Annotated in this window: 52 protein-coding genes and 1 tRNA gene (1 of these 53 running past the window's edge); 23 read left to right on the top strand and 30 right to left on the bottom strand. The window is 65.6% G+C overall.

Annotated elements, in window-relative coordinates; translation table 11 throughout:
* Both clpB and AC5P56_RS04385 read right to left on the bottom strand, forming a co-directional pair.
* Positions 1-286: the start of an ATP-dependent chaperone ClpB gene (clpB, locus tag AC5P56_RS04390; protein WP_111205396.1), read on the bottom strand. It extends 2,300 nt beyond the left edge of the window; the window shows 286 of its 2,586 coding nt (coding positions 1-286); it begins with the start codon at positions 284-286; its stop codon lies off the left edge, out of view.
* A gap of 181 nt (positions 287-467) precedes the next feature.
* Complete coding sequence (locus AC5P56_RS04385) at positions 468-1,289, bottom strand: DUF3014 domain-containing protein (protein ID WP_478409097.1); 822 nt, start codon at positions 1,287-1,289, stop codon at positions 468-470.
* Between the two features lie 171 nt (positions 1,290-1,460).
* Here AC5P56_RS04385 and AC5P56_RS04380 point away from each other — a divergent pair, with 171 nt between their 5' ends.
* On the top strand, positions 1,461-2,171 hold the full coding sequence (locus tag AC5P56_RS04380; protein WP_053495831.1) for a glutathione S-transferase: 711 nt from the start codon (positions 1,461-1,463) through the stop codon (positions 2,169-2,171).
* A gap of 165 nt (positions 2,172-2,336) precedes the next feature.
* On the opposite strand, the gene AC5P56_RS04375 is transcribed toward AC5P56_RS04380, so the two are convergent.
* From AC5P56_RS04375 to AC5P56_RS04360, 4 genes are all read right to left on the bottom strand, one after another.
* Complete coding sequence (locus AC5P56_RS04375; protein WP_111205398.1) at positions 2,337-3,947, bottom strand: SulP family inorganic anion transporter; 1,611 nt, start codon at positions 3,945-3,947, stop codon at positions 2,337-2,339.
* A 637-nt stretch (positions 3,948-4,584) separates the two neighbouring features.
* Entirely contained in the window at positions 4,585-6,303 is a 1,719-nt protein-coding gene (locus AC5P56_RS04370; protein WP_100450499.1) for a thiamine pyrophosphate-dependent enzyme, read from the bottom strand.
* 108 nt (positions 6,304-6,411) lie between these two features.
* Positions 6,412-7,269: an SH3 domain-containing protein gene (locus tag AC5P56_RS04365; protein WP_049405002.1), complete on the bottom strand. Its 858-nt coding sequence runs from the start codon at positions 7,267-7,269 to the stop codon at positions 6,412-6,414.
* Between the two features lie 36 nt (positions 7,270-7,305).
* Positions 7,306-7,788 carry a DUF3574 domain-containing protein gene (locus AC5P56_RS04360; RefSeq protein WP_032957546.1) on the bottom strand — a complete coding sequence of 161 codons (483 nt, stop codon included), beginning with the start codon at positions 7,786-7,788 and terminating at the stop codon, positions 7,306-7,308.
* A 216-nt stretch (positions 7,789-8,004) separates the two neighbouring features.
* Here AC5P56_RS04360 and AC5P56_RS04355 point away from each other — a divergent pair, with 216 nt between their 5' ends.
* From AC5P56_RS04355 to otsA, 4 genes are all read left to right on the top strand, one after another.
* Positions 8,005-10,440: a TonB-dependent receptor plug domain-containing protein gene (locus AC5P56_RS04355; RefSeq protein WP_197621708.1), complete on the top strand. Its 2,436-nt coding sequence runs from the start codon at positions 8,005-8,007 to the stop codon at positions 10,438-10,440.
* A gap of 151 nt (positions 10,441-10,591) precedes the next feature.
* Entirely contained in the window at positions 10,592-11,350 is a 759-nt protein-coding gene (gene otsB / locus AC5P56_RS04350; protein WP_014648189.1) for a trehalose-phosphatase, read from the top strand.
* 41 nt (positions 11,351-11,391) lie between these two features.
* Positions 11,392-13,173: a glycoside hydrolase family 15 protein gene (locus AC5P56_RS04345; protein ID WP_032960733.1), complete on the top strand. Its 1,782-nt coding sequence runs from the start codon at positions 11,392-11,394 to the stop codon at positions 13,171-13,173.
* Positions 13,170-14,534: an alpha,alpha-trehalose-phosphate synthase (UDP-forming) gene (gene otsA / locus AC5P56_RS04340; protein WP_014648191.1), complete on the top strand. Its 1,365-nt coding sequence runs from the start codon at positions 13,170-13,172 to the stop codon at positions 14,532-14,534. The genes AC5P56_RS04345 and otsA overlap by 4 nt, the downstream gene beginning before the upstream one ends.
* Positions 14,535-14,604: 70 nt before the next feature.
* On the opposite strand, the gene AC5P56_RS04335 is transcribed toward otsA, so the two are convergent.
* The 4 genes from AC5P56_RS04335 to rluD are packed head-to-tail and all read right to left on the bottom strand — an operon-like array spanning position 14,605 to position 17,303.
* On the bottom strand, positions 14,605-15,042 hold the full coding sequence (locus AC5P56_RS04335) for a thiol-disulfide oxidoreductase DCC family protein (RefSeq protein WP_241887054.1): 438 nt from the start codon (positions 15,040-15,042) through the stop codon (positions 14,605-14,607).
* Positions 15,017-15,523 (bottom strand): DUF4166 domain-containing protein, encoded by a 507-nt coding sequence (locus AC5P56_RS04330; protein WP_053495126.1) that lies wholly within the window; start codon positions 15,521-15,523, stop codon positions 15,017-15,019. Before AC5P56_RS04330 ends, AC5P56_RS04335 begins: the two co-directional genes overlap by 26 nt.
* Positions 15,524-15,543: 20 nt before the next feature.
* Entirely contained in the window at positions 15,544-16,314 is a 771-nt protein-coding gene (gene pgeF, locus AC5P56_RS04325; RefSeq protein WP_495231475.1) for a peptidoglycan editing factor PgeF, read from the bottom strand.
* Positions 16,314-17,303: a 23S rRNA pseudouridine(1911/1915/1917) synthase RluD gene (rluD, locus tag AC5P56_RS04320; protein WP_197606113.1), complete on the bottom strand. Its 990-nt coding sequence runs from the start codon at positions 17,301-17,303 to the stop codon at positions 16,314-16,316. Before rluD ends, pgeF begins: the two co-directional genes overlap by 1 nt.
* A 113-nt stretch (positions 17,304-17,416) precedes the next feature.
* Here rluD and AC5P56_RS04315 point away from each other — a divergent pair, with 113 nt between their 5' ends.
* Together AC5P56_RS04315 and AC5P56_RS04310 are read left to right on the top strand one after the other, a co-directional pair.
* Entirely contained in the window at positions 17,417-18,304 is an 888-nt protein-coding gene (locus tag AC5P56_RS04315; RefSeq protein WP_032960726.1) for an outer membrane protein assembly factor BamD, read from the top strand.
* Positions 18,305-18,503: 199 nt separating this feature from the next.
* Entirely contained in the window at positions 18,504-19,706 is a 1,203-nt protein-coding gene (locus AC5P56_RS04310; protein ID WP_262224788.1) for a lipase family protein, read from the top strand.
* 138 nt (positions 19,707-19,844) lie between these two features.
* Here the strand turns inward: AC5P56_RS04310 and AC5P56_RS04305 are convergent, their stop codons facing one another.
* The 3 genes from AC5P56_RS04305 to sucC form a co-directional block, all read right to left on the bottom strand.
* A complete protein-coding gene (locus AC5P56_RS04305) occupies positions 19,845-21,479 on the bottom strand; it encodes an NAD+ synthase (protein WP_014648197.1) in 1,635 nt (544 codons plus the stop codon).
* 181 nt (positions 21,480-21,660) lie between these two features.
* Positions 21,661-22,536: a succinate--CoA ligase subunit alpha gene (sucD, locus tag AC5P56_RS04300; RefSeq protein WP_005410793.1), complete on the bottom strand. Its 876-nt coding sequence runs from the start codon at positions 22,534-22,536 to the stop codon at positions 21,661-21,663.
* Positions 22,537-22,556: 20 nt separating this feature from the next.
* On the bottom strand, positions 22,557-23,726 hold the full coding sequence (gene sucC / locus AC5P56_RS04295; protein WP_004154430.1) for an ADP-forming succinate--CoA ligase subunit beta: 1,170 nt from the start codon (positions 23,724-23,726) through the stop codon (positions 22,557-22,559).
* A 405-nt stretch (positions 23,727-24,131) separates the two neighbouring features.
* Between sucC and AC5P56_RS04290 the strand changes: the two genes are divergently transcribed.
* Both AC5P56_RS04290 and AC5P56_RS04285 read left to right on the top strand, forming a co-directional pair.
* The gene (locus AC5P56_RS04290) at positions 24,132-25,745 is read left to right on the top strand and encodes a sensor histidine kinase (protein ID WP_014648198.1); all 1,614 of its coding nucleotides are present in this window, start codon (positions 24,132-24,134) and stop codon (positions 25,743-25,745) included.
* A gap of 60 nt (positions 25,746-25,805) precedes the next feature.
* Entirely contained in the window at positions 25,806-27,179 is a 1,374-nt protein-coding gene (locus AC5P56_RS04285; RefSeq protein WP_014648199.1) for a sigma-54-dependent transcriptional regulator, read from the top strand.
* A gap of 114 nt (positions 27,180-27,293) precedes the next feature.
* Here AC5P56_RS04285 and pilB read toward each other — a convergent pair whose 3' ends face one another.
* Positions 27,294-29,024 (bottom strand): type IV-A pilus assembly ATPase PilB, encoded by a 1,731-nt coding sequence (gene pilB, locus AC5P56_RS04280; RefSeq protein ID WP_014648200.1) that lies wholly within the window; start codon positions 29,022-29,024, stop codon positions 27,294-27,296.
* Between the two features lie 363 nt (positions 29,025-29,387).
* Between pilB and AC5P56_RS04275 the strand changes: the two genes are divergently transcribed.
* From AC5P56_RS04275 to AC5P56_RS04265, 3 genes are read left to right on the top strand one after another with little or no spacing between them, the layout of a single operon-like run.
* Positions 29,388-30,260, top strand: a complete 873-nt coding sequence (locus tag AC5P56_RS04275; RefSeq protein WP_049405668.1) for a glycosyltransferase family 2 protein — start codon at positions 29,388-29,390, stop codon at positions 30,258-30,260.
* Between the two features lie 11 nt (positions 30,261-30,271).
* Complete coding sequence (locus tag AC5P56_RS04270; RefSeq protein WP_262224787.1) at positions 30,272-31,486, top strand: glycosyltransferase family 4 protein; 1,215 nt, start codon at positions 30,272-30,274, stop codon at positions 31,484-31,486.
* A 43-nt stretch (positions 31,487-31,529) separates the two neighbouring features.
* Positions 31,530-32,726 (top strand): lipopolysaccharide biosynthesis protein, encoded by a 1,197-nt coding sequence (locus tag AC5P56_RS04265; protein ID WP_262224786.1) that lies wholly within the window; start codon positions 31,530-31,532, stop codon positions 32,724-32,726.
* Here AC5P56_RS04265 and AC5P56_RS04260 read toward each other — a convergent pair.
* Together AC5P56_RS04260 and AC5P56_RS04255 are read right to left on the bottom strand one after the other, a co-directional pair.
* Positions 32,689-33,804, bottom strand: coding sequence for a glycosyltransferase (locus AC5P56_RS04260; RefSeq protein WP_049405662.1), 1,116 nt, complete (start codon positions 33,802-33,804; stop codon positions 32,689-32,691). The genes AC5P56_RS04265 and AC5P56_RS04260 overlap by 38 nt on opposite strands.
* Complete coding sequence (locus AC5P56_RS04255; RefSeq protein ID WP_495231474.1) at positions 33,801-34,613, bottom strand: FkbM family methyltransferase; 813 nt, start codon at positions 34,611-34,613, stop codon at positions 33,801-33,803. Before AC5P56_RS04255 ends, AC5P56_RS04260 begins: the two co-directional genes overlap by 4 nt.
* Before the next feature lie 168 nt (positions 34,614-34,781).
* Between AC5P56_RS04255 and AC5P56_RS04250 the strand changes: the two genes are divergently transcribed.
* On the top strand, positions 34,782-35,873 hold the full coding sequence (locus tag AC5P56_RS04250; RefSeq protein ID WP_495231473.1) for a glycosyltransferase family 4 protein: 1,092 nt from the start codon (positions 34,782-34,784) through the stop codon (positions 35,871-35,873).
* Between the two features lie 33 nt (positions 35,874-35,906).
* On the opposite strand, the gene AC5P56_RS04245 is transcribed toward AC5P56_RS04250, so the two are convergent.
* From AC5P56_RS04245 to AC5P56_RS04235, 3 genes are all read right to left on the bottom strand, one after another.
* The gene (locus AC5P56_RS04245; protein ID WP_032957223.1) at positions 35,907-36,323 is read right to left on the bottom strand and encodes a pilin; all 417 of its coding nucleotides are present in this window, start codon (positions 36,321-36,323) and stop codon (positions 35,907-35,909) included.
* A gap of 3 nt (positions 36,324-36,326) precedes the next feature.
* Positions 36,327-38,216, bottom strand: coding sequence for a hypothetical protein (locus tag AC5P56_RS04240; protein WP_445978752.1), 1,890 nt, complete (start codon positions 38,214-38,216; stop codon positions 36,327-36,329).
* 114 nt (positions 38,217-38,330) lie between these two features.
* Positions 38,331-38,768 (bottom strand): pilin, encoded by a 438-nt coding sequence (locus AC5P56_RS04235; protein ID WP_032957219.1) that lies wholly within the window; start codon positions 38,766-38,768, stop codon positions 38,331-38,333.
* 355 nt (positions 38,769-39,123) lie between these two features.
* Between AC5P56_RS04235 and AC5P56_RS04230 the strand changes: the two genes are divergently transcribed.
* The 3 genes from AC5P56_RS04230 to coaE are packed head-to-tail and all read left to right on the top strand — an operon-like array spanning position 39,124 to position 41,874.
* Entirely contained in the window at positions 39,124-40,380 is a 1,257-nt protein-coding gene (locus tag AC5P56_RS04230) for a type II secretion system F family protein (protein WP_262224781.1), read from the top strand.
* Between the two features lie 7 nt (positions 40,381-40,387).
* Positions 40,388-41,251, top strand: coding sequence for a prepilin peptidase (locus AC5P56_RS04225; protein WP_005418626.1), 864 nt, complete (start codon positions 40,388-40,390; stop codon positions 41,249-41,251).
* Between the two features lie 11 nt (positions 41,252-41,262).
* Entirely contained in the window at positions 41,263-41,874 is a 612-nt protein-coding gene (gene coaE / locus AC5P56_RS04220) for a dephospho-CoA kinase (RefSeq protein WP_495231472.1), read from the top strand.
* A gap of 173 nt (positions 41,875-42,047) precedes the next feature.
* On the opposite strand, the gene AC5P56_RS04215 is transcribed toward coaE, so the two are convergent.
* The 10 genes from AC5P56_RS04215 to AC5P56_RS04170 all read right to left on the bottom strand — a co-directional run bounded on the left by AC5P56_RS04215 (position 42,048) and on the right by AC5P56_RS04170 (position 50,471).
* Positions 42,048-42,434, bottom strand: a complete 387-nt coding sequence (locus AC5P56_RS04215) for a hypothetical protein (RefSeq protein WP_032957214.1) — start codon at positions 42,432-42,434, stop codon at positions 42,048-42,050.
* 531 nt (positions 42,435-42,965) lie between these two features.
* A complete protein-coding gene (locus AC5P56_RS04210) occupies positions 42,966-44,336 on the bottom strand; it encodes a sensor histidine kinase (RefSeq protein WP_075676409.1) in 1,371 nt (456 codons plus the stop codon).
* Positions 44,299-44,976, bottom strand: coding sequence for a response regulator transcription factor (locus tag AC5P56_RS04205; RefSeq protein WP_005410804.1), 678 nt, complete (start codon positions 44,974-44,976; stop codon positions 44,299-44,301). The genes AC5P56_RS04210 and AC5P56_RS04205 overlap by 38 nt, the downstream gene beginning before the upstream one ends.
* A gap of 162 nt (positions 44,977-45,138) precedes the next feature.
* Positions 45,139-45,600, bottom strand: coding sequence for a hypothetical protein (locus tag AC5P56_RS04200; protein WP_014648206.1), 462 nt, complete (start codon positions 45,598-45,600; stop codon positions 45,139-45,141).
* Between the two features lie 115 nt (positions 45,601-45,715).
* The gene (locus AC5P56_RS04195; RefSeq protein ID WP_014648207.1) at positions 45,716-46,186 is read right to left on the bottom strand and encodes a hypothetical protein; all 471 of its coding nucleotides are present in this window, start codon (positions 46,184-46,186) and stop codon (positions 45,716-45,718) included.
* 95 nt (positions 46,187-46,281) lie between these two features.
* Positions 46,282-46,761, bottom strand: coding sequence for a hypothetical protein (locus AC5P56_RS04190; protein WP_032957208.1), 480 nt, complete (start codon positions 46,759-46,761; stop codon positions 46,282-46,284).
* Between the two features lie 258 nt (positions 46,762-47,019).
* The gene (rimK, locus tag AC5P56_RS04185; protein WP_005418651.1) at positions 47,020-47,898 is read right to left on the bottom strand and encodes a 30S ribosomal protein S6--L-glutamate ligase; all 879 of its coding nucleotides are present in this window, start codon (positions 47,896-47,898) and stop codon (positions 47,020-47,022) included.
* Between the two features lie 176 nt (positions 47,899-48,074).
* Positions 48,075-48,293 carry a hypothetical protein gene (locus AC5P56_RS04180; RefSeq protein WP_049405652.1) on the bottom strand — a complete coding sequence of 73 codons (219 nt, stop codon included), beginning with the start codon at positions 48,291-48,293 and terminating at the stop codon, positions 48,075-48,077.
* 124 nt (positions 48,294-48,417) lie between these two features.
* Positions 48,418-48,491 (bottom strand) — tRNA-Gly (locus tag AC5P56_RS04175).
* A 159-nt stretch (positions 48,492-48,650) separates the two neighbouring features.
* Positions 48,651-50,471: an autotransporter outer membrane beta-barrel domain-containing protein gene (locus AC5P56_RS04170; RefSeq protein WP_478409692.1), complete on the bottom strand. Its 1,821-nt coding sequence runs from the start codon at positions 50,469-50,471 to the stop codon at positions 48,651-48,653.
* Between the two features lie 240 nt (positions 50,472-50,711).
* Between AC5P56_RS04170 and thiS the strand changes: the two genes are divergently transcribed.
* The 4 genes from thiS (at position 50,712) to AC5P56_RS04150 (ending at position 54,434) form a co-directional block, all read left to right on the top strand.
* Positions 50,712-50,912 (top strand): sulfur carrier protein ThiS, encoded by a 201-nt coding sequence (thiS, locus tag AC5P56_RS04165; RefSeq protein WP_005418796.1) that lies wholly within the window; start codon positions 50,712-50,714, stop codon positions 50,910-50,912.
* 118 nt (positions 50,913-51,030) lie between these two features.
* Complete coding sequence (locus tag AC5P56_RS04160; RefSeq protein ID WP_005418798.1) at positions 51,031-51,825, top strand: thiazole synthase; 795 nt, start codon at positions 51,031-51,033, stop codon at positions 51,823-51,825.
* On the top strand, positions 51,825-52,559 hold the full coding sequence (trmB, locus tag AC5P56_RS04155) for a tRNA (guanosine(46)-N7)-methyltransferase TrmB (protein WP_019660186.1): 735 nt from the start codon (positions 51,825-51,827) through the stop codon (positions 52,557-52,559). The genes AC5P56_RS04160 and trmB overlap by 1 nt, the downstream gene beginning before the upstream one ends.
* 27 nt (positions 52,560-52,586) lie before the next feature.
* Positions 52,587-54,434: an SLC13 family permease gene (locus AC5P56_RS04150; protein WP_032957191.1), complete on the top strand. Its 1,848-nt coding sequence runs from the start codon at positions 52,587-52,589 to the stop codon at positions 54,432-54,434.
* A gap of 242 nt (positions 54,435-54,676) precedes the next feature.
* Here the strand turns inward: AC5P56_RS04150 and AC5P56_RS04145 are convergent, their stop codons facing one another.
* On the bottom strand, positions 54,677-55,012 hold the full coding sequence (locus AC5P56_RS04145; protein ID WP_012511947.1) for a Rieske (2Fe-2S) protein: 336 nt from the start codon (positions 55,010-55,012) through the stop codon (positions 54,677-54,679).
* Between the two features lie 178 nt (positions 55,013-55,190).
* Between AC5P56_RS04145 and AC5P56_RS04140 the strand changes: the two genes are divergently transcribed.
* From AC5P56_RS04140 to mscL, 3 genes are all read left to right on the top strand, one after another.
* Positions 55,191-55,472 carry a hypothetical protein gene (locus AC5P56_RS04140; protein ID WP_005410817.1) on the top strand — a complete coding sequence of 94 codons (282 nt, stop codon included), beginning with the start codon at positions 55,191-55,193 and terminating at the stop codon, positions 55,470-55,472.
* 75 nt (positions 55,473-55,547) lie between these two features.
* Complete coding sequence (locus AC5P56_RS04135; RefSeq protein WP_014648218.1) at positions 55,548-56,264, top strand: fumarylacetoacetate hydrolase family protein; 717 nt, start codon at positions 55,548-55,550, stop codon at positions 56,262-56,264.
* A gap of 54 nt (positions 56,265-56,318) precedes the next feature.
* Positions 56,319-56,723, top strand: coding sequence for a large-conductance mechanosensitive channel protein MscL (mscL, locus tag AC5P56_RS04130; RefSeq protein WP_241887061.1), 405 nt, complete (start codon positions 56,319-56,321; stop codon positions 56,721-56,723).
* Positions 56,724-56,764: the final 41 nt, after the last annotated feature.

Raw genomic sequence — 56,764 nt, 5'->3', positions numbered from 1 at the left:
TGTCGGTCTGGTTCAGCAGGCGCCCCAGATCGTTGCCCATCGAGACGTTGCCGGCTTGGCCGGATACCTTGGGCAGTGCGTCCAGCGCCTCGGTCAGGCGCTCGCGCAGCACCGGCACGTTCACCCCGGCCTGGGCCAGCAGCGGGCGCGTGCTGCCACCCTGCTGGTCCAGCAGCGCGCTGAACAGGTGAACCGGTTCGATGATGCTGTTGTCGCGGCCCACGGCCAACGACTGTGCGTCTGCCAGCGCCTGCTGGAAACGCGAGGTGAGCTTGTCCATCCGCATTGCGAATCCTCATCGGTCATCAGGGCCGGCCTGGGCCGGCAATGCTGGAAAGATGCGGTTGCCCCACCCGGTTTCAAGGGTGGCTGCGACTGCACCCCGGGGCCAGTCAGCCTGCGGCCAGCATGCCGGAGCGCGTGTGGTCGGCGCGTTGATCCCGATCAGTTCCGTACGGTGGACGGGCTCAGCGGGTGATCGCGCTGCGGATCGCCCGCAGCTGCTGCTTGATCGCCCGCGCCTGTGCAGGATCCATGCGTAGCAGGGCCTTCTGCCCGATCGAGCGTGACTGCAGGGTGGGATCGACGAAGCGATAGCGGCCGCGTTCATCGCGCTGCACCAGCGGCGACTGGGCCAGTTCCGGGGTGTCCAGCAGGTGGTCGATCACCATGACCAGGCGGTCGTTGAAATAACCCTCGGGCCGGCCAAGGTCGGCATAGGCCTGCTGGATCAGCGGATAGAAGCGCTTGTAAGCGGTAGCCGTTGCCGCCGGGTCCAGCGCAGTGAACGCCAGTACGTAAGGCGCATAGCGTGCCGCATTGCTGGCGGCGATGCGTTCGCCGCCTTCGCCCGTATCGACCTGCAGATTGCCCGGCAGCGGCCGCGCGGCCAGCGCGGTCGGCGGCACGCTGGGCTTGTCCAGGTTGTCGACCTGGGTGACCAGGCGCTGGATCAGGTGATCACGCAGCAGCAGGGTCAGCGGTCCCTCGCCCTGGAACAGCTGGCTCAGTGCGCCCCAGGCCGCGGCATCGCTGTCAGCCAGTTTCGGCAGCGCCGGGTCGGCGGCGGCCTCAGTATCCAGCGGATGCCTGATCGATGGTGGTGCTGGCGCGGGCTCTGCGGCCGCCTGCGGTTGTGCCGGTGCACTGGTACTGGCAGGGCTTGATTGCACCGGCACCGGGACACCGTCGGCCAGGCTCTTCAGCTGATCGCGGAACAACCAGCCGCCCGCGCCGCCGATCACCACCACACCCAACACCCAGGGCCAGACCGCCTTTCCACTCTGCATGATGCAGCACCTCGTTTCACACGCAATGGAGACGGTGTGACCCCATCGATTGCAGCCGGTTCCCCGCCTGTTCCGCTGCCGTTCGGGTTGAGACCTGCAGCAAGGCCGCGCTCACGTCTGCTTTGCGCCACCCGCGCGAGGCTAGGAGTCCTGTCCCGTGGAGACTCTGCCATGCAGTACGCGCTGTACTACTGGACCGGCATCCAGGGCCGTGGCGAGTTCGTGCGCCTGGCGCTGGAAGATGCCGGCGCCGACTACATCGACATGGCGCGGGTGCACGGCGATGCGGTGATGCAGCCGTTTCTGGAGGGTCGCAACGAAGGGGCACAGCCCTTTGCGCCGCCGTTCCTGAAGGCCGGCCGCCAGGTCATCGCGCAGGTCGCGGCGATCCTGGATTTCCTCGGCCCGACGCTGGACCTGGTGCCGCAGGCCGCATCGCGGCGGATGCAGGCGCTGCAACTGCAGTTGACCATCGCCGACCTGGTAGCCGAGGTGCACGACACCCACCATCCGATCGCCGCATCGAAGTACTACGAACAGCAGAAGACCGAGGCCAGGGCACGAGCCGCGTCACTGCGCAGCGAGCGCCTGCCCAAGTTCCTCGGCTATTTCGAGCAGGTGATGGCCGCCAACGGTGGCCGCCATGCACTGCGCGAGCACTCCTATGTGGATCTGTCACTGTTCCAGCTGCTGAGCGGGCTGGACTACATGTTTCCGCGCCGCATGCAGGCGCTCGGCCCCACCCTGCCCCGGCTGCGCGCGCTGCAGGAACGAGTGGCGAAACGACCCAACATCGCCGCCTATCTGGCGTCTGAGCGGCGGTTGCCGTTCAACACCAACGGCATCTTCCGCCATTACCCGGAACTGGACGCCGAACGGTAGTGCCGGCCGCTGGCCGGCAGAGCGCGCTGTGATCATTCGCCGCCTGCAACACGCCCCTGTAGAGCCGAGCCATGCTCGGCTCAGAGCAGCCGAGCGCAGGCTCGGCTCTACAAAGCACCAGAAGTGGAAGGAGCGGTAACGCCGGGCCATGCCCGGCGTCACCAGTCAATGATCGGTGCGATCATCCAGCGGTTTCACCGGCTGCTTCTGCAGCGACAGCAGGCCCAGCAGCAGCGCCAATGCCACGTAGGCGCCGGCGAACTGCAAGCTGATGATGCGTGCCAGCCCGTCCAGATCCCACGGCAGGTAGATGCCGCCACGCGGGTCCACCGAATGGATCAGGCCGAACAGGGTCAGCACCGCCGCCACCAGCAGGAAGCCGCAGGCACGGCGCAGGCGGCCATCGACCATCGCGGCTACCGCCGAGATCCACAGCATCGAGGTGATGATGAAGCCGTTGCCGAGGGTGAAAATCACCGCCAGCTCGGGCAGGCCATGGCCGTCGAGCTTGGTCAGCAGCTGCGGCAGCTGGTCCGGTGCGATCCAGCCGGGCGCCTTGATCGCCAGCAGGTAGGCCACCGACGGCAGGAAACCGAACACCATCGCGCCGGTATGGTGGCGCGGCGTGGCCTGGAAGGCCTGGGTGGTGATGTCGATGGCCACGTACACGATGATCGGTGCCAGCACCGCCAGCGGCAGCCACTGCACCAGCCCGGAGATGATGCCGAGCATGCCGCCGATGCCGACGAACAGGCCGGTCAGCAGCGTGTAGCCGCTGCGCGCGCCCATGTGCTTGTAGGCCGGCTGGCCGATGTACGGCGTGGTCTGCGCGACACCGCCACAGACGCCTGCCACCAGCGTAGCCACCGCCTCCACCAGCAGGATGTCGCGGGTGCGGTAGTCATCGCCAGCCGCGCGTGCGCTCTCAGACACATTGATGCCGCCGACCACCATCAGCAGGCCGAACGGCAGCAGCAGCGGCAGGTAGGTCATCGCCGTGGGCAGGCCCTCAAGGAAGCCCAGCGTCGGCAGCGGCAGCACCACCTGCGGCGGCACCCATTCCGGCACATGGAAGCCGGGCGCGCCCAGCCCGGCCAGTCCAAGGCCGTAATACAGCACGGTGCCGAACACGAAGGCCAGCAGCACGCCCGGGCCACGCACCGGCAGCTTGCCCTTGGCGATCAGCACATACAGCAGCAGGCCCAGCGTGGTGAAGCCGACCAGCGGCGAGCGCAGCGTTTCCAGCAGCGGCAGCAGGCCCATCAGCACCAGCGCGATGCCGGCGATGGAACCCAGCAGCGCAGCTCGCGGCAGTGCGCGGGTGACCGCTTCACCGAAGAACGACAGCACGAACTTGAGCACGCCCATGATGACCAGCGCGGCCATGCCCAGCTGCCAGGTGGCGATGCCCGCAGCATGCGGATCCATGCCCTGCTGCTTGAAGGCGAGGAAGGCCGGGCCGAGCACCAGCAGGGCCATGCCGATGCTGGTGGGGGCATCCAGGCCGAGCGGCATGGCGGTGACATCGTCGCGGCCGGTACGTGCCGCCAGCCGGCGCGCCATCAGGGTGTACAGCAGGTTGCCGACCAGCACGCCAAAGGCGGTGCCGGGGAACATGCGGCCGAACACCACGTCGGCGGGGAACTGGAAGATCCCGACCAGGGCCATGGCGATGAAGCCGAGGATGGAGAGGTTGTCGACGACCAGGCCGAAGAAGCCGTTGAAGTCGCCGGCGACGAACCAGCGACGCGGTACGGCGGAAGCGGGAGCGGACATGGAAGGGGCGGTGGGGGTGGGGAGCGCCGATGGTAGGCCCAGCGGGGCCGGCGCGCCAATTCCGTCGTGGAATGATGGGTTCCAGCCAACGGCGGGGCCCCTCGTGGCTGGTCGCGGGTAGAGTCGACTGTTAGTCGACCGGCATTGCGAGTTCGGCCGGTCGGGGTGGGCTGCGCAGGACACGCCGTAAACCCCCAGACCGGCCCAGCCGCTGGCGGCTGTGCGTTCGGGCGCTTGCGAAGCAGTGCTTCGCAAGCAAAGCGCCCTCACCCATGGGGGCTCGATGGCGCCATCCATGGCGCCAACGGTCCTGCGCAGCCCACCCGACCGACCCCTGACAGTTTCCTGCGCGCGGCAGCCACGGAAGAAGATCAAAAGATCCAAAGCCAAGGCAGGCTCTCGCTGCAGTGCCGGGCCCATGCTCGCCCGCTGTACGCGAAGGCTCTGAGCCGAGCATGGCTCGGCTCTACAGAAGATTATTTCGATCATTCGTTCGTTCATCCACGCATGGCGTGGATCTACCGTGTCGACCAAGGTCGACACCTACCACACGGATGGCCGCCGTTGCTTCTGAGGTGGCCGGCCAGCGGCCGGCACTACCGCGGGTGCAGGGCGCAGCCCTGCATCGACCAACCCTCTATTTCTTCAGGAAGTTGTCCACCAGCAGATGCTTCACGTCGTCGAAGCGGCCGTTCAACACTGCCTTGGCGGCGTACAACGCCGTACCGGCCACCTGCTTGGCCTCGATCTGCGGCGGCATCACCAGCTCCGCGCGGCTGGTATGCACGTCCAGCAGCGCCGGGCCGCGCTGGGACAGGAAATCCAGCACCGCCTCCTCCAGGTCCTCGCTGCGGGTTACCGTGCGGCCGTGGAAGCCGATGACCTCGGCCAGGCGGCCGAAGTCCGGGTTCTTCAGGTCGGTGTAGTTGTCCAGCAGGCCCTCCACCTTCTGCTCCAGCTCGACGAAGTTCAGCGAACCATTGTTGAACACCACCACCTTGATCGGCAGGTTTTCCTGCACGGCCGTCAACAGATCGCCCAGCAGCATCGCCAGGCCACCATCACCGGACAGCGAGATCACCTGCCGGCCGGGGAAGGCCTTCTGCAGGCCCAGCGCCTGCGGCATCGCGTTGGCCATCGTGCCGTGCAGCAGGCTGGTCAGCGTGCGGCGGCGGCCGTTGACGCGGATATGGCGCAGCACCCACACCATCGGCGAACCGCCGTCGGCGGTGAACAGCGCATCGTCGCTGGCATGCCTCGACAGCAATGCCGTCAGGTGCTGCGGATGGATCAGTTCACCCTCGCCCGGCTGTTCTTCCTGTTCGCGCTTCTTCAGCGCCTTGTCGCGACGCCCGATGCACTCGTCCAGGAAACTGCTGTCCTCGCGCGGCGGCAGCATCGGCAGCAGCGCGTCCAGCGTCGGTGCGATGTCACCGACCACGCCAAGGCTCACCGGGTGGCGGCGGCCGAGGTGACTGCCATCGCGGTCGACCTGGATGATCGTGGCCTTGTCCGGGTAGAACTGGCCCCAGGCGAAATCGGCGCCGAGCAGCAGCAGCGTGTCGCACTCCATCAGCGTGTGGAAGCCGGATTCGATGCCGAAGATGCCGGTCATGCCCATGTTGTACGGGTTGTCCGGCTCGACGAAATCCTTGGCGCGCGAGGTATGCGCGATGGGCGCCTGCAGGCGCCGGGCCAGCTCCAGCAGCTGCGCGTGCGCGCCCTGGCAACCGGCACCGGCATAGATGCCGATGCGCTTGCCCTGCCCCAGCAGTTCGGTGATGCGCTGCAGCTCGGCATCGGACGGGCGCAGCACCGGCTGGGTGTAGTGCACCGAGAACGGCACATCGTGCTTCACCTCGGCCTGGCTGATGTCGGCCGGCAGGATCACCACCGCCACGCCACGGCGGCTGATCGCGGCCTGGCAGGCCAGGGCCACGACGCGCCGCGCCTGCTCCGGGCTGTGCACCTGCTCGCAGAACACCGAACAACTGGCATACACCGCCTTGAAGTCCACTTCCTGCGGAAATTCCATGCCCAGCTCACTGGTCACCACCTGGCTGGCGATCAGTACCATCGGTGCACGGTTGCGATTGCTCTCGAAGACGCCGTTGATGAAGTGCAGGCCACCGGGACCACAAGAACCCGCACAGGCGGTCAACTCGCCGCTCACCAGCGAATCGGCGCCGGCAGCGAAGCCGGCCACTTCTTCGTGGCGTACATGTACCCAGTCGATTTCACTGCGGTGCAGGGCATCGGTGACGTGATTCAAGGTATCGCCAACGATGCCGTAACAGCGGCGGACGCCCGCCTGCTGCAGGGTATCGACAACGATCTCGGCAACGCGCTTGCTCATCGGATACATCCTCGAGGGGAGAGCATCCGAGGCTAGACCCGAAGAAGTGATGCCTCCGTGGGCAAGGCGCACATCACCTCGATAGGCAAACTACCGGCGGAGATCGAGTCAATCGTTGACGTTGATCCAGCCCTCCACCGCGCCCTGCTTCGGGTTGCGGTAGCGCAGCTTCACCCAGCCATCCTGTTCATCCAGCATCTCCACGCGGTCTCCCTGCACCAGGTAACGCCTGGTGCTGGATGCGCCGGGTCGATCGAACAGGAACAGCCGCGCGGGTACCACGGTGGCCTGCTGGCCACGCAACGGTCCATCCGGCGGTGCACCCAGGCCATCGGCGATGGCACTTTCCAGCACCCGGCCGGCGGCATCATAGGTGCGCCAGACCGCCAGCGGGCCCTGCTCGCCGGTCTGTTCCCACTGCAGCGCGGCGTTCAACGTATCGCCCAGCATCAGCACGCTCTCGGCGCGGTACAGATAGAGCTTCGCGCCTGCAAACCGGTACTGGTCGGTGTACCACATCGGGCCGCTGCGGCAGCTGCTGGTCAGCGTGCGGCTCGGACGGTCGACCGCCAGCCCCATCAGGTCACCGCAACTGTCCTTGCCGTGGGTGTCGGCCTGCAGCGCGCGGAACCCGGCACTGGCCGGATCGAAGCGGTACACCGTCACCGCTTCGTTGACCATGCCCACCGAGGCGCGCGCGACCAGTTCCGGGTAGCCATCGAAATCGACATCTTCGAGCGACCATCGCGAATTGCCGTCGGCATCGGCCGCGCCCTCAAGCGTCTGGCGCTTGCCTGACGGTGACAGCTGCACCGCGATGCTGCCGTCCTGCTGCGGATCGGCATGCGCCTGCACATGCGCGGCCACCTGGAAGCGCAGCGTTTCTCCGTCGTCCCCACCCGCCTGCGCCGTCGGTGCCAGTACGCCTGCCAATGCCAGGCCCAGCAGGCATTCCCTGTAGTTCATCATTGCTCCCTGCAGCACCGCGGCGGCACCTTCAACTCAGAACGATACCTCGACCGGCTGCCGCGACCACAGCACCGACTGATGCCTGGTCTGCTGCTTCCACGCCAGGCGGATCGCCTCGATGTCGGCGCGGCGCTGCGGGGTGTCCTCGTGCAGCACCACCAGCACCTTGGTGCGCAGGCGGTTGGGCGCGGCATCGCCGCGGAACAGCCACTGGCCGTAGGCATCAAACACGGTCAGGCCGTCCGGGAAGCGCGGCGTTACTTCCTTGTCAAGGAAGGCGCGCCACTGCGCGTCGCTGATGGTGTCGGCCTGCGGGCGGTTGCCGGCCCCCTGCTCCTCGCCTACGCCGAAGTACAGCTCGCTGCGCACCCAGCCATGGCCGGCGGAAGGGCGGGCGGCATCGCCCTTCAGTTCGGCGGTGGTGGCCGTGGCATAGGCGCTGGGCGCCTGCGAAGACAGGCTGGCGCAGCCACTGGTGGCCAGCAGCACGGCGAAGACGAGGCCAAGGTGTTTCATCGGTACAGCTCCGGGGAAGGGGGACAGGGCAAGCCGGCAGCGTACAGCGCCACCGGCCCGGCGTGCTGATGCCAACCGGGCATCAGCTCATGCCGGACCGGCAGGGACTTGCATCGGCACCGGCCATCACGCGAAGATAATATATCGCTTCATCCGGATGGATGTAAGTGAAACTATCTCCCCCCTTCCCCGTCGTCGTTGTTGCTGGAGCCCTCCATGTCCGCCCGCCTGCCCGCGTCGCCGCTCGGCCTCGCCATCGCCCTCGCGCTTTCCTCCGCTGCCGTCCCGGCCCTGGCCCAGGACGCCACCAACCTGGACACCGTGATCGTCACCGGCACCCGTGCCGCAGACCGCACCGTGCTCGAATCCACCTCGCCGGTGGATGTGCTCACCGCCGAGGACATCCGCAAGGCCGGCGTGGTCAACGGTGAACTGGGCAGCGCGCTGCAGGCGCTGCTGCCGTCGTTCAACTTCCCGCGCCAATCCAACTCCGGTGGCGCCGACCACGTGCGCGCCGCACAGTTGCGTGGCCTGTCCCCCGACCAGGTGCTGGTGCTGGTCAACGGCAAGCGCCGCCACCACACCGCGCTGGTCAACACCGACAGCAAGATCGGCAAGGGCACCACCCCGGTCGATTTCAATGCGATCCCGGTCAGCGCGATCAAGCGCATCGAAGTGCTGCGCGATGGTGCCGGTGCGCTTTACGGCTCGGACGCCGTGGCCGGCGTGATCAACGTGATCCTCGACAACGGCGGCGACGGCGGCGAGATCGAGGCCAGCTACGGTGCCAACCACACCGACCTCAAGCCGATCGGCCGCACCCTCACCGATGGCCAGACCGGCAACATCAGCGCCAAGGTCGGCACTTCGCTGGGCGAAGACGGCGGCTTCCTGCGCGTCGGCCTGGAATACAAGCACCGCAACGGCACCAACCGCGCTGGCTTTGACCAGATTCCACCGTGGGACCAGACGCCGGACAACCTGGCGCTGCAGGGCAAGCGCAACTATGTGCTGGGCGATGGCAAGAGCAAGGACATCAACCTGTGGCTGAACACCGAGATTCCGGTGGGCCAGACCTCGACGTTCTACGCGTTCGGCACCTTCAACCAGCGCGATACCGAAGGCGCCAACTACTTCCGCTATCCCGATGGCGATGCCAACTGGAAGCAGGTCTATCCGAACGGCTACCGACCGATCTCCGAAGGCGAGAACCGCGACGTACAGGCCGTGGCCGGCGTGCGCGGCCAGTGGGGCGAGTGGAGCTACGACAGCAGCCTGGATTACGGCCAGAACGACTTCACCTACCGCCTGCGTGATTCGCTCAACGCATCGCTGGGCCCGACCAGCCCGACCCGCTTCAAGACCGCCGACTACGAGTACGCGCAGACCGTGGGCAACCTCGATCTGAGCCGCGTGTTCACCCAGAGCGACAGCATCAGCCACACGCTGGGCCTGGGCGTGGAAGCGCGCCATGAGCGCTACCAGACCCGCCCCGGCGACCCGGCCAGCTATGCGGCGGGCCCGTACACCGACCGCCCGACCGGCTCGCAGGCCGGTGGCGGCCTGACCCCACAGGACGCCGCCACCCTGTCGCGCGACGTGGCCAGCGCCTATGCCAGCCTGTCCAGCCAGTTCGGCGAGAAGTTCTCCACCGACCTGGCCGCGCGCTACGAGCACAACGACGACTTTGGCGGCGAACTGACCGGCAAGCTCGGCCTGCGCTACGAATTCACCCCGGCGTTCGCACTGCGCGGTGCCATCTCCAACAATTTCCGCGCTCCGTCGCTGGCGCAGATCGGCTACGAATCCACCTCCACCGGCTACAACGCCGGCGGCCAGCTGGTGCAGGGCCGGCTGCTGTCGGTCAACAATCCGATCGCGCGTGGCCTGGGTGCGCAGAACCTGAAGCCGGAGAAGTCGATCAACACCTCGCTGGGCTTCACCAGCCGCATCGGCGAGCATTTCGACCTGTCGCTGGACTTCTTCCAGATCGATATCGACGACCGCATCGCGCTGTCGGAGAGCATCACCGGCGATGCGCTGACCGATTACGTGGCCGCCAGCTACGGCGTCAGTGGCCTGCAGAGCGCCAGCTTCTTCGTCAATGCCGCCGATACCCGCACCCGTGGCGCCGAGCTGGTAAGCAACTGGCGGCAGTCGCTGGGCGATGGCCAGCTGCTGCTGACCGGCACCTACGCCTACACCAAGACCACGCTGAAGAATGTGCTGGCCACGCCGGCGCAGCTGCGCGCGCTGAACCCGGACTACGTACTGTTCGGCATCGAGGAGACCAACACCCTGACCGATGCCACCCCGCGCACGCGTGGCAGCTTCTCGGCCGCCTGGAGCAACGACCACTGGTCGCTGAGCACCCGCGTGAACCGTTACGGCAGCGCCACCCGCGTGTTCAACTTCGGTGATGGCTACATCCCGCGCCAGACCTACCAGGCCGAATGGCAGCTGGATGCCGAAGTCGAGTACCGCATCACCCCGCAATGGAGCGTGGCCATCGGCGGCCAGAACCTGACCGACAACTACCCGGATCGATCCAACAGCGATATCCACTACTTCGGCAACCTGCCGTACGACGTGCTGTCGCCGATCGGCAGCAACGGCGCGTACTACTACGGCCGCGTCCGCTATACGTTCTGATCGCATTGGGTGGGTGCGGACCGTTGGTCCGCGCTGTTTGGGCTGGATGCAAGCTGACCTGCCGTGCCGACCAACGGTCGGCACCCACCGAAGCTGATCCGCAACCTGCCCTCGACCCCACGTACACGCCCAGGCTGGCAGGCTGGTCGTCATGGCTGAACCGCTCCCCCTGCGTCCGCCACCGCCATTGCTGGACGACGCCTGTGCGTTGTTCCTCGATGTCGATGGCACCCTCATCGAATTCGCTGCACGACCGGATGCCGTGCAGCTCCTGCCGGATGTGCGCGAAGCCATCGGCCGCATCAGTGACCGCCTGGAAGGCGCCGTGGCACTGGTCAGTGGCCGACCGCTTGAACAGCTGGACCAGCTGTTCGCTCCCCTCCAGCTGCCTGCCGCCGGCCTGCATGGGCACGAACTGCGCGGCGAGGACGGTCGTGTGCTGCGCGACGAGCACGACGACGACACCGCCGAGTGGCTGCACGCGCTGCACCAGCAGGCGATGCGCTTTGCCCACGGCCATCCCGGCGTGCTGGTGGAAGACAAGGGCGTCGGCCTGGCCCTGCATTGGCGCGGTGCGCCGCACGCGGCAAGTGATGTGCGCGCCTTCGCCGATCGCCACGTGCGGGGCCGCGCCAGCTACCGCCTGCAACCCGGCGACCATGTGGTCGAGTTCGTGCCCGTCGGCACCGACAAGGGCCGTGCCGTGCGCCGGATGATGCAGTACCTGCCCTTCCGCGGCCGCCTGCCGGTGTTTCTCGGTGACGACCTCACCGATGAATTCGGCTTCGATGCCGCCAACAGCCAGCATGGCTGGAGCGTGCTGGTGGGTGAACGTGAACCCAGCGCGGCGGTGTTCGCGCTGCCCGACATACGCAGCGTGCACGCCTGGCTGCGTGAGAATGCCTATTGACCCGGCCAACCCCCACGGCCGCAACCGAGATGTACCGCGTGATGACCCAACCCGATCTTGATCTGGGCGTGGTCGGCAACGGCAGCTTCGGCGCCCTGGTCGACAAACGTGCCCGCGTTGTCTGGAGCTGCCTGCCCACCTTCGACGGCGACCCTACCTTCTGTGCGCTGCTCGGCCCCAACCAGCAGACCGGTGGCGACTTCGCCATCGAGCTGGAAGACTTCGCCAGCAGCGAGCAGGAATACCTCACCAACACGGCGATCCTGCGCACGGTGCTCCGCGACGCGCACGGCGGCGAACTGGAAATCCTGGATTTCGCCCCCCGCTGGCGGCAGAACGACCGCTTCTACCGGCCGGTCAGCCTGATCCGCCAGGTGCGTCCGCTGGCTGGCAGCCCGCGCATCACCGTGCGTGCGCGCCCGCTGGCCGACTGGGGCGCACGCGTGCCAGAGTCGACCTGGGGCAGCAACCATGTGCGCTGGATCCTGCCGGAGCACGTGCTGCGGCTGACCACCGATGTGCCGGTGCGCTTCGTGCGCGATGGCCTGCCGTTCGTGCTCAACCATCCCATCCACCTGATCCTGGGCGTGGATGAGTCGCTCAACCGGTCGATCAGCGGCTACGTGCAGGAAGCCTTCCAGCGCACCCGCGACTACTGGCGCGAATGGGTGCGCTACCTGTCCATTCCACTGGAGTGGCAGGACGCGGTCATCCGCAGTGCGATCACGTTGAAGCTGTGCCAGTACGAGGACAGCGGCGCGATCATCGCGGCGATGACCACTTCCATTCCAGAAGCACCCGGCAGCGTGCGCAACTGGGACTACCGCTACTGCTGGCTGCGTGACGCAGCTTTCGTGGTGCGGGCGCTGAACCGTCTCGGCGCAACGCGCACGATGGAACAGTTCCTCGGCTACATCTTCAACCTGGCCACCACCGACGGCACGCTGCAGCCGCTGTATGGCATCGGCTTTGAAGCCAAGCTGGACGAAGACGAAGTGCCCAGCCTGTCCGGTTATCGCGGCATGGGCCCGGTACGCCGCGGCAACCTGGCCTGGGTGCAGCGCCAGCACGATGTCTACGGCAGCGTGGTGCTGGCCTCCACGCAGCTGTTCTTCGACCGCCGCCTGCAGGATCCCGGCGACGCGCACACATTCGCCCGCCTCGAACCGCTGGGCGAACAGGCCTTCGCCCTGCATGACGTGCCCGATGCGGGCCTGTGGGAGTTCCGTGGCCGCACCGAGGTACACACCTACACCAGCGCGATGTGCTGGGCCGCCTGCGACCGCCTGTGCAAGATCGCCGTGCGCCTGAAGCGCGATGACCGTGCACACTACTGGCGCGAGCGCGCCGACACCATCCATGCGCGCATCATGGCCGAGTCCTGGAATGAGGAACTGGGCCACTTCACCGATACCTTCGGCGGCCATCGCCTGGACGCCTCGCTCCTGCTGCTGGCCGACATCGGCTTCATCGATGCGATGGACGCCCGCTTCATCGCCACCGTCGATGCGATCGGCCGCGACCTCAAGCATGGCAATTCGCTGTACCGCTATGTCGCGCCGGATGACTTCGGTGAGCCGGAAACCAGCTTCACCATCTGCACGTTCTGGTACATCGATGCGCTGGCGGCGATCGGGCGTATGGACGAGGCGCGCGAGATGTTCGAGCTGCTGCTGAAGCAGCGCAACCACCTGGGCCTGCTGTCGGAGGATCTGGCCTTCGACAGCGGCGAGGCCTGGGGCAATTTCCCGCAGACCTATTCGCACGTCGGCCTGATCACCGCCGCGATGCGCCTGTCGCGGTCCTGGCAGGAGGCATCGTGAGTCGTCTGGTCGTGGTTTCAAATCGTGTGGCCGTACCCGGCGAGAACCGCGCCGGCGGCCTGGCTGTCGGCCTGCTGGCCGCCCTGAAGGAACGCGGCGGCCTGTGGTTCGGCTGGAGCGGCAAGACGGTAAAGGACGGCAGCGGCACGCTGCACCGGCAGAAAGACGGTGACATCGACTACGTCACCATGGACCTGAGCAAGCGCGAGGTGGACGGCTACTACAACGGCTTTGCCAACCGCACGCTGTGGCCGCTGCTGCACTTCCGCCTGGATCTGGTCGACTACGACCGTGCCACCCGCGAGACCTACCACAAGGTCAACGCACTGTTCGCCGACAAGCTCGCGCCCTTGCTGCGCGAGGATGACATCGTCTGGATCCACGACTATCACCTGATCCCGCTTGGCGCACTGCTGCGCGAGCGTGGCATCGGCTGCCGCATCGGCTTCTTCCTGCACATCCCGATGCCCTCGGCCGACCTGCTGCAGGCGATGCCCGACCACCTGCGGCTGTTCTCCGCGCTCTACGCGTATGACCTGGTGGGCTTCCAGACCCAGCGCGATGCCGATCGCTTCCAGACCTACCTGCGCCTGTTCGGCGGCGGTCGGGTACTCGCCAACGGCGAGCTGGAAGCACCCGGCGGGCGTCGTTTCCGCGCGGCGGCGTTCCCGATCGGCATCGACACCGAGCTGATCGCGCGCCAGGCCGGTACCGCCGCCACCAAGGCCGCCGTAAAGAACCTGCGCGCGAGCCTGCGTGATCGCCAACTGGCGATCGGCGTTGATCGCCTGGATTATTCCAAGGGCCTGCCCGAGCGCTTCCTCGGCTTTGAACGGTATCTTGAGCGCCATCCCGACCAGCGCGGGTCGCTGACCTACCTGCAGATCGCCCCCGTCTCGCGCGGTGATGTCACCGAGTACCGGCAGCTGCGCAGCCAGCTGGAGCAGATCGCCGGCCACATCAACGGTGGCCACGCCGAGCCGGACTGGACGCCGCTGCGCTATGTCAACCAGAACTTCACCCATGCCACCCTCACCGGTTTCTACCGTGCAGCGGCGGTGGGGCTGGTCACGCCGCTGCGTGATGGCATGAACCTGGTGGCCAAGGAATACGTGGCCTCGCAGGACCCGGAAGACCCGGGCGTGCTGGTGCTGTCGCTGCTGGCCGGCGCCGCCGACGAACTCAAGCAGGCACTGCTGGTGAACCCGCACGACCTGGATGGCGTTGCCGACGCCATCGCCACCGCGGCGACGATGTCGCTGCGCAAGCGCAAGGAGCGCTGGCACGCCATGATGGAGCACCTGCGCACCTACGACATCAACCACTGGCGGCGCAGCTACCTGGACGCACTGGAAGGCTGAGAAAAAAGGGGACGGAGGGGATTAAGTCGTTTGTGCACAAACGACTTAATCCCCTCCGTCCCCTTTTTCTTCAATCCAGGAATCGCGCTGCCTGCTCCGGTGCGGGCAGATGACAGGCATCATGCCGCCCGAACCAGCGGTAGCGGTTGCGCGCCAGCGCGCGATACGCGGCATCACGCCAGCCGCGCGGCACCATCCGCAGCACGCCGGTCAGGCGCCAGACGCCGTCCAGCCCGGCCAGTACACGCAGGATGGCATCGGTATCGGTCCAGGCGCCCTGCGCGTCCAGCAGCAGGAACGACATCGGGTCCTGCGGGTCCAGCCCGTGCGCGCGCAACATCGCGCTGCCCTGCTGCCCCTGCATCGCCGCAAAACGGTAGCGCCCCTTGCGGTCGAAACGCAGCAGGAAGCGCACCCAGCGGTTGCACAGGGCGCACACGCCGTCGAACACGATCACCGCGCTGCCAGTCCCGGCGGCGCCGTCACTGTGGTTCGAGCCAGCCTTCATAGCGGATCAGGGCTCCGGCCCAGGGCAGCGTCACATCGACTAGGAAAGTGTAACGCTCGCCGCGCCAGGCTTCACGGCAGCGCACACCGCCGAACCAACGCGTCGGCAGCGGCAGCAGCCCGAACGCCCAGACCCGCCGCACCGACCAGTCGATACCACCCTCGCGGGCCTGCAACGCGAACTCCAAGCGCACCGCGCCCAGCTGCTCGCGCAGAAGCCCTTCGTGCGCCCACAGCCGCGACACCATCGGCCAGCGGCCGAACCGTCGCGCCCACTGCTCACCCTGCCCGCGTGCACTGAACGCCACTTCGGTGGGCAGCGCGTCGCCGTCCTTCGGCAGCCGCGCCAACGCGGCCAACAGCGGCACCAGCCAGTGCCGCCCTCGCACGATGCGCGCCTGCCCCACGTAGCGGCAGGGCAACGGCGCGGCATGCAGCGCCTGCACCGGCGCTGCCAGGGTGGCGAAGGCCGGCCCCAGCACCCGCGCAAACAGCGGCGGGGTCAGGGCGCGATCCAGGCCAGGGTCGCCATGCGCCCGGTACGACGGTCGCGCCGGTGCGAATACAGGTCAGGATCGGCCATGGTCGACACCGTGCCGCCATACACCTGCGCCGGGTCCATCCCCGCCGCCTGCAACCGCTGCCGCGCCAGCGCGAACAGGTCCACCTTCCAGTGGCCCGGCCGGGTCGCCACGAACGCCGCTTCGGCGGCCGGATCATGGCCGACGAAGGTGTGATAGACCTCCTCGCCGATCTCATAGTCGGACGGCCCGGCGGCCGGGCCCAGCCAGGCCCGCAGCTGCGCCGGCGGCGTCTGCAGGGCGGCCACCGTGGCCTCCAGCATGCCGTCAGCCAGTCCACGCCAGCCGGCATGGGCCGCGCCCACCTCGCTGCCATCGGCCGCGGCAAACACCACCGGCAGGCAGTCGGCGGTCAGGATCGCCAGCACCACGCCCGGCACCGAAGTCACCGCGGCGTCGGCCACCGGTTCGCTGGCGCCAGCCACCGGCGGCGCGGTGAAGCGCAGCACGGTGCTGCTGTGCACCTGGCGCAGCCAGTGCGGTGCCGAGGGCAGTGCCAGCCCCTCCTGCAGCAGCTTGCGGTTGTGCTCCACGTTGGCCGGGGTATCACCACCGGCCGCGTGCCGGTTGCCGAGGTTGAACTGCGCGAACGGCGCCGGCGAGATGCCCGCGCCATGCCGGCGCGTGGTCAGCGCATGGACGCCTGCCGGCGCCGGCCAGTCCGCCTGCAGCAACGGCAGCGCGGCGGCCATCACCAGCGATCCCGCTCGCGGGCGGCGAAGGCTTCGCTATCTTCGCGCAGCACCTTCATCAGGTGCAGCATGTCCTCCGGCACCGGCGCGGTATTGCGCACCGGCTCACCGGTGATCGGATGCATGAACTCCAGGGTCTCGGCGTGCAAGGCTTGGCGCTTGAAGCCGCGCAGCGCGGCCACCAGCGCGTCGCTGGCACCCTTGGGCAGCTTCAGCGCACCGCCGTACAGCGGGTCGCCGATGATCGGATGGCGCACGTGTGCCATGTGCACGCGGATCTGGTGGGTACGGCCGGTTTCCAGGCGGCACTCCAGCGCGGTGTGCGCACGGAAGCGCTCGCGCAGGCGGTAGTGGGTCACCGCTTCCTTGCCGTCTTCGCGCACCGCCATCTTCAGCCGGTCGCGCGGGTGGCGGTCGATCGGGGCATCGGCGGTACCGCCTGCCACCAGCGCGCCCATCACGATGGCCAGGTACTGGCGGTGCACGTCACGGGCCGCCAGTTGCTCGACCAATGCAGTCTGCGCTTCCAGGGTCTTGGCCACCACCATCACGCCGCTGGTGTCCTTGTCCAGGCGGTGCACGATGCCCGCGCGCGGCAGCACCGCCACCGACGGGTCGCGGAACAGCAGCGCGTTGACCAGGGTGCCGCTGTGGTTGCCGGCGCCGGGGTGGACCACCAGGCCGACCGGCTTGTTGATCACCAGCACATGCTCGTCCTCGAACAGCACGTCCAGCGGGATGTCCTCCGGCTGGGCGTCGGTCTGGGTTTCCAGCACCACATGGAGGGTCACCACCTCGCCGCCGCGCAGCGGATCGCGCGGGCGCACCTGGGCGCCGTCCAGCAGGACGTCACCGGACTTGATCCACTCGGTCAGGCGCGAACGCGAATATTCGGGGAACAGTTCGGCCACGACGGCATCGAAACGACGGCCGGCAGCGGTGTCGGGGACGATGGCCTGGCGGGCCGATTCAGAGGGTTGTTCAGACATGGCAGGGGGCATTCTTTGAAATTTTGGGGTCCCGGCGGCCGGTTTCAGTCGCTGGACAGGACACTAGGCTATCATCGACCCTTCGTATTCCAGCCGCGTCCCGCCTCGACCCCATGATCCGACGCTCCGCCATGCTCTCCGCGCCCGTCCGCCTCACCGCCCTGCTGCTGGTGCTGGTCATCGCCGCAACCGGCTGCCACCGCGGCGCCAAGAAGGGTGATCGCCCCGACGAAGGCGTGCCGGTCGAACAGCTGTACGAGAAAAGCCACAAGCTGATGCAGGGCGGCAACTGGAGCGGCGCCGAAGCCAGCTTCCGCCGCCTGGTGGCCCAGTATCCGTACGGCCCGTACACCGAGCAGGCGATGATCGAAACCGCCTACGCCCAGTACAAGGCCGGCAAGCACGATGACGCCGTCTCCAGCATCGACCGCTTCATCCGCACCTACCCGACGCACCGCAACATCGCCTACCTGTACTACCTGCGCGGCCTGGCCAATTCCAACCGCAGTACGGTTTTCCTGCGCCGCGTATGGTCGCTGGATGCCAGCCGCCGCGACCTGTCCACGCCGCACCAGGCGTACTCGGACTTCAACATCGTGGTTGATCGTTACCCGAACAGCCGCTACGCCGCCGATGCGCGCCAGCGCATGCTGGAGCTGCGTGACGTGTTCGCCCAGCACGAGCTGGACAACGCCCTGTACTACATGCGCCGCGGCGCCTGGGTCTCGGCCGTGGGCCGCGCCAACTACCTGCTGGAAACCTACCCGCAGAGCGCCTTCCAGTACGACGCCGTGGCCGTGCTGGCCGATTCCTACACCCACCTGGGCAACAAGACCCTGGCCGACGACGCCCGTCGCGTCCTGCAGCTGAACCAGCCGGATCACCCGTGGCTGGAAGGCAAGTGGCCGAAGTACCCGTGGATGATCCGCAAGCTGAACCCGTTCGCCGGCGAGAAGTCCGCCAGCACCGGCCAGCGCAACGCGCGACTGGAAAAGAAATAAGAGAGGGCCCCGAAAGGGGCCCTTCTTCTTTGTGGAGTCGAGCCACGCTCGACTGCTTTCCTCATCCGCCTCCCCGCGCCGGGGCCGGCACCTAGGAATGCTACGAATCCAGCGCGGATGCGACGCCGGTCGCAGCCCGCCTGGGCGAGGCGCTCCACACTGCGGCGCAACGGCCACACCGGCCATCACGGAGCGTCCCATGGCCCCACTGCGCTGCAGTTTCCGTCCCCTGTCCTGCCTCATCGCCACCGCCCTGCTGGCGCTATCCCCGCGCCCCCTGGCCGCTGCACCGGCCGCGCCGGGCGATCTGCTGTCTGCCGCCCCCTATCGCGCGCCCTGGGTGCCGTCCAGGGCCGCCCAGGCGTACAAGCTGCACTATCGCACCCCGGACCACCGCGGCCAGTTGGCCGAAGGCACCGGCCTGCTGTACCTGCCCGCCGGCGCGGCGCCTGCGGGCGGGTGGCCGGTGGTGTCCTGGGCACATGGCACTCAGGGCATTGCGGATCGCTGTGCGCCCTCGGTCTCCGGCCCCACCCATGCCGAACGCGACGGACGCTTCCTGGACGTGTTCCTGGCCCAGGGCTATGCCGTCGCCGCCGCCGACTACCAGGGCCTGGGCAGCCCAGGCAATCATGCCTACCTGCACGTGCGTACCGCGGCGCGCAACGCCATCGACATGGTCAAGGCCAGCCGCCAGTACCTGGGGACGGCAACATTGTCGCCGCGCTGGGTCTCGGTCGGATATTCGCAGGGGGGCGCGGCCGCATTGACAGCAGGCCATCTGGCCGCCTCCCATGGCGGCCCATCCCTGCAGTACCGCGGCAGTTTCACCGCCGGAACGCCCACCGCAGTCGAACTGACCGCGCTGGTGATGAATCCCGGCAACCGCACCGCCAATCCTGGCGCACCCAACGCATATCACGCGTATCTGCTCGACGGCCTGCTGCAGGCCGCGCCTCAGATCGACCGCGTCCTCAGCGACGCAGGCCGTGCCCGTGTGGCAGTGGCCCGCGAGCAGTGCCTGAGCGAACTGACCGCCACGCTGGACGGCGCCGATACCGGCAGCATGTTTACTGCACCACTGACCAGCGTGCCGGGCATCTGGGCGGTGCTGTACGACTATCTGGGTGTACCGCGCCGCGGCTTCAGCCAGCCGCTGATGCTGGCCCATGGCAGCGAGGACCGCGACGTGCCCTATCTGACCACCCTGCTGTACGCCGCAAGCCTGGCCTTGCGAGGTGAGCCGGTCGCGTTCCGGCGCTACCCGGTCGATCATCGCGGCACGCTGGATGCGGCGGCGGCGGATGCCCTGGCGTTCGTGCGTGCACGACTGGAGGGCGACCACTTCAACGACGCTGCGGAGATCGCAGGCCTCGAACAACGGCTCGACGAAGCCCGGTAGATCCACGCCATGCCGGATACGCGATCCAGGAAGTTGCCGGCCAGCGGCCGGCACTACCGAATGCAGTAGATCCACGCCATGCGTGGATACGCGCTATAGGGCGTTGCCGGCCAGCGGCCGGCACTGCCAACCGCTGCCTCAGCCCTTGTAGCCGTTGCTGATCGGGTAACGACGCTCGCGGCCAAAGGCGCGGCGCGAGACCTTCGGCCCCGGCGCGGCCTGGTGCCGCTTCCACTCGCTGATGCGCACCAGCCGCAGCACGCGGTCGACCACGGCCGCGTCATAGCCGGCCGCCACGATCTCCGTGCGCGACTGCTCCTGGTCGATGTAGCGGTACAGGATGCCGTCCAGCACGTCATAGGCCGGCAACGAATCCTGGTCCAGCTGGTTCTCGCGCAGCTCGGCCGACGGCGGGCGGCTGATCACCGCCGGCGGGATCACCGGTGCGCCGCCCACGGTATTGCGCCACTTGGACAGGCCGAACACTTCGGTCTTGTACAGGTCCTTCAGCGGCGCATAGCCACCGCACATGTCGCCGTAGATGGTGGCGTAGCCGACCGCGTACTCGCTCTTGTTGCCGGTGGTCAGCAGCAAGCCGCCGAACTTGTTGGCCAGCGCCATCAGGATCACCCCGCGGCTGCGCGACTGCAGGTTCTCTTCGGTCACGTCCGGCGCGGTGCCCTCGAACATCGGCGCCAACGCTTCCATCAGGCCCTTGAACGCCGGCTCGATCGACACCGCCTCCAGCTTCACGCCCAGCGCCTGGCACTGCTCGGCCGCCAGGTCGTTGGACAGGCCCGCGGTGTAGCGCGACGGCAGGCGCACGGCGGTTACGTTCTCCGCGCCCATCGCGTCCACCGCCATGGCCAGCACGATCGCCGAGTCGATGCCGCCGGACAGGCCCAGCCACACTTTCTTGAAGCCGTTCTTGCGGCAGTAGTCCTGGATGCCACGGGTCACCGCGCGCCAGGCCAGCGCGTCCATGCTCTCGTCGCCGTCGTCCATCCACACGTGCGGCATGAAGCGGCGGCTGGCGCCGTCGTACTCCACCACCAGCCACTGGTCGACGAAGGCAGCAGCGGCCGGGTGCACCGTGCCATCACCGTCGGCCACCACCGAGGCGCCATCGAACACCAGCGCGTCCTGGCCGCCAACCACGTTGAGGTAAGCGATCGCCGCCCCGCTCTCGCGGGTACGTGCAGCCAGCACGGCGTCGCGCTGGGCATGCTTGCCACGCTCGTACGGCGAAGCATTCGGCACCACCACCAGCTGCGCACCGGCGCGCATGGTGTCGGCCAGCGGCTCGGCAAACCACAGGTCCTCGCAGATCAGCAGGCCAACCGGAATACCGTTGACCTCGAACACGCAGCTGCCGCCATCCGGATCGACATCGAAGTAGCGGCGCTCGTCGAACACGGCGTAGTTGGGCAGCTCACGCTTGCGGTAGGTCTGCTCGACCAGGCCATCACGCAGCACGCTGGCGGCGTTGTAGACCACCGCGCCAGCCGCCTGCGGCCAGCCGACCACGGCGGTGATGCCGCGGCAGGCGGCAGCGATGCGGGCCATCGCCTGCTCGCACTCGTACAGGAAGCCCGGGCGCAGCAGCAGGTCTTCCGGCGGGTAGCCGCTCACCGCCAGCTCGGGGAACATCACCAGCTCGGCGCCGTACTCGTCGCGCGCCTGGCCGATCATCTCGATGATGCGCTCGGTGTTGCCGGCGACATCGCCGACCGGGAAGTCGAACTGCGCCATCGCGATGCGGATCGAAGCCATGGGATTCCAGCCTGTGGTTGCAATGCCGCCATTGTAACGCCGGGGTCAGATCCCTTTTGCACAGCAAAAGGGATCTGGCCCCACACCAGACGCAGAAAGGCCGCCCGGAGGCGGCCTTTCTGTGTTCAAGCAGCCGGCCAGCGGCCGGCTCTACAGCATCGTCTGCCGGCGGCAGTCGATCTTATTTCACCAGCTTGGCGATGGCAGCGCCCAGATCGCCCGGCGAGCGGACGGTGACAACACCGGCAGCTTCCATGGCGGCGAACTTGCCTTCGGCGGTGCCCTTGCCGCCCGAGGCGATCGCGCCCGCGTGGCCCATGCGCTTGCCGGCCGGAGCCGACGCACCGGCGATGAAACCGACGACCGGCTTCTTCACGTGGTTCTTGATGTACTCGGCGCCGGCTTCTTCAGCGTCACCGCCGATCTCGCCAACCATGATGATGCCTTCGGTCTGCGGGTCTTCGTTGAACAGCTTCAGGCAGTCGACGAAGTTCAGGCCGTTGATCGGGTCACCACCGATGCCGATGCAGGTGGACTGGCCCAGGCCGACTTCGGTGGTCTGCTTGACCGCTTCATAGGTCAGGGTGCCCGAACGCGACACGATACCGATCTTGCCCGGCTGGTGGATGTGGCCCGGCATGATGCCAATCTTGCACTCGCCCGGGGTGATGACGCCCGGGCAGTTCGGCCCGATCAGCACGGTGTCCGGATGCGAACGGGTCAGCACGTTCTTGACGCGCAGCATGTCCAGCACCGGGATGCCTTCGGTGATGCAGACGATGACCTTGATACCGGCAGCTGCGGCTTCCAGGATCGCGTCGGCCGCGTACGGCGGCGGCACGTAGATGACCGAAGCGTTGGCGCCGGTGCTCTGCACGGCGTCGGCAACGGTGTTGAAGACCGGCAGATCGATGTGGGTGGTGCCACCCTTGCCCGGGGTCACGCCGCCAACAACCTGGGTGCCGTACTCGATCATCTGAGTGGCGTGGAAGGTGCCCTGCTGGCCGGTGAAGCCCTGCACGATCACCTTGGTGTTCTTGTTAATCAAAACAGACATGAGAATTCCTTGGTGTCGAATCAGGCAGCGTTCTTGACAGCTTCAACGATCTTCTTGGCGCCATCGTTGATGTTGTCAGCCGGGATGATGGCCATGCCGCTGTCGCGCAGCAGCTGCTTGCCTTCTTCCACGTTGGTGCCTTCCAGGCGCACCACGACCGGAACCTTGACGCCCACTTCCTTCACGGCGGCGATGATGCCTTCGGCAATCATGTCGCAGCGGACGATGCCGCCGAAGATGTTGACGAAGATGCCTTCAACCTTGTCCGAGGACAGGATCAGCTTGAACGCTTCGATGACGCGCTGCTTGTTGGCACCGCCGCCCACGTCCAGGAAGTTCGCCGGCTCGCCGCCGTTGAGCTTGATGACGTCCATGGTGGCCATGGCCAGGCCGGCGCCGTTCACCATGCAGCCGATGTTGCCGTCCATGGTGACGTAGTTGATGTCCAGCTCCGAAGCGATCACTTCGGTCGGATCTTCCTGGGTCTTGTCGCGCATGGCGACCAGGGCCTTCTGGCGGAACGCGGCGTTGTCGTCGCTGTCGAACTTGCCGTCCAGCGCGTACAGGTTGCCGTCGTCCAGGATGGCCAGCGGGTTGATTTCAACCAGGGCCAGGTCCTTTTCGTTGAACAGGCGGTACAGGTTCACCATGATGCTGGCGAACTGGCCGGCCTGCTTGGCGGTCAGGCCCAGCTTGAAGCCGAAATCACGGCCGTGGTAACCCTGCACGCCTTCGACGAAGTCGACGTTCAGCGAGTGGATCAGCTCCGGGGTTTCAGCAGCGACCTGCTCGATTTCCACGCCGCCTTCCGAAGAGGCGATGTAGGTGATGGTCTTGGTGCCACGGTCGACCAGCACCGACAGGTACAGTTCCTTGACGATCTCGCCGGCGGTGGTCACCAGCACCAGGTTGACCGGCAGTTCAACGCCTGCGGTCTGGTAGGTGGCCATCTTGGTGCCGAGCATCTTGGCCGCAGCGGCCTTCACGTCGTCGGTGGTCTTGCAGAACTTGACGCCGCCAGCCTTGCCGCGGCCGCCAGCGTGGATCTGCGCCTTGACCATCCAAGGGCCCTGGCCCAGGGAGTTGGCAGCGGCAACCGCTTCGTCCGGGGTCGCAGCGACCTTGCCGGCCGGGACCGGGATGCCGTACTCGGCAAGCAGTTGTTTTGACTGGTATTCGTGGAAATTCATGCGTCACCGTGGGAATAGGAACGACCGCACGCAATTCCTCAGGGCCCCGGCGGGGCGCCGGCATGGACCGCGGCGGGCCCACTATTGTGGCCGAGCCGGCGCCGGGGCGCAAAGAAGTCTGTACAAAACGCCAGACCCGGCCAGATTTCCGCCGTCATTCAGGCAGTTGCGCCCGGCGGCCCACTGGCCACCGGTATCCATCCCGGGCCAAATGCGCGATCCGGGCGGCTCCGGCGGCGCCCTGCCCGGGGCCCTATACTGGCCGACCAAGGTGTGTAGAGTCGGGCTTGCCCTGCTGCTTCCACCGCAGGCCACATCGAAGCGACGTGCCCGCCCGGCCTCAGGGGACGCCGGGCAGGCCTGCCGCAGATTCCAGACCCAGGCAGCCAGAAGGGGAGTTCCGGCGTGTCACCCAGTGCTTCATTGATCGACCGCATCGAATCGATTCCGCGGCGTGAGCTGTATTTCTTCGCGCTGTACCGGGTGCTGATCGCCTCGGTCATCGCCGCGCTGCTCTACAGCCCGCTGTCGGCCATGGTCGGCGAAGCGCACCACCCGCGGCTGGCCGACACCGTCGCCGCCATCTACCTGGTGCTGTCCCTGCTGGCCCTGGTGATCGGCCGCAACGAACGCTGGCTGCGCCCGATCGTGGTCAGCGGCGTGCTGGTGGACATCGTCGCCGCCACCCTGCTGTCACATGCTCTGCCCGGTGCCAGCGCCGGCATCTCGATGTCGCTGCTGTTCAACATCGCCGCCGCCGCCACCCTGCTGCCGCTCAGCCTGGGGCTGGGCCTGGCCCTGGCCGCCAGCCTCGCCACCGGCGTGGAGTACACCTGGAAGCTGCTGGAAGGCGGCGACCCCACCCGTACCCTGGCCGAACTGGCCATGTTCGCCACCAGCTACCTGGCACTGGCCTTCATCAGTTACCAGGTCGGCAGCCGCGCGCGCCGCAACCAGCAGCTGGCCAACCAGCGCGGCGATGAAGTGGCCAACCTGTTCCAGATCAACGAGCTGATCATCCGCCGCATGCGTACCGGCGTGCTGGTGGTCGACGCCGACAACCGCGTCACCCTGGCCAACGAGGCGGCCTCGATGCTGCTCGGTGACAGTGATGGCAGCGGCGAAAGCGGCCGCCTGGACCTGGCCAGCGCCGCCCCGGAACTCGCCCGTCGCCTGCAGCGCTGGCGCAATGGCTGGGCGCAGGACGAACTACCGCTGCAGCTCAACCCCGACCAGCCCGAAGTGCAGCCGCGCTTTGCCCGCCTGCTGGCCGGCAGCGACCTGGCCCTGGTGTTCCTGGACGACTCCAGCGTGGTCTCGCGCCGCGCCGAATCGCTCACCCTGTCGGCGATGGGCCGCTTCTCGGCCAGCCTCGCCCACGAGATCCGCAACCCACTGGCCGCGATCAACTACGCGGTGCAGCTGCTGGAAGAAGGCACCGGCTTCAACGAAAGCGACCGCCGCCTGCTGCAGATCATCCGCCAGCAGTGCCAGCGCACCAACGGCATCGTCGAAAGCGTGCTGGGCCTGGCCCGGCGCGAGCGCGCCACGCCGGAGAACGTCGACCTGGCCGCCTTCGTGCGCCGCTTCGTGCTGGAGTACAAGCAGGGCCAGACGCTGGAGACCGACAGCATTGAGCCGATCATCAACGACACCTCGGTGCTGGCCCAGGTCGACACCAAGCACCTCTACCAGGTGCTGACCGTACTGGTGCACAACGCGCTCAAATATGGCCGCATCGGCCAGCAGCCGGCGCGGGTGCGCCTGCGCGTGGCGCAGCACGAGCGCAGTGCGGTCATCGACGTGATGGACCGTGGCCCCGGTATTCCCGAGAGTGTGGCCGCACAGTTGTTCCGACCGTTCTTCACCACGTCCGAGCATGGCACCGGGCTGGGCCTGTATATCGCCCGCGAGCTGTGCCGGGCCAACCAGGCGCGGCTGGACTACATCCCGGTTCCCGCTGGAGGCTCCTGCTTCCGCCTGGTGCTGCCCGGCCCGCATACGCTGTTGCCCACCTGATCTCGATTCTGTGCGTCAAACATTTGTCGCTTCCAGCCCCCTCGTTTATCTTTCACGCCCATGAACGAAACCCGCAGCGCCCTCGTCGTCGACGACGAACGCGACATCCGCGAACTGCTGGTACTGACGCTCGGCCGCATGGGGCTGCGCATCAGTACGGCAGCCAACCTTGCAGAAGCGCGCGAACTGCTGGCCAGCAATCCGTACGACCTGTGCATCACCGACATGCGCCTGCCGGACGGCAATGGCATCGAGCTGGTCAGCGAGATCGCGCAGCACTACCCGCGCACGCCAGTGGCGATGATCACCGCCTTCGGCAGCATGGACCTGGCCGTGGAAGCGCTGAAGGCCGGCGCCTTCGACTTCGTCAGCAAGCCGGTGGATATCGCCGTGCTGCGCGGCCTGGTCAAGCACGCGCTGGAACTGAACAACACCGAGCGCCCTGCACCCGGCCCCGCCGCCGAACAGGGCGCACGCCTGCTGGGCGATTCGCCGGCCATGGACGTGCTGCGTACCACCATCGGCAAGGTCGCGCGCAGCCAGGCGCCGGTCTACATCCTCGGCGAATCCGGCGTGGGCAAGGAGCTGGTCGCACGCACCATCCACGCCCAGGGCGCCCGCGCGGCCGGCCCGTTCGTGCCGGTCAACTGCGGCGCCATTCCCGGCGAGCTGATGGAAAGCGAATTCTTCGGCCACCGCAAAGGCAGCTTCAGCGGCGCCCACGCCGACAAGCCCGGGCTGTTCCAGGCCGCGCATGGCGGCACCCTGTTCCTCGACGAAGTGGCCGAGCTGCCGCTGCAGATGCAGGTGAAGCTACTGCGCGCGATCCAGGAGAAGTCGGTGCGCGCGGTGGGCGCGGCTACCGAGGAGCCGGTGGACGTGCGCATCCTCTCGGCCACCCACAAGGACCTGGCCGAGCTGGTCGAGGACGGGCGCTTCCGCCACGACCTCTACTACCGCATCAACGTGATCGAACTGAGGGTGCCGCCGCTGCGCGAGCGTCGCCAGGACCTGCCGGAACTGGCCGCATCGGTACTGGCACGGCTGGCCCGCAGCCATGGCCGCCCGACGCCGTTGCTGGCGCCGTCGGCGCTGGACGCACTGGCCCAGTACGCCTTCCCTGGCAACGTGCGCGAATTGGAGAACATCCTGGAACGCGCGCTGGCCCTGGCCGAAGAAGACCGCATCGGCGCCGACGACCTGCGCCTGCCGCAGCATGCCCCGCGCACGCCCGGCAGCGCAGCACACGCCGAGGCCGTGGTGGACCTGCAGCCGGGCAGCGCCGCCCTGCCCTCGTATATCGAACAGCTCGAACGCAGCGCCATCCAGCGCGCGCTGGAAGAGAACCGCTGGAACAAGACCCGCACCGCCGCGCAGCTGGGCATCACCTTCCGCGCGCTGCGCTACAAGCTGAAGAAGCTGGGGATGGAGTAAGGACAGGGCCCGACGCGGGCCACCCCATCCACGCACGACGCAGATCTACTGTAGAGCCGAGCCCACGCTCGGCTGCTCTTCGAACCATCAGCCGAGCATAGGCTCGGCTCTACCTCAATCCTTGGTAACGCGGTTGATCTCGGCCAGGCTAGTGACACCCGCAGCCGCCTTCTTCAACGCCGACTGGCGCAGATCGTTCACCCCGATCTGCTGTGCGGCCTCGGCAATCTGCAACGCATTGCCGCCAGCCAGCACGATCGTGGCGATCTCGTCGGTCATCGGCATCACCTGGTAGATACCGGTACGGCCCTTGTAGCCCTCGGTGCATTCGTCACAGCCGACCGCCTCGTACAGCTCGATACCCGCATCCAGCTGCGCCTGGGTGAAGCCTTCAGCCAGCAGCGCGTGCTCTGGCAGGTTGGCCGGGCGCTTGCAGTTGTTGCACAACCGGCGCGCCAGGCGCTGGGCGATCACCAGCGTCACCGAGCTGGTGATGTTGTACGGCGCGATGCCCATGTTCATCAGGCGCGCGATGGTCTGCGGTGCATCGTTGGTGTGCAGCGTGGACAGCACCATGTGGCCGGTCTGCGCCGCCTTGATCGCGATCTCGGCCGTCTCCAGGTCGCGGATTTCGCCGACCATGATGATGTCCGGATCCTGTCGCAGGAACGAGCGCAGTGCCGCGGCGAAGGTCATGCCGCGCTTGTTGTTCTGCTGCACCTGGTTGACGCCGGGCAGGCGGATTTCCACCGGGTCTTCGGCGGTGGAGATGTTGCGCGTCTCGTCGTTGAGGATGCCCAGCGCGGTATACAGCGACACCGTCTTGCCCGAACCGGTCGGGCCGGTCACCAGCACCATGCCGTAGGGCTTGTGGATGGCGTCCAGGAACAGCTTCTGCTGGTCCGGCTCGTAACCCAGCTTGTCGATGCCCAGCTTGGCCGCGCTGCCGTCCAGGATACGCAGCACCACCTTCTCGCCGAACAGGGTCGGCAGCGTGCTGACGCGGAAGTCGATCTGCTTGGTCTTGGACAGGTTGAGCTTGATGCGTCCGTCCTGCGGCACGCGCTTCTCGGCGATGTCCAGCTGCGCCATCACCTTCAGGCGCGCGGCGATGCGCTGGTTCAGCTTCACCGGCGCGCGCGCGACCATCTTCAGCAGGCCATCGATGCGCAGGCGCACGCGATAGTCGTCTTCATAGGGCTCGAAGTGGATGTCCGAGGCGCCCTTGCGGATCGCGTCCACCAGTACCTTGTTGACGAACTTCACCACCGGGGTGTCATCACCCTTGGCATCGATGCCGGAGTCGCCACCGGCGCCGAGATCCTCGTCTCCGGCCGCAACATCCAGGTTGCCCATGCCATCGTCGTCACCGCCCAGCGCGTCGCCCAGCGTGTCATGGCTGGCATGCCACTGCTCGAGCGTGCGGCGGATCTGGTCTTCATCCACCAGGATCGGCTCCACCACCAGATTGGTGTGGAACTTGATCTCGTCCAGCGAATGGGTCGGATTGCTGGTACCCACGAACAGCTTGCCGCCGCGCTTGAACAGCGGCAGCACGTTGTGCTTGCGCAGCAGCTCCTCGCTGACCAGGCTCATCGCGTTCTGGCTGGCGTCGAACGTGGACACGTCGAACAGCGGCATGCCGAACTCGACCGCGTTGGCCGCCGCCAACTGGGCCGCCCCGACCACCTTGTTCTGCGCGAACCAGGTCGGCAGCGGCTGCCGGGCCGCAGCGGCCTTGGCCATGGCGTCGCGGGCGGAAGCCTCGTCCAGCGCACCATCCTGGACCAGGCGACGGGCCAGGCCGGTGATGCCGACGAGATTGGCGGTGGTTACGGCGTTCATATGGATCCTTGGCTCATCATGGGTCAGGCAGTGCGGCGCGCCTTCCAGAGGCACCGCACAGGGCAGCAGAACCTGCCGCGACCCGATGGCCGACGACGACGCCAATCCTTCAGCATGACTGCCTCGCCCGGCACTCCCAGCCCGGCAGGCACGATCCTGACTCCCCCGGGGATGATAGCCCCGTCAACGGCCCGCCAACATCCCTTCTGGTCACATGTTTCCACATCGCTTTCGTCTACAGCCGCTCCTCAGACTACTTCAGGTTGGAGGAGGTCTGACCCGTGCCTTTCCTTCCGCTCCTTCCCCGCCCCATTCAGGCACCGCAGCGGAGTACCATTGCACCGGGGAAAATGGGGACACACTTTGAATCAGCTCAGCATCATCCTGCCGGCCAAGAATGAAGCCGAAGGCCTTCTTCGCACGCTGCCGGAACTTCGTTTGCAGTACCCACTTGCAGAGATCATCGTAGTCGATGACGGCTCCACCGACGCCACCGCAACAATTGCGCGGGAACAAGGTGTTCGGGTGCTTTCCAGCCCCTATTCGATGGGTAACGGTGCCTCGATCAAACGTGGCGCACGTGCAGCCTGTGGAGACATTCTGGTGTTCATGGATGCCGATGGGCAGCATGACCCGGCCCACATCCGGGCATTGCTGGATAAGCTATCCGAGGGCTACGACATGGTCGTCGGCGCTCGCGACAGCAGCGGCCAAGCCAACGTTCACCGCGGCCTTGCCAATCGATTCTACAACTGGCTGGCCAGCCATATGACCGGCTTCAAAGTAATGGACCTGACTTCGGGCTTCCGTGCGGTACGCGCGCGACGCTTCCGCGAGTTCCTGCATTTGCTGCCTAACGGATTTAGCTACCCAACGACCAGCACCATGGCATTCTTCCGAAGCGCCTACCCTGTTGCCTATGTCCCCATTCCTGTCGCGAAGCGTGTGGGGAACGGCAGCCACATTCGTCCGATCAAGGATGGAATCCGCTTCCTGCTGATCATCTTCAAGATTGCCACCTTGTACTCTCCCCTGAAGCTGTTCGCACCCGTGGCGCTGGCCTTCTTCCTTCTGGGCTTGGGCTACTACGGGTATACATTCGCGACCATGCATCGCTTCACCAACATGAGCACACTGCTGTTCAGCGCATCGGTGATCATCTTCCTTATCGGCTTGGTATCGGAGCAGATCACCGGCCTTACCTACCTTGCATCGCGGAAGGACTCAACCGAGTGACTGAGGGAGGCATGCAGACCGCCTCTCTTCCGGGGCTGCTGGTCGTGGCGTCCACCTATCCGCGGTGGGAAGGAGACACCGAGCCTGGGTTCGTGCACGCCCTCAGCCGGCATCTGACCGGTGATTTCCGGGTCACTGTGCTATGTCCTCACGCTCCTGGCGCCGCCACCCAAGAGAAACTGGACGGTGTACAGGTCATTCGCTATCGCTACGCGCCGGAAGGCATGGAGCAACTTGTCAATGGTGGTGGCATCACCTCCAACTTGCGCCGCCGACCTTGGATGCTTGCACTGTTGCCCACGTTCCTGCTGTGTCAGTGGTGGGCATTGCAACGCGAGCTGCGGCGAAATCGTCACGAAGTGCTGCATGCACACTGGATCATTCCGCAGGGACTCACAAGCGCGCTGCTGCCAAGACGCCTCCGCCCCCCGATGCTGATTACATCTCATGGCGGAGATCTCTTCTCTCTGAAGGGGCGGCTCCTCTCGGCCGTGAAACGATTCTCCCTAGCTCGCGCACAAGCGGCCAGCGTCGTCAGTCAGGCGATGGTGGCGCCCTTTCGCGCATTAGCGGCGAACCTTCCCTTGGCAGTTTCGCCAATGGGCGTGGACCTTCAACACCGCTTTGTCCCCTCCCCAGTGAAGCGGGCACGTAACGAACTGCTGTTCGTCGGACGACTGGTCGAGAAGAAGGGATTGACGTACCTGATTGATGCTTTGCCACTCGTTCTGGCTCGTCATTCCCAGGTTTTCCTCACCGTCATCGGACACGGGCCGGAACTACCAGAACGGGAAGCTCAGGTGGCAGCATTAGGTCTGCAAAAGCACGTCCGTTTCGTCGGTCCGGTGACACAGAACGCGCTTCCCGCCTACTACCAACGTGCGACTACGCTCGTCGCTCCCTTCGTCGAGGCCCGCAACGGAGATCAGGAAGGGCTTGGATTGGTTACTGTGGAAGCTCTCGGTTGCGGCTGCCCGGTCGTGACCACGGACGTGCCGGCAGTACGTGATGCATTTCCAGCAGGCCCGCCTCGCTATCTGGCCACGCAACGATCCTCAGCTTCGCTTGCAAGCGTACTCATCGAACTGCTGAGTGCACCGGAACAGGCGCAAGCGTGGGCGCACGCACAACGACCTGAGCTGGTAGCTCGCTTCGATCATTCGCAAGTCGCCGCAGACTATGCGAAGCAACTGCGCGCCATCATGGAGCCCCAGAATGTCCGCTAGGCTACCGCGCCTTGGCAACCTTGCTAGGACCTCGATCCTGGTGATGTTCTGGCAGGGCATGCGGATGGCGTGCTTGGCTGCATGGATCATCCTCGGCGCTCGCGTTTTGGGGGCAACCGACTACGGCCTGTTCTCCGGCACGGTTGGCACGGCCTCGGCTCTTGCCGGCCTAGTCGGGCTGGGCAGCGGCATGCTGATGTATCAATACAGCACTGCGGACCACAGTAAGTTTCCCCGTTATTGGAAGCAGAGCCTTGTGCTCTGCGCCCTGAGCGCAGCGCCACTTTCCTTGGCCTTTTCTCTACTGACCGCTGGCTTGATGTCGTGGCCCGCACTCGGCCTTGTCGCGCTTTCGGAGATCATCGCATTCCCTATCGTCACCAATGCTGCATTCGCATTTTCAGCCAATGATCGTTTGGGCTGGGCCGCTGCCCTTCCCGCATTGAACGCAGGCATGAGGCTTGCAGCCATCTGCATCTTCGGGCTGCTACCGGTCGACCACAACCTGACGACCTATCTATTGCTGCACCTGGCCTCTTCGGCATGCAGCGCGGTGCTGGCCCTCATGCTGGTCCGGCGAATACTGCGCCCCGGCCCAGCACACCTGCAGATCGGACGCAGCGATCTGGCTCATGGCACGGGACACGCCGCTGCCTGGAGTTCTGCCGTTGCCGTGACTACGCTGGATAAATCGCTCGTCCTGCATGCAGGTGGAAGCGAGCTAGCCGGCTTGTATGCTGCGTGCTATCGCATCGCGGCGGTAATTGCGATGCCACTCGATGCAATGGTCATGTCAGCGATGCCGCGGTTGTTCCGTGCGCAACCAGTGTCCCCCCAGCATCTACACCTGATCGTTTCAATGATCTTGGTCGCGACGGCGTATGGAACGCTGGGGGGCCTCGTGCTGTGGTGTACCGCCAGCATCTTGCCCTCCGTGCTCGGTATTGAGTTCTCTGCTGCCATTCCCGGCCTGCAATGGATGGGCCTGTTCATCATCGGCTACAGCCTGCGCCAAATCGCCTGTAATGTGCTGATTGGACGTGGCAAGAAAATGCATCGATTCGTCATCGAGACTCTCGGGCTGGTGATAATGACCTTGATCGCCGCAGCCTGGATTCCTGCACACGGACTGTTGGGAGCGGTTTGGATGATCATCGTCGCCGAAGCACTGATGGCAATGGCCGCATGGTTGACTGTGATTTTCAGTCCCGGCCCTGAAGCCGCTCAATTGCCAAGCTGAAGAGCTCCAGATACGCCTCACAGGCTGCATCGATGGAGAATGCCTTGCTACGTTCGCGAAGATCTTCAGCAGCCACCTGCCGCCTTCCATTCAGCACATTCCTCATGGCCTGGGCCAATGCATGCGCATCTCCCACAGGCACCAGTTGACCAAACCGACCGCCGCCCAGGACTTCCGACGGACCGTGTGGGCAGTCGGTAGCAATCACCTGAACGCCGCAGCTCATGGCCTCGACCAGGACATTGCCAAACCCTTCGTAGTCTGACGGCAGCACCAGCGCCGTGCTTCGGGCCATCCAGGGCAGCGCATCCTCCACCCGCCCCAGCAGAGCGCAGTCGCTCTGGAATGTGCTCCTCTCAATCCACTGGGCCACACGCGCACCTTCCGGCCCCTGTCCCAGTATGAGCAAACGTGCCGGATGGGTGGCTCGCACCAGCACAAATGCCTCCCAAAGAAGATCGAGGCGCTTCTCCGGTGAAAGGCGCCCCGCATAGATAAAAACCGGAACATCGTCATGCGGGAAGGGCCACGCCTGAGAAATGTGCCTTGCCTGCACACCCTCCGTACTGACCAACGGGTTGTGAATCACTCGTATTCCGGAGCGAGGGAGCTTCAGCTCAGACGCCATTTCTGCCGCCAACGCCACAGAAACAGCGACCAGACCCTGGGACCGCGTCAGCATGCCCCGCATCGCCCAACGAATCAATTCCAGTTTGAGCCTGACAAACCCACGAGCCGCCCGCCTGGGCCCTGACAGCGAAAGATGCTGAGCCACAACGACTGCCGTAGAAGGATAGAGAATGCGGCGCCAGAAGGTGACCCATACCGCAATGTCGTTGGAGGTAGTGACCACGACGCGTGGCCGCTCACGTCGGATGCGCAAGGGCAATCCAAGGAGCATCTGCCAGGCACCGCGCGGAGCGATGAACGTCACTTCACCATTGTCACCCGGCCCATTCAGATCACGCCCGGCGATGATACTCACCGAGCATTTTCTCTTCTTGAAGCCACGCGCGAGGTTCAATTGCACGCGCTCCAATCCGCCGGCTTCCCAGCGGCTGGCCAGCAGCCAGATCATGCAACCTCCAAGGCCCGGACCGGCCCTGCAATGCAGATCACATCCTGATAGTCACGCAGATCCTGAACATCGATCCGAACCAACCGCCGCCTCGCCTCCAAGCGATAGAAGCGATAGCCCAATGGCGATAGCAGCTCCAGAATCTCCCGACTATGGTATCCAGCGGCCAGGCTGGAGCGCTCCTGCACTTCCACCGCAATTATCGGCAGGAAGCGTCGTAGCGTTTCGATCCCCCCCTGCAGACAGGGCAACTCACCGCCTTCAATGTCGACCTTCAATAGGTCCAGCCGTGACAGGCCAATACGCCGTACGAGTTCGTCCAGCGTCGTGATGTCGACCATTCCAATGCGCTGGTCGACGCCCTCGGTTCCATGCAGGCTCCCCAGCCCCAGATTAACTTCATCCACATCATGCTGTCCGTAGGACGCATAGATCGCCTGCCGGCCAACCTCTCCCGCCAAGCCCTGCTGATGGACCTGCACTATCCCCTGCAGCCCATTGCGCCGCACATTCAATCGCAATTCGTCAGCAATCCCGGCTATCGGCTCCAATGCGACGACATGACCGGCACTGCCCACTCGATTCGCGCAGACCAGGCTAATCTCCCCGATGTTGGCACCCACATCGATCACGGTCATTCCCCGCTCGAGGAGACGGTCGAGGAGAGAGACGAGGCGAAGGTTGTAGTAGCCCATCCAGAACATGCGACGCTGCATATGCTCGGCAAGATCGAGGGTCATGATGAACCGGCCATCGAAATCGCGTACGGTCTGCCGCCCGCGGGCCCGACGGAACAGGCGGCGCAGCATGCTCTGCACCCAGCCCGGCCGCTCCCCGATGCGCAGCTGATTACCCACCCGCCTCAGCGCTGTTGCAAATCCCATGCCCCCCCCGCAGGTGACTTCCCACCTTCAACTGGCCCATGATGATGCACTACCCATCTGATTTTCCATACAGGTCAGTCCATGCATGTCCTCATGCTCAGCAAGCGGCAGTACACCGGACGCGACCTCATCGACGACCGCTATGGCCGACTCTGGGAAATCCCGGAAGCACTTGCGCGCCGTGGGCATGCCATCAGCGGAATCGCACTGAGCTATCGGCATCGAGATTCCGGGAATTTCCTGTCTGCGGCAGGGGTTCAATGGCGTTCCATCAACGCTCTTTCACTCGAGACCATCCAGTTAGAACGTGCTATCAGGCGACTTCACCAGCAGCACCCTATCGATGTCCTCCTGACAAGCTCTGATGCACCATGCACCGTGCTCGGTGCAAGCTTGGCGAAGCACATCCATACTCCTCACGTTGCAGATCTCTACGACAATTACGAATCTTTCGGACTCAGCCGGATCCCAGGCATGCGCGCCGCGTTCCGTCGCGCATGTGCGGGCTCAAAGGCAATCAGCGCAGTAACACATGCCCTGGCTGATCACGTGAAATCCACCCTTTCAACACCTGTTCCAGTACATGTCATTGGCAACGGAGTCCGCCGGGATCTGTTTCATCCGATCGACAAACGTGTCAGCAGGGAGATCCTTGGTCTTCCCGTGAAGGCTCGCCTAATTGGCTGTGCCGGCGCCCTCGATCAAAGCAGGGGGATTGAAGATCTATTCCGAGCATTCCAGGCACTTTCAGAGCGCCACCCCGACATCCACCTCGTCATTGCCGGCCCCAGGGATGCCACCCTTCACCGCTACCCACATCCCAGGATCATCGATTTCGGCGTCATCGGCTGGAAGCAGGTCCCGTTACTAATCAATTCACTCGATGTTTCAGTAGTCTGCAATCGCAATTCAGGGTTTGGGCGTTTCTGCTACCCATTGAAGCTAGCGGAATCGATTGCCTGTGGTGTGCCGATCGTCGCCTCAGACGTTGGTGACACACGACGGATCGGCGGGGGCGCAATACGCGTATACGCCCCCGGCGACATCAATGATCTCGTAGAATCCATCGATCTTCAGCTTCAGATGCCGCTTTCCAATACCGCCCTGAGGGCCTTCGACTGGGAAGAGCGAGCCATTCAGATGGAAGCGCTTCTTCTAGAGGCGACACGCTCAAATCACCCCTGAACTCTCGTTCAAGCCCCGGGACCGGACTGTCGTCTAGCGACAGGATGTGGGCACATACCGGGCGTCCAACCCTCCACAAGACCAGTTCACCGCCCCGTTGGTATCGCTCGCGGTAAGAACTAGTGTCTGTCCGGCGACCTTCGCGCTGGCCGAAGAAGCAAAGGCCACCGAGATCGATCCGGTACCGTCAACGGTCACCGATCGGACGAATCTTCCGGAGACCGACCCTGGAGCAGCCATGCCGGCGGCGCGATTGTCGGCAGGAAACTGCCCATGGTCGGAGTAGTAGGTGGCTATTGCCTCCTTGGCCCCGGTCGACAACGAGAGCCCCTCAGCCACCTGTCCTCGAGCAACATAGTCCTGGTAGGCCGGCAGCGCAATTGCCGCCAGGATGGCGATGATAGCGACCACGATCATGAGTTCGATCAAGGAAAATCCACGCTGATTCATGTACTACTCCCCTGTTGTTTGTTGGCTCGCCACCAGCCAATGCTCCAGGCCCTCAATGTCCCGGTCATATGCATGGCGATGATTGACGGCTCGCAGGATCCCCAATCCTTGCCTAGCCTCACTGACCTGAAGCAAGTTCGATGCCAATCCCATCCTCAGCAACCAAAGCCGGCATCCCAGGTCCTCCGGCGAGATCTGCACGGCCTCACGAATGAGCCTCATCGCTAGAGACGGATCTTTCATCACGTTGAAGGCGTAGTTGGAGAACACTACCCGGACCCTCGACGATCGAGGATTCTCTGCAGTTGCGGTCGACAACAGAGCAAACAGTGCCTGCTCTTCAACTGGCCTGCACCCCCCCTCAACCCGGCATGCGACGATCGCTTCAAGCGCCCCGACTTCCTGTGGTCCCAATGACCGCCTGGATATCTTCCGCTCAAGTGAACCCCATATCTCCCGGGGCTGCGCCCGCCCTTGATGCGACTTGAGAATGATCAGTGCCTGCTCGGGAAGTGGCGAACTACCGGGCAATGAGGCCGCATGCGTGAACTCCTTCTCAGCCAGCGCCCAGGCCGGGGAGGCAGGATCGGCGGGGGCCGATGCCAGCAGTGCTCGTCCAAGTTCATAACCGGCCCGCGAAGAATCAGGATTACGGTTGGACAACGTGAGAGCAAGGCGCATTGGATCTGCCCACGTCTGCACCTGGATCCACCCCATGGCCGCAACAAAAAGCAGCAGGACTCCCCCTACCGTACGGCGTGCCTCAACGGTCCACCTCTGCATCACCGCGGCCAGTGGTTGCACCAGGGCAAGAGCGATACCCACGATTGCCAGGTAGTTCCGATGTTCAAATGCCAACTCCAGCGGCACAACGTTACTGGTCAGCAAATGGCTGGCAAAGAACCATCCGATGCCAAGTGCCGTCAGGGGCCAGCGCTTGCGCAGCCCCCAAGCCGCTGTCGACAGCGCGACCAGCGCCAGCACCGGAACTATGAAAGTAGTTGAACGCCAGGATGGCGGGACCTGTGCATTGTCGTAATAGAACTTCAACGACTCGGGCCAGGGAAGCATGATCTGCTGAAGGTAGTTCAGCAGAATCGCCGGTTGCGAGTACAACCGGCCTGCCAAGCTGAAATCACGTGCCGAGTAGCGTTCCGGCGCCAGGGCGCCAGGCAGAATCACTGCGAAATATAGAAAGATCGCCCCTATCGCTCCAAAGGCATATAGGAGGGAAATTGCGCGCGCGCGTGTTCCATCCGGATTCCGGAACTTGAGGAGAAACACCTCGATCAAGAGTGTGTAAGCTGGAATGAGTATCGCGGTCTCTTTGAAGCCCAAGCCAATCCCGGCTCCGAACACCGCACAGCACCACCAGAGCAACGACGCCCGGGACCAGGGAGCGCTGCCGCGCGCCTTGAGATAGCAGAGAAGCGCGATCAGGACTCCCGTCGCCCCTCCTATTTCCATGCGCTGCACGACATAAAGGACGGTAGACACCTGCAATGGATGAACCATCCACGCGGTGGCGACCATGAAGGCCGTCAAGCGCACCTGTGACCACGAAATGCTGAGCACTCGCCTGATCAGCATGGACGCCAGGGCGAACACCAGCACTGAATTCAGGAGGTGTAGAGCCAACCCGGTCGCCTTCATCGGCCAAGGCGCCAAGCCAGTAAAGTAGTAATTCAGGCCGAAACTGAGAATTGCCAATGGACGGCCCACGTCGCCCGTGACCCCATTGCCCATGACCTGCGCGATGGAAGTAAAGTCCATCGAGGTCAAGCGCCAATCCGGATCGTCCACCAGATTGGGAAAGTCATCAAAGATGAACCCCCCATTCAAGCCATTCCAGTAGACGCCCACACCCAGCAGCGCCAGCAGGACAAGACCCACCAGAGGCAGCAGTCGCTGAGCAGGCACACTTCGCATCGAATAGAACTCCCCTTGCCCCAAAAAGAAAGGGCCGCAAAGCGGCCCTTTCCCCATACCGCTATGCCGTCTGCGCGATTAGCGGCAGGACGACGGACGGTACTTGGCGTCGATGGTCGTGGCGGAGCCCTTGCAGTCCCAGGTGATCGAGCCGCCAGCGTCTGCCGGGACCAGCGCAAAGTCGCGACCGGCGACCTTGGAGCTCACCGAGCCCGAGCCCTTCATCTTGGCGGTAATCACGCCGTTGGCACCAACGGTCACGCTGGCCACGTACTTGCCGTTGATCGACGACGCGCCAGCAAGGCCGGCCATTGCATTGGTGGTCGGGAAGGCGCCCTTGTCGGCGTAGTACTCGGTAACAGCGGTCTTGGCACCCGAGCTCAGGGTCATCGCTTCGGAAACCTGCGAGCGTGCCACATAGTCCTGGTAAGCCGGCAGCGCGATGGCAGCCAGGATGGCGATGATCGCAACAACGATCATCAGTTCGATAAGGGTGAAGCCCTTCTGGTTCTTCATTTGGTACATCCCCAAGATAAGTGGTGGTTGATTTCAGAAGTCAGGATCGGTCTGACCAGTGGTCAGCTGAGCGGGTCCTGCCCCCTGCGGGTGGATCAACGCAGGTTGCGTGCCAACCCCGGCACGCCTCCCCCTGGATTTCCCCGCGCCCATGATGGCAGCTATTTCACGGATGGGAACCCCCCGGATGCGAATCTGCGATGGACGCGGCAATGTGACGCAGTGCGTCACCTTTGGTCGGCACCCGGCACGAATTCGCATGATGGTGCCCCCAACAACTGCCCAGACGGGCACGAACCCGCTACCATCGACGGCTAGACGCCCGCCTGGGGATGGCGGGTCTTGGGGAGCCGATATGTCTGTCAGTCGCAGTGCGATCAAGAAGGAGCCCGTGGCGCGCAGCACCACGGACCTGCAGCCGTTTGTCTGGGAGGGGACGGACAAGCGGGGTGTGAAGATGAAAGGGGAGCAGGCCGCGAAAAACGCGAATCTGCTGCGGGCCGAGCTGCGCCGCCAAGGCATCACCCCGGGCACGGTCAAGCTAAAGCCCAAGCCACTGTTCGGCGCAGCCGGCAGCAAGATTTCGCCGAAGGACATTGCATTCTTCAGCCGCCAGATGGCGACGATGATGAAGTCCGGTGTGCCGATCGTCTCAGCGCTGGACATCATCGCCAGCGGGCACAAGAACCCGCGCATGAAGAAGATGGTGGACGGCATCCGCACCGATATCGAGGGCGGATCGTCCCTTCATGAGGCAATCAGCAAGTATCCGGTGCAGTTCGACGAGCTCTATCGCAACCTGGTGCGTGCAGGTGAAGGCGCCGGTGTATTGGAGACGGTGCTTGATACCGTGGCCAACTACAAAGAGAACATCGAAGCCCTGAAGGGCAAGATAAAAAAGGCTCTGTTTTACCCTGCAATGGTCATTGCGGTAGCGCTCTTGGTCAGCTCGATCCTGCTGATCTGGGTGGTTCCGCAATTTGAGGACGTCTTCAGGGGATTTGGCGCTGATCTGCCAGCATTTACTCAGATGATCGTAGCCGCATCCCGGTTCATGGTCTCTTGGTGGTGGCTGATCGCGATCATCGTCATCGGCAGCATCGTAGGTTTCACCATGGCCTACAAACGCTCGCCGAAGATGCAGCACGGGATGGATCGCTTGATCCTGAAAGTGCCAGTCATTGGCCAGATCATGCATAACAGCTCGATTGCCCGCTTTGCCCGCACGACCGCTGTGACTTTCAAGGCTGGCGTACCGCTGGTAGAAGCCTTGGGCATTGTTGCAGGCGCTACCGGCAATACGGTTTACGAGCATGCCGTATTGCGCATGCGCGATGACGTCTCGGTCGGTTACCCGGTCAACATGGCCATGAAGCAGACCGCCCTGTTCCCACACATGGTCATCCAGATGACGGGTATCGGTGAAGAGGCGGGTGCCCTGGACGCCATGCTGTTCAAGGTGGCCGAGTACTATGAGCAGGAGGTCAACAATGCCGTTGATGCCTTGAGCAGCCTGCTCGAGCCGATGATCATGGTGTTCATTGGTATCATCGTCGGCGGCCTGGTCATTGGCATGTACCTCCCCATCTTCAAATTGGCATCGGTGGTCTGACGCATACATGGCATTTCTCGACCAGCATCCCGGCCTCGGCTACCCCGCCGCGGCCGCCCTGGGGCTGCTGCTGGGCAGTTTCCTCAACGTCGTCATCCTGCGCCTGCCGAAGCGGCTGGAGTGGCAGTGGAAGCGCGATGCGCGCGAGGTCCTGGAAGAACCGGACTTCTACGAACCCCCGCCACCGGGGATCGTGGTCGAGCCCTCGCACTGCCCGCACTGCAAGCACAAGCTGAGCTGGTACGAGAACATCCCGCTGTTCAGCTGGATCATCCAGGGCGGCAAGTGCCGCCACTGCAAGGCGCCGATCTCGCTGCAGTACCCGCTGGTCGAGGCCCTGACCTCGGTATTGGTGCTGGCCTGCGTCTGGCAGTTCGGCTTCGGCTGGCAGGGCTTCGGCGCCATCGTGCTGACCTGCTTCCTGATCGCCTTGTCCGGCATCGACCTGCGCACCCAGCTGCTGCCCGACCAGTTGACCCTGCCACTGATGTGGCTGGGCCTGATAGGCAACATCGACAACCTGTACATGCCGGCCAAGCCAGCATTGGTCGGCGCGGCGGTGGGCTATCTGTCACTGTGGATGGTCTGGTGGCTGTTCAAGCAGCTGACCGGCAAGGAGGGCATGGGCCACGGCGATTTCAAGCTGCTGGCCGCGCTCGGCGCCTGGTGCGGGTTGAAGGGCATCCTGCCGATCATCCTGCTGTCGTCGGTGCTGGGCGCCATCATCGGCTCGATCTGGCTGTACACCCGGGGCCGTGACCGCGCCACGCCGATCCCGTTCGGCCCCTACCTGGCGATCGCGGGCTGGCTGTACTTCATGTGGGGCGCGCCCGTGGTGGAGCAGTACCTGGTGTTGAGCGGACTGCGCTGAGGGGAATCCCCATGAGCCGCTATGTGGTTGGCCTGACCGGCGGCATTGCCGCCGGCAAGAGCGAGGTGACCCGGCGCTTCGACGCGCTGGGCATCGTGGTGGCCGACGCCGACCTGGCCGCCCGCGCGGTGGTTGCCGCCGGCAGCCCGGCCCTGGACCGTATCGCCGAGCGCTTCGGCGCCGGCATGCTGCAGGCGGACGGTAGCTTGGACCGGGCACGCCTGCGGGCCCACGTGTTCGCCGACCCGGCCGAACGGGCGGCGCTGGAAGCGATCACCCACCCGGCCATCCGCCTGCTGATGCAACAGCAGTGCGAGCAGGCCGCCAGCCCCTATGCGATTGCCGCCATTCCGTTGCTGACCGAGGTCGGTGGGCGGCAGGCCTACCCGTGGTTGGACCGGGTATTGCTGGTGGATGCGCCCGAAGCCGTGCAGCACGCCCGGCTGATGCAGCGCGACGGCATCGACGCCGCGCTGGCCGACAAGATGATCGCCGCCCAGGCCAGCCGCGCGCAGCGGTTGGCACTGGCCGATGATGTGGTGGTCAACGATGGTCACCCGGAAGAGCTGCAGGCGCAGGTGGAACGGGTGCATGAGCGGTATCTGGGGTTGGCTGGGGGCTGAGGCCTGGCTGTCGGCCAGCGGCCGGCACTACCGAAGCGCATCCGCGCATTGCGGCGATTTACCCTGCACCAGCGTGGAACTGCTGTAGAGCCGAGCCCACGCTCGGCTGCGATCATCAAGCCGAGCATGGGCTCGGCTCTACAAAGCGTTCTGCATTCACGCGTGGCGTGGACCTACTCCAGCTGCAGGCGGGCATAACGGGCCAGTTCTCGTGCGCCGAGCAGCAGGCCGTCGACGACATCCGGGCTCAGCTGCTGGTGGGCACCGCCCTGTTCGCGGGCGGCTTCGGCGGCGTGCAGCACCTGCATGAGTGCATTCAAGCCGGCCAGGGTGCGGCTGAGACCGGCCATGGTGGCCGCCTGGGCAGGGCTGAGGCCCTGCGCTTCCAGTCGCCGGCCGTCGGCGGCATCGCGGCCGTCCATGCGGGCAAGCAACGCAGGCAGCAGATCTTTCGGATCATCGAGCAGGGTTTCGATGCGCGCGGCGACGTCGGCCGGCAGCAGGTCAGCGGCTTCGCCGATCAGGGCGTGCAGTTGAGGGAACACGGGGCGTGCGGACATGGTGAATCTCCTCGCAGACGACGAGCCACCTGCGGATGCGAGGTGGCGGACGGTGCGGGTTGGCGTACCGGAGATCCGACATTCAGCAAAAATACTCCAGCGGATTCTGATGAATCCCCACGCACCGCCCGCCGAAGCAAGGCACGCGGTGCATTTTCAACGACTGGCCGAGGGGCCGTCGAAGAGAGCTGAATGTTGGTTTTTTTCAGGACGCCAATCCCGGCCAGGGCACCTGCCCCGGCCGCCCCATCTGGCCATCACGCAGCGCTGTGATCTGTAAGGAAATTCTCAAGCCGCTGTTGGGTGTACGAATGCGTGCATGCGGACACGCGCGCTACGTGGCAACGGTCACGGTGATGTCGTGTTGGGCTTCTGGCCCATCCTTCCTGCGAGGGGAATTCGGTGGCACAAGCGACAGAGGGCGCGACACGAACCCGCTGTGGAGCCGAGCCTATGCTCGGCTTCGGGAAGCCACGGCAGCCGAGCGCAGGCTCGGCTCTACAAGTGGAGCACCCACCCAGGCAGGGGCCCTTACAACGGCTTCGGCGAGAACGTCAGCGTGGCGATCACGCCGCGCTCGCCACCGGGGCGCACGCTGACCTGCCAGCCGTACAGATCGCACAGGCGGCTGACGATCGACAGGCCGATGCCACCGCCCTGCGAATGGCCGGCATGGGTGCCGCGATAGCCGCGCTGGAACAGCTTGGCGGCGTCTTCTTCGCTCAGGCCCGGGCCGCTGTCAGTCACCGACACTGAATTGCTGCCGACAAAGACGCGCACCTCGCCATCCTGCGAGTACTTCACCGCATTGCCGATCAGGTTGCCCAGCGCCACCGACAAGGCCGCCTCCGGCGCATCGATCACCAGGTTGCGCTCGCCTTCCAGCGCCAGCTCCAGCGGCTTGCCACCCAGCTGGGCGCGGTGGGCGTCCAGCAGCTGTTCGGCCACGCGCGCGACGTTGCTGGTGCCCTGCCCGCGCTCGTTGCGCGACAGCAGCAGCAGCGCGCCGATCAGGTCGCTGCACTGCTGTTCGGCGCGTTGGATGCGCTGTAGCCGCTGCAGCACCTTCTCATCCAGGCCGGGCCGGGTCAGCAGCAGTTCGGTGGCGCCACGGATCACCGCCAGCGGCGTGCGCAGTTCGTGGCTGACGTCGGCATTGAACTCGCGGTCGCGCTGCACCACTTCGGTCAGTCGCGACGAATAATCATCCAGCGCCTGCGCCAGCTGCCCCACTTCGTCATCGGGGAAACGCGGCGCCAGCGGCTCGGGATCACTGGTGCCGCCGCGATAGGCACGCAGCCGCGCGGCCAGGTCCGAGACCGGCTTCATCACCTTCGATGCCGACCACCAGCCCAGCACCAGCGACAACAGGCTGAACACCAGCACCGACAGCACCAGCGCGCGGTTGAGCTGCTGCCCACCGCGCACGCTGTCGGTCATGTCATAGGCCAGGAACGCCCAGGCGTCCGGCGTCTTGCGCACGGCCAGCTTGTAGGCGTAAGGCTGCCCACGTTCGTCGGTGCCCGAGATATTGTGGTTGCCGTCGGGCAACGCTGCCCAATCAGGTTCTTCCTCACGCAGCGCATCGAACTTGTCGGGCTTGACGAGGCGCGCACGCATCTGCTGCACGGGCAGGTCGGGGTTGCGATCCGGGCTCTCGTAGAACCGCCGCACGTACTCGTTGATGTTGCGGTTCATCACGTCTTCCACCAGCTGGTTTTCCACGCGCATGCGGGCCCAGTTGGTGGCGAACGCGAACAGTGTCGTCAGGCAGAAGCCCAACAACACGAACGAGACGATGATGCGGCTGCGCAGGCGCCGCCGATACGGCGAACGCCGGCGCTCCCCCTTGGTTGCCACGGAATCAGGCTTCCGGGGTGGCGATGCGGTATCCGATGCCATGGCGGGTCTGGATCAGCGGCACTTCAAACGGCTTGTCGACCACCGCACGCAGGCCGTGGATGTGGACACGGAGCGAATCCGAGTCGGGCAGCTCCTCGCCCCAGACGCGGGTTTCCAGCTCCTGGCGGGTGACCACGGCCGGCGCGGCCTCCATCAGGGCCTGCAGGATCTTCAGCGCGGTCGGGTTGAGTTGCAGCAGCTTGCCCTGGCGGCGCACTTCCAGCGTGTCCAGGTTGTATTCCAGGTCGCCGGTTTCCAGCACGCGGGTCTGCACACCCTTGCCGCGGCGCGACAGCGCGTTCAAGCGCACTTCCACTTCCTGCAGCGCGAACGGCTTGATCAGGTAGTCATCGGCGCCGGAATCGAAACCAGCCAGCTTGTTGTCCAGCGAGTCGCGGGCGGTCAGCATCAGCACCGGGGTCTGCTTGCGCGCTTCGTTGCGCAGCTTGCGGCACACTTCGATGCCATCCATGCCCGGCAGGTTCAGGTCCAGAACGATGGCGTCGAACTCGTGGACCACGGCCAGGTGCAGGCCGGTCACGCCGTCGGCGGCGAAGTCCACGGTGTGGCCACGATCCTCAAGGTAGTCGCCAAGGTTGGCGGCGATGTCGCTGTTGTCTTCGATTACGAGAATGCGCACTGGGACCTCTGGTTCTTGAAGGGTCGTCGGGGGGCCAGGCCCACCCGCTCAGGATGCCCCTGCGTGGGTGGACGCGACGTCTACCTGCTGAACGATACAGGTTCCATTCTTAACATTTCGTACCGAAGCGCCGACACCGGCAAAAGCCCCCGCGTCAGCCGGTCAGCGGCTGATGCGCTGCTGGTCGGTCAACGCCCGGCGGCTGTCTTCCTGGGCCTTGCGACGCTGGGCCACGGTCAGGCAGACGCTGGTCGGCATGTTGCTGCCGGTAAGGCGCTCGCGGCGGCAGATCATGCGACTGTCGGCCTGGGCGCGGGTCATGATGGTGTTGACGATCTCCTGCTCGTTGAACAGGTCGTTGCGCTCCTGCGGGGCCAGCTCATCGACCTTCTCCCGGCCATTCATCTTGATCCGGATCCGGTTCAGTGCCTGCTGCACGCGACTCTTGTCCTCCAGCCCGATCTCGCTGTAGTCCTCGCTGCCCATGGCCGTTTCAACGCGGCGGATCTGCTCGGACACCGGGGTGAAGGCATCCATCTGCACGGTGTCCTTCTGCGCCTTGGCCTGCACGGTGGCTACCAGGCCGAGCGACAGCATCAGGGCAAGTGTCGTGTTGCGGTACATGACGAGCTCCATGTTCGTCCATGAATAGGGTCTCGACTTTACGATTCCGCCGATGCGCCCACAAGGGACGCACGGCAGGGTGACCGATGGCGGCATGCGATCGGTCCGGCAGCGATCAGGGCTTGTAGTTGTTGAAGCGCTGGTTGTCGTTGAGCGCCTTGCGGCTGTCTTCCTGCGCCTTGCGGCGCTGGGCCACGGTCAGGCAGACACTCTGCGGCATGTTGCTGCCGGTGGTGCGTTCACGACGGCAGACCATGCGGCTGTCGGCGTGGGCGCGGGTCATGATCGTGTTGATCACTTCCTGGTCGTTGAAGATCTCGGTGCGGTCCTGCGGACTGACCTGCTCCACGCGTTCGTGGTCGCCCATCTTGATCTTGATGCGGCCCAGCGCCTGCTGCACGCGGCTTTTGTCTTCCAGCCCGATCTCGCTGTAGTCCTCGCTGTTGATCGCCGTCTCAACGTTGCGGATCTGTTCGGCCACCGGTGCGTTGGCGTCGAACTTCACCTGCCCTTTCTCGGGCTTGGCGTGGGCGGTGGTGGCCAGGGCCAGGCCCAGCATCAGGGCGAAGGGGGTCATGCGCTGCATCGTTACCTCCAGGTTCTTCCATGAGTGGAACATCGATCCTGCGGTGCCACCGATGCGCCGTCACAGCACACTCGATGGGCCGAAGGGCGGTGCGGTCAACGCCCGGCGGGCGGTGGGCTGAGCGTGTTGTAGCTGCGCTGGTCGTTGATCAGCGCCTTGCCTTTCTCTTCGATCCGGCGCCGTTCGGCCACGGTCAGGCAGCGGCTCTTGGGCATGTTGCTGCCGGTGGTGCGTTCGTACCTGCAGATCTGCCGGCTGTCTTCATGGCCACGCGCCAACAGGGTGTTGATGCGTTCCTGCTCGTTGAAGACCTCGGCCTGCAGCTGCGGCGGCAGCTCCTGCACGGTCTGGCGTTCGCCCATGTGCTGGCGGATACGCGACAGCGACTGCTGCACCTGGCCGCGATCCTCGGCGGACAGTTCGGCATAGTCGGGGGCGGCCAGGGCGGTTTCCACCTGACGCATCTGCTCGGCGACCGAGCCCTGCCGGTCCATCTGTACAGCCACTTTCTCCGGCTTGGCGGCAACAGCGCCAGACAGGCCCAGCAGCAACGCGATCATCATGATGCGGTACATCGCCAACCTCCCGATCCATCCCGGAACGAAGGGCCAACTCTACGACCGTCACGCGGCCTCCACAAGAGACCTTGGGCATGGGGCCGACAGGCATAAAAAAGGCCCAGACGGTGCACCCGCCTGGGCCTGAAGTCGTATCCCGATACCGATCCTGCTGAGAGGCAGAGCTGCGGTTCGCTGAAGCCTACGCCCGATCCGATTAAAGCCTCGTTAAAGGCCCGGATCATTTGCCGGTGAGAATCATAACCCCATGGATAATCAGGGTTTTTTGATCTTCTCTACGTGCTCGATGATGCGTGTCGCCACGTCGACCCCGCAGGCCGCTTCGATGCCTTCCAGCCCGGGCGTGGAGTTGACCTCCAGCACCAGCGGGCCGCGCGCGGAACGGATCAGGTCCACGCCGCAGACCGACAGGCCCAGCGCCTTGGCCGAACGCACCGCCACCTGCTGCTCGGCACGGCTGGCCTTGGCCGCCACGGCGGTACCCCCGGCGTGCAGGTTGGAGCGGAAGTCGCCCTCCGGTGCCTGCCGCTGCATCGACGCCACCACCTGGTCGCCCACCACGAAGCAGCGCAGGTCGGCCCCCTTGGCCTCGCCGATGAATTCCTGCATCAGGAAGTTGGCGTACAGGCCGCGCAGCGCTTCGACGATGCCGCGCGAGGCACTGGCCTTCTCGGTCAGGATCACGCCGCGCCCCTGGGTGCCTTCATTGAGCTTCACCACATGCGGCGGCGGGCCCAGCATGGACAGCAGGTCGACGGTGTCGTCGGGGTTGTCGCCGAACACGGTGACCGGCATGTCGATGCCCTTGGCCGCCAGCAGCTGGTGCGCGCGCAGCTTGTCGCGCGAACGCAGGATGGCGTCGGACGGATTGGGCGTGCGCGCGCCCATCAGCTCGAACTGGCGCAGCACCGCGGTGCCGTAGCGGGTGATCGAGGCACCGATGCGCGGGATGACCATGTCCACGCCGGTCATTGGCCGGCCCTTGTAGTGCATGGAAAAGCCATCGGCGGCGATGCGCATGTAGCAGCGCAACGGGTCCAGGATGCGCACGGTGTGGCCGCGCGCGCGCGCCGCCTCGACCAGCCGACGGGTGGAATACAGGGAGCTGTTGCGGGACAGGATGGCGAGCTTCATCGCGGTGGGATCGGTCGGCAGGCGCGAAGCATAGCGCGGGCGTGTGGCGGGTGGATGATGCTGGCCCGTGCTGCCTGCGCCGGTAGTGGCCGGCTCCTGCGGCGACGATTCCGGCGAAAGAGTAACCGTCGCCGGATACACCACAGGCCCGCATCACCATGCGGGCTGGTTCCGCTTCAGAACCCGCGCGCGGATTCACCCAGCGCTGCGATGCAGGCCATCTGCGTGACCGATCCGGCCGAGGTCCCCTCATAGATCTGCCACAGAAGCTGCGCGGCCTTCGGCCCACCGGCGCGACCCAGTGCGCGCACTGCCTCCAGCTGGCGGGAGGTGCCGGCACCGGAGTTCCTGTAGATCTCATGAAGGCTGCCGACGACGTCGTCCTTCGTTTCCATGCGCTGCGTCCCGTGTTGGAAATGCGGCAACGCTAACCGGGCACGGATGGCCGTGGATATGAAACTAATCAGAAATGAAGAAGGCCGCTGATGAGCGGCCTTCTGTCTACACGCGTGGCGTGATTGGAGCGGGCGATGGGAATCGAACCCACGTCAGTAGCTTGGGAAGCTACAGCTCTACCATTGAGCTACGCCCGCATTGCGGGTGAAAGTCTATGCGGTGGGGCCGGTGTTGCGCAATGGCAGCGTGCCGCAATGGGGTCAGAGCCGTTTCCTGGCGGAAACGGATCCGACCCCCGGCGCAACAGGTCAGAGCCCTTTCCTTGCGGAAAGGGATCCGACCCCAGCGGGTGCTGCTTAGAACGTGCCGCTGAAGTTGGCGAACAGGGTGGCGTCCTGCGCGCGCTTCTGGCCGGTCGACGCGCTCAGGCCGAAGTTGCTCTGCAGGCCGAACAGTTCGGTACGGGCACCCAGCACGACGGTGGCGTAGTTCTTGTCGAAGTTCAGGCCGGGCACGCGGTAGTTGCCCAGTTCCGGCAGGGTCTGCAGCCAGGCGCTGGCCTGCTTGGTGTCCTCGAACTCGTGATCGTAGGTCACCTGCGCGTACGGCTTGACGGCGCCGCCATCGAAGCGGGCCTGCCAGCCGAGGCGGCCGACGGTCGAATCGACGTTCTGGCGGTCATAGCCCAGTGCGGTGGCCAGGGTGCCGGCCGCGGCGCTTTCGGTGTAGCCGTCGATCTTCACCTTCTGCCAGATCACCGAGGCGATCGGGCCGTGGCGGAAGCCGCCTTCGGTGCCGAACTCGTAACCGGCGTTCAGGGCGGCGGTCAGGTTGCTGCCGTCCGGCGAACCACCGTGCTCACGGGTGGCCGGGCCCAGCTGGACCTTGCGGTTAACGTCATAGGACAGCCAGGTGTAGCTGACCTGGCCGTTCACCCAGATGCGATCGCCGTACCAGCCGGCGAACAGACCGGCGGTGGTGTCCTTCTGGGTGAAGTCGCCACGGCTGTTGCCGAAGTCGGCGCTGAGGCGGCCGAAGCCGGCGAAACCGCCGAACACCATGCCGTCGCGGGCCCAGTCGATACCGAACAGGCCGGCCGGGGCCAGGCCGTCGTACAGGTCGGCGTGGTCGTAGCGCTGCAGGTCGCCACGCACGCCCCCCCACCAGGACAGGCCGTCAGCCGGCCGACCACCCAGGTGCATGCTGACCTGGTCGGCACGCGAGCGGCCGATGGTCTGTGCCGAGTGGCTCAGCACCTGCTGCAGGCGCGGGCCTTCCAGCACCGAGACCGCGTACTGGCCCAGCAGCTGATGACCGGCAGTGGTCGGGTGCACGCCATCGGCAAACAGGTAGGTGTTGGCCGCATCCGGGCTGACGTAGCTGGTCGGGTTGCAGGTCAGGATGCTCTGCGTCGAGTTGGCCGGATCGATCTTGCAGGCGGTGCTGGTGACGTTGGTGAAGCCGTACATGCCCGGGTTGGCGGTCACTTCACGCAGGATGCTGAAGGTGTCGAGCGGAATGAACTCGATGCCCGCCTGCTTCAGACCACCGTACAGGGCCTTGTTGTAACCGGCCGACAGTGCAGTGGCGGCGGCGGCGTTGGGGCCACGGAACTGCGGAGTGATGCCCACGTCCGGCAGATTCGGCACGAGCACGTACTGGGCACCGGCCTGCTTCAGGGCGCCCACCAGCGCGATCTGGTCGATGACCGCGGCGCCGATGATGCCCTGCACCTGGGCCTGCGAGGCACCACCGGCCGCTGCGCGCGTGGCCGCGAACAGATCATTGGCACCGCCCCATACGGTGTACAGGGCATTGGCGTCAGCCTTGCCACCATTCGCAGCAAGGTAACGGGTCGCCTGCGACTTCAGCGACGGAATGGCTCCGAGGCCACCCGCTTCGTCGGCCGATACACGGGCGCCGCCGACGGCGTAGTTGTCACCGTTCTGGCCATTGCCGTTGGGCGTGCCGTTGAGGCCGTAGTAGTTGGCGACCTGCTGCGCCCACACCCAACCCGGGTTGGTGGTGAACTGGCCGGTCACCGGACGCACATCGGCCGGCAGCAGCGGGCGGAAATAGCCAGCGTCGGTCAGGCTGTCACCGAAGAACACGGCCTTGGAATAGGGGGATTCGCCTGCCATGGCCGGAAGCGCGGCCAGCGCGATCGCGGCCGCCATCAGGGAGCGGATCGGGCGTTTGCTGAGCAGCATGTAAAAAACTCCTGTGGGGATATCGTTGAGGACCCGGCGGACGTACGCCGGCGCACGGTGAATGGTTCCACTGCGCCGCGTTTTGCTCACGCTGCGCCGCCGCATGGATTGTCGCCTGAGGGCGCTGGACCACGCTGTGCCGGGGCTGGCGATCAACGAAATTTGCAAGGGTTCCGATCCGCGCAGGCCATCGGCGACAATGCGGCGATGAACATCCAGCTCAACGGCGAACCCCGTACCCTGCCCGCTTCGGCGACCCTCCACGACCTGCTGCAGGCCGAGCAGCTGCTGCAGCGCCGGGTGGCGGTGGAGGTCAACGGCGAGATCGTCAGCCGCAGCCGCCATGGCGAGCACGTCCTGGCCGAAGGCGACGTGGTGGAGATCGTGCACGCGCTGGGCGGGGGCTGAGGCCTGCGCGGGTGTTCAGGGGTCAGATCCCTTTGCCGATGGCAAAGGGATCTGACCCCACGCTCGACCCCGCCCTCTGCGTGACCCCATCTTCAGGCGGATAAGCGATAATCGCGCCATGAACGTTCATGTCTCCCCCGATTCGCTGGTGATCGCCGGCAAGACCTATGGCTCGCGGCTGCTGACCGGCACCGGCAAGTTCAAGGACCTGGAAGAAACCCGCCTGGCCACCGAGGCCGCTGGCGCCCAGATCGTCACCGTGGCCATCCGCCGCACCAACATCGGGCAGAACCCGGGCGAGCCGAACCTGCTGGACGTGCTGCCGCCGGAGCGCTTCACCATCCTGCCCAACACCGCCGGCTGCTACACCGCCGAGGACGCCGTCCGTACCTGCCGACTGGCCCGTGAGCTGCTGGACGGCCACAACCTGACCAAGCTGGAAGTGCTGGGCGACCAGAAGACCCTTTACCCGGACGTGATGCAGACCCTGAAGGCCGCCGAGCAGCTGGTCAAGGACGGTTTCGAGGTGATGGTCTATACCTCCGACGACCCGATCCTGGCCAAGCGCCTGGAAGAGATCGGCTGCGCTGCGGTGATGCCGCTGGCCGCGCCGATCGGCTCGGGCCTGGGCATCCAGAACAAGTACAACCTGCTGCAGATCATCGAAGACGCCAAGGTGCCGATCATCGTCGACGCCGGCGTCGGTACCGCTTCGGATGCGGCGATCGCGATGGAGCTGGGCTGCGACGGCGTGCTGATGAACACCGCCATTGCCGGTGCGCGCAGCCCGGTGCTGATGGCCAGTGCGATGCGCAAGGCGGTCGAGGCCGGCCGCGAGGCCTTCCTTGCCGGGCGCATCCCGCGCAAGCGCTACGCCAGCGCCTCCTCGCCGGTGGATGGGCTGATCGGCTGATGACCAATCCTTTTGACAGCGCCGGTTCCAAGGCCCCGCCCAAGCCCTTCACCGTGAGCGAGGGCCGCCGCGAGGTGCGCAGCTTCGTGTTGCGCCAGGGCCGCTTCACCCCTGCCCAGCAGCGCGCGTTCGACGAACGCTGGCCGCGCTTCGGCCTCGACTACACCGGCCAACCGCGTGACCTGGACGCCACCTTCGGCCGCCCGGCACACAAGGTGCTGGAAATCGGCTTCGGCAACGGTGCCGCGCTGCGCTTCGCCGCCCAGCACGACCCGTCGCGCGACTACATCGGCATCGAGGTGCACGCCCCGGGCGTGGGCCGTCTGCTGAACGCGCTGGCCGAGGACAATGCCGACCACGTGCGCCTGTACCACCACGATGCGGTGGAAGTGCTGCAGAACGAGATCGCCGACGGCGCGCTCGATGAAGTGCGCATCTACTTCCCGGACCCGTGGCACAAGAAGCGCCACAACAAGCGCCGCCTGCTGCAGCCGGCGTTCGCCGAACTGCTGGTGCGCAAGCTGCGCCCGGGCGGCCGCCTGCACTGTGCCACCGACTGGGAGGACTACGCCGAGCAGATGTGGGATGTGCTCGATGCCACCGCCGGCCTGGTCAACCGTGCCGGCCCGCGTGGCAGCGTGCCGCGCCCGGACTGGCGCCCGCAGACCCACTTCGAGACCCGCGGCCAGAAGCTCGGCCATGGCGTCTGGGACCTGCTGTACGACCGCACCTGACGATCGCCTGAGGACGCCGCGCCCCACATGGATACCGCGCTGACGCTGACCAACGACATGAAGCTCGTGCTCGGGCTGGTCGGCTTCACGATGGCGATGTTCCTGTTCGAGCGCATCCGCGCCGACGTGGTCGCGCTGGTGGTGCTGGTGGTGCTCGGTGTCACCGGACTGATCGCGCCGGAGGAAATCTTCGGCGGTTTCTCCGGTAACGCGGTGATGAGCATCATCGCCACCACCATCCTCGGTGCGGGTCTGGACCGCACCGGGGCGCTGAACCGGCTGGCCGCCTGGCTGCTGCGGCGCGGCCACGGTGTCGAGCAGCGGCTGCTGATGATGACCACGGCCATCGCCGGCCTGAACTCATCCTTCATGCAGAACCCGTCGGTGATGGCGTTGTACCTGCCGGTCGCCTCGCGACTGGCAGCGCGCACCGGGCTGACGATGCAGCGCCTGCTGCTGCCGATCTCGGCGGCGATCGTGATGGGCGGCGCGCTGACCATGGTCGGCAATTCGCCGCTGATCCTGCTGAACGATCTGCTGGCCTCGGCCAACAACAACCTGCCCTCCGGCCTGGCCACCATCGAGCCGCTGCGCATGTTCGCGCCGCTGCCGATCGGCGTGGCACTGCTGGTCGCCTCGCTGCTGTACTTCCGCTACTACGGCGACCGCAAGCTGATCGAGGAAGAAAACCTGGTCAACGACGGGGTCACCCCGGCGCGAACCGAGAGCTACTTTGCCAAGACCTACGGCATCGAAGGCGATGTGTTCGAGCTGGTGGTCAGCGCCGAAAGCCCGCTGGTCGGCATGACCCTGGGCGAGGCCGAGACCCTGCACGATGCGCCACTGCTGCTGGCCCTGAAGACCGGCAATGACACCCGCCTGGCGCCGCCGGCGGAGATGCGCATCTGGGTCGGCAGCGTGCTCGGTGCGATGGGCCCGCGCCAGCAGATCAGCGACTTCGCGCAGAACCAGTTCCTGCGCATGTCCTCGCGCCTGAAGCACCTGGGCGACCTGTTCAACCCCAGCCGCGCCGGCATTTCCGAGGCGGTGGTGCCGCCGACCTCGAACGTGATCGGCAAGAGTGCGGCCGACCTGCGCCTGCGCAAGGAGCGCGGCATCAGCCTGCTGGCGATCAACCGCGACAAGCAGGTGATCCGCGAGGACGTGCGTGACGTGCAGCTGCGCGCCGGTGACATGCTGGTGTTCCACAGCATCTGGACCGACCTGGCGCAGGCTGCCAAGAGCCGCGACTTCGTGGTGGTGACCGACTACCCGACCGGCGAGCAGCGCCCGCACAAGTTCAAGATCGCGATGGCGATCTTCGCGTTGACCATCCTGATCGCGCTGACCAGCAAGCTGCCGGTGGCGCTGACGCTGATGACCGGCGTGGCCGGCATGCTGCTGACCGGCGTGCTGCGCATGGACGAGGCCTATGCCTCGATCAACTGGAAGACGGTGTTCATGATGGCCGGGCTGATTCCGCTCGGCTGGGCGATGGACTCCAGCGGTGCGGCCGCGTGGGTGGCCGGCCATACCATCGACAAGCTGCCGACCGGCATTCCGGTGTGGGTGCTGGAGGTGGCGCTGGCGCTGCTGACCACGGCGTTCTCGCTGGTGATCAGCCATGTGGGCGCGACCATCGTGATGGTCCCCATTGCGGTGAACCTGGCACTGGCGGCGGGTGGCAACCCGACCGCGTTCGCGCTGATCGTGGCGCTGTCGGCGTCCAACAACCTGATGACGGCCTCCAACCCGGTGATCTCGATGATCACCGGCCCGGCCAACTACACCCCGCGCGAGATGTGGCGGGTCGGCGGCCCGTTGTCGCTGATCTACACCTGCGTGGTGGTGTTGATGATCAACCTGATGTTCTGAGGGTTGGGGTTTGTTGGCAGGGCTGCGCCCTGCACCCGCCGAATCAACGTCAACGTCAAAGGCTGGCATTCGGTGGCATGGCAGGTTGCCGCGATCTGTCAGAACGGCGTCGTGCATCGCTTTGGTAGGTGTCGACCTTGGTCGACACGGCTTTTGTAGCGTCGAGCCATGCTCGACTGCTCCTGGCGTGATGGGGTCAGAGCCGTTTTCCTCCGGAAAACGGATCCGCCCTCTAGCCGGCCTCAAGCCAGGTAGACCTGCCCGTCGCGCACGTCCACCGGCACCGCGCGCAGGCGGTCGCCCTTGCACGGGCCGGCGATGCAGTCGCCACTGTCCAGCGCGAACGACGCGCCATGCGCGGCGCACACCAGGTGGCCCTCGCGGCTCTTCAGGAACTGCCCCGGCGCCCAGTCGAGGCGGCGGCCGGCATGCGGGCAGATGTTCAGGAATGCGCGCACCTGCGCGCCGTCGCGGTACAGCACCAGCGATTCGGCATCTCCATCGACCACCGCTTCGACCTCGGCAAACGCGCCATCGGCAATGGCATCCAGGGCGATCAGGGCAGCAGCGGCAGTCATGGCGAAGGCTCGTACGGTAAACCCGCATTGTCGCATGCCCACTCAGGTGACTGGCTCCGACATGAACACAAGTCATTGATCCGTAATAAGCACAGGCTATATTTAACGAGTTTTTCACTCAATGACAGTGGCGCGTCCCGATACTCTGGTTTCGCTGATCCCAGCCTATCGAGCCGCCATGTTCAATCGCGCATCCGCCTTCAACCAGTTCCGCACCCTGTTCGCGCCGCGCAAGCCGCGCCACCCGCTGGTGCGCGTTGCCGTGGGCCTGCTTGGCCTAGCGATCCTGGCCGCGATGGTGTTCATCGGTGTGTTCGTCGGTGCGGCGATGATCCTGGTCGGCCTGGCGTGGAAGCTGCTGGCCTCGCGCAAGCCGGGTGTTGCCCGCCCGGTCGACCCGACCGTGGTCGAAGGCGAGTACCGCGTGGTACGCAAGCCGGTGTTGCCGGCCTCGCGCTGATCCACCTCCTGCGCGCCCGCTGACGGCGGGCGCCATGCGTTCTAGACTGCGGGCACGCTCTTCCTGGATGCCCGCATGTCCCATGTCTCCGATGTGATCCCTGCCGTAGCCCTGCCGCGTGTGCCGGTAGCCGGTGGTGGCAGTTTCCCCGTGCACCGCATCTACTGCGTCGGCCGCAACTTTGCCGACCACGCCCGCGAAATGGGTGCGGCAGTGCCGGCGGCCGATGACCGTGGCCGCCCGATGTTCTTCAGCAAGCCGGCCGATGCGATCGTGGTCGGCCACGACGATGCAATCCCCTACCCCCCAGCGACCGCCAACCTGCACCACGAAGTGGAGCTGGTGGTGGCGATCGGCCGCGATGCGCCCGCCGGCGAGCTGGCCGTGGCCGACGCCGACGCACTGGTCTACGGCTATGCCGTCGGCCTGGACCTGACCCGCCGCGACCTGCAGGCCGCCGCCAAGGACAAGGGCCACCCGTGGGACGCGGCCAAGGGCTTCGATGCCTCCGCGCCGATCAGCGAAATCGTCCACGCCGAGGAAGTCGGCGACCTGGCCGCGCTGAACCTGTCGCTGGAGGTCAACGGCGAGGTGCGTCAGCAGGCTCTGCTCGACCAGATGATCTGGAACGTGCCGGAGATCCTGCATGAGCTGTCCAAGCTGTGGCAGCTGCGTGCCGGCGACCTGGTGTTCATGGGCACGCCGTCCGGCGTGGCCGCGCTCAAGCCCGGCGACCGCTTCAGCGCGCGCCTGGAAAACGTGGCCGAGCGCCACGGCGTGATCGCCGGCTGACATCACCTGCGCTACCCTGCGCGCTGTCCACTTCCCCACCGGAGAAAAACAACAATGGGAATGCTCACCGAGTTCAAGGAATTCGCGATGCGCGGCAACGTCATCGACCTCGCCGTCGGCGTGGTGATCGGCGCGGCCTTCGGCAAGATCGTGACCGCACTGGTCGAGAAGATCATCATGCCGCCGCTGGGCTACCTGATCGGCCGCGTGGACTTCTCCAGCCTGGCCTGGACGCTGTCGCCAGCCCGGCTCGGACCGGATGGCAACGAGATCCCGGCGGTGGTGGTTGGCTACGGCGACTTCATCAACACCGTCATCCAGTTCGTGATCGTGGCTTTCGCGATCTTCATCGTGGTCAAGGCGATCAACCGCCTGTCGCGCAAGAAGGAAGCGGCACCGGCGGCGCCGGCCGAAGAAGTGGTGCTGCTGCGCGAGATCCGCGACAGCCTGAAGAAGTAAGGGTACCGGGCGCCTATGGGCGCCCCTCCCACCTGTAGAGC

This window comes from Stenotrophomonas sp. YJH_SMC_131, assembly GCF_059367975.1.
Note: the sequence above shows the minus strand (reverse complement) of the source record. Positions and strands in the feature narration are given on the sequence as shown.

Bases quoted from the DNA above. Each gene is read 5' to 3' on its own strand.
- AC5P56_RS04150 (WP_032957191.1), top strand. From the start codon at position 52,587: ATGGATACCGCGCTGACGCTGACCAACGACATGAAGCTCGTGCTCGGG.
- AC5P56_RS04225 (WP_005418626.1), top strand. From the start codon at position 40,388: ATGGCATTTCTCGACCAGCATCCCGGCCTCGGCTACCCCGCCGCGGCC.
- AC5P56_RS04315 (WP_032960726.1), top strand. From the start codon at position 17,417: ATGATCCGACGCTCCGCCATGCTCTCCGCGCCCGTCCGCCTCACCGCC.
- AC5P56_RS04355 (WP_197621708.1), top strand. From the start codon at position 8,005: ATGTCCGCCCGCCTGCCCGCGTCGCCGCTCGGCCTCGCCATCGCCCTC.
- AC5P56_RS04245 (WP_032957223.1), bottom strand. From the start codon at position 36,323: ATGAATCAGCGTGGATTTTCCTTGATCGAACTCATGATCGTGGTCGCT.
- AC5P56_RS04270 (WP_262224787.1), top strand. From the start codon at position 30,272: ATGCAGACCGCCTCTCTTCCGGGGCTGCTGGTCGTGGCGTCCACCTAT.
- otsB (WP_014648189.1), top strand. From the start codon at position 10,592: ATGGCTGAACCGCTCCCCCTGCGTCCGCCACCGCCATTGCTGGACGAC.
- AC5P56_RS04170 (WP_478409692.1), bottom strand. From the start codon at position 50,471: ATGGCGGCCGCGATCGCGCTGGCCGCGCTTCCGGCCATGGCAGGCGAA.
- AC5P56_RS04360 (WP_032957546.1), bottom strand. From the start codon at position 7,788: ATGAAACACCTTGGCCTCGTCTTCGCCGTGCTGCTGGCCACCAGTGGC.
- AC5P56_RS04375 (WP_111205398.1), bottom strand. From the start codon at position 3,947: ATGTCCGCTCCCGCTTCCGCCGTACCGCGTCGCTGGTTCGTCGCCGGC.
- AC5P56_RS04145 (WP_012511947.1), bottom strand. From the start codon at position 55,012: ATGACTGCCGCTGCTGCCCTGATCGCCCTGGATGCCATTGCCGATGGC.
- AC5P56_RS04140 (WP_005410817.1), top strand. From the start codon at position 55,191: ATGTTCAATCGCGCATCCGCCTTCAACCAGTTCCGCACCCTGTTCGCG.
- AC5P56_RS04345 (WP_032960733.1), top strand. From the start codon at position 11,392: ATGACCCAACCCGATCTTGATCTGGGCGTGGTCGGCAACGGCAGCTTC.
- AC5P56_RS04200 (WP_014648206.1), bottom strand. From the start codon at position 45,600: ATGTACCGCAACACGACACTTGCCCTGATGCTGTCGCTCGGCCTGGTA.
- AC5P56_RS04195 (WP_014648207.1), bottom strand. From the start codon at position 46,186: ATGCAGCGCATGACCCCCTTCGCCCTGATGCTGGGCCTGGCCCTGGCC.
- AC5P56_RS04335 (WP_241887054.1), bottom strand. From the start codon at position 15,042: ATGAAGGCTGGCTCGAACCACAGTGACGGCGCCGCCGGGACTGGCAGC.
- rluD (WP_197606113.1), bottom strand. From the start codon at position 17,303: ATGTCTGAACAACCCTCTGAATCGGCCCGCCAGGCCATCGTCCCCGAC.
- AC5P56_RS04250 (WP_495231473.1), top strand. From the start codon at position 34,782: ATGCTCAGCAAGCGGCAGTACACCGGACGCGACCTCATCGACGACCGC.
- AC5P56_RS04260 (WP_049405662.1), bottom strand. From the start codon at position 33,804: ATGATCTGGCTGCTGGCCAGCCGCTGGGAAGCCGGCGGATTGGAGCGC.
- AC5P56_RS04305 (WP_014648197.1), bottom strand. From the start codon at position 21,479: ATGGCTTCGATCCGCATCGCGATGGCGCAGTTCGACTTCCCGGTCGGC.
- AC5P56_RS04365 (WP_049405002.1), bottom strand. From the start codon at position 7,269: ATGAACTACAGGGAATGCCTGCTGGGCCTGGCATTGGCAGGCGTACTG.
- AC5P56_RS04255 (WP_495231474.1), bottom strand. From the start codon at position 34,613: ATGCTGCGCCGCCTGTTCCGTCGGGCCCGCGGGCGGCAGACCGTACGC.
- AC5P56_RS04215 (WP_032957214.1), bottom strand. From the start codon at position 42,434: ATGTCCGCACGCCCCGTGTTCCCTCAACTGCACGCCCTGATCGGCGAA.
- AC5P56_RS04160 (WP_005418798.1), top strand. From the start codon at position 51,031: ATGAACGTTCATGTCTCCCCCGATTCGCTGGTGATCGCCGGCAAGACC.
- AC5P56_RS04190 (WP_032957208.1), bottom strand. From the start codon at position 46,761: ATGTACCGCATCATGATGATCGCGTTGCTGCTGGGCCTGTCTGGCGCT.
- rimK (WP_005418651.1), bottom strand. From the start codon at position 47,898: ATGAAGCTCGCCATCCTGTCCCGCAACAGCTCCCTGTATTCCACCCGT.
- AC5P56_RS04380 (WP_053495831.1), top strand. From the start codon at position 1,461: ATGCAGTACGCGCTGTACTACTGGACCGGCATCCAGGGCCGTGGCGAG.
- thiS (WP_005418796.1), top strand. From the start codon at position 50,712: ATGAACATCCAGCTCAACGGCGAACCCCGTACCCTGCCCGCTTCGGCG.
- AC5P56_RS04180 (WP_049405652.1), bottom strand. From the start codon at position 48,293: ATGGAAACGAAGGACGACGTCGTCGGCAGCCTTCATGAGATCTACAGG.
- AC5P56_RS04310 (WP_262224788.1), top strand. From the start codon at position 18,504: ATGGCCCCACTGCGCTGCAGTTTCCGTCCCCTGTCCTGCCTCATCGCC.
- sucC (WP_004154430.1), bottom strand. From the start codon at position 23,726: ATGAATTTCCACGAATACCAGTCAAAACAACTGCTTGCCGAGTACGGC.
- trmB (WP_019660186.1), top strand. From the start codon at position 51,825: ATGACCAATCCTTTTGACAGCGCCGGTTCCAAGGCCCCGCCCAAGCCC.
- AC5P56_RS04265 (WP_262224786.1), top strand. From the start codon at position 31,530: ATGTTCTGGCAGGGCATGCGGATGGCGTGCTTGGCTGCATGGATCATC.
- AC5P56_RS04230 (WP_262224781.1), top strand. From the start codon at position 39,124: ATGTCTGTCAGTCGCAGTGCGATCAAGAAGGAGCCCGTGGCGCGCAGC.
- mscL (WP_241887061.1), top strand. From the start codon at position 56,319: ATGGGAATGCTCACCGAGTTCAAGGAATTCGCGATGCGCGGCAACGTC.
- AC5P56_RS04135 (WP_014648218.1), top strand. From the start codon at position 55,548: ATGTCCCATGTCTCCGATGTGATCCCTGCCGTAGCCCTGCCGCGTGTG.
- sucD (WP_005410793.1), bottom strand. From the start codon at position 22,536: ATGTCTGTTTTGATTAACAAGAACACCAAGGTGATCGTGCAGGGCTTC.
- AC5P56_RS04370 (WP_100450499.1), bottom strand. From the start codon at position 6,303: ATGAGCAAGCGCGTTGCCGAGATCGTTGTCGATACCCTGCAGCAGGCG.
- AC5P56_RS04235 (WP_032957219.1), bottom strand. From the start codon at position 38,768: ATGAAGAACCAGAAGGGCTTCACCCTTATCGAACTGATGATCGTTGTT.
- pilB (WP_014648200.1), bottom strand. From the start codon at position 29,024: ATGAACGCCGTAACCACCGCCAATCTCGTCGGCATCACCGGCCTGGCC.
- AC5P56_RS04285 (WP_014648199.1), top strand. From the start codon at position 25,806: ATGAACGAAACCCGCAGCGCCCTCGTCGTCGACGACGAACGCGACATC.
- coaE (WP_495231472.1), top strand. From the start codon at position 41,263: ATGAGCCGCTATGTGGTTGGCCTGACCGGCGGCATTGCCGCCGGCAAG.
- pgeF (WP_495231475.1), bottom strand. From the start codon at position 16,314: ATGGCCGCCGCGCTGCCGTTGCTGCAGGCGGACTGGCCGGCGCCGGCA.
- AC5P56_RS04385 (WP_478409097.1), bottom strand. From the start codon at position 1,289: ATGCAGAGTGGAAAGGCGGTCTGGCCCTGGGTGTTGGGTGTGGTGGTG.
- AC5P56_RS04210 (WP_075676409.1), bottom strand. From the start codon at position 44,336: ATGGCATCGGATACCGCATCGCCACCCCGGAAGCCTGATTCCGTGGCA.